Here is a 56,083-nt window from a genome sequence, read left to right as displayed (position 1 = left end):
GCCCGCTCGCGGGCGATGCTCCTGGCTTTCGATGTGGAGCAGGAGCCAGGGCATCGCCCGCGAGCGGGCTCCTACCGGTGAGGTCCAGGGAAAGGAGGAAGGGAATGTTCGGCTACTACACGGAACTCGCACTGCGCAGCCTGAGGCGCAGCCCGGTGCTCACCGCGCTGATGGTGCTGGCGATCGGGCTGGGTATCGGCGCCTCGATGACCATGCTCACGGTGCTGCATGTGATGACGGCCGATCCGGTGCCCGGCAAAAGCGCACGGTTGTTTTACCCACAGTTGGATCCGCGTGACAGCCAAGGCTACAAGCCGGGTCAAGAGCCGCTCGATCAGCTGACCTGGATCGATGCGCTGAATCTGCTCCACGCCCGGCGCGGCAGCGCGCAGGTAGCCATGACGGGCGGGCGGGTGACGGTGCGTCCGCCGCAGGGCGAAGGTCGGGCGTTCTTTGCCACGGCGCGCTATGCCAGTGCCGACTTCTTCACGATGTTCAACGTGCCGTTCGCCTATGGCCACGGCTGGTCATCCAGCGATGACGGCAAGCAGGCCCGCGTGGTAGTGCTGGAGAGAAAACTTGCCGACAAGCTGTTCGGTGCCGAGCGGGCAGTCGGGCAGACGCTGCATCTGGGCAAGGAGGCGTTCCGCGTGATCGGAGTGATCGATCGCTGGAATCCCGTGCCCCATTACTACGACCTGAGTCACGGTGCGTATGCGCATTCCGAAGAGGTCTTCCTGCCGCTGGAGACGGCGATGGGTCTGAAGTTCGGCACGCAGGGCAGCATGTACTGTTGGGGGAGTATGGGCTCGATGCCGAGCGACAAGCGTCTGGTCGATACCTGCGCCTGGCTGCAGTTCTGGGTGCAGCTTGATACGCCCCGGGCCGCCGCCGATTACCGCGACTTCCTTATCCATTACTCGCAGGAGCAGAAGAGCCTGGGCCGGTTCCAGCGTCCGCCAAACGCGGCCCTGCACGACGTGATGGGTTGGCTGGCCGCCAATCACGTCGTGCCCGGTGGCGTGCAGCTGCAGGCGCTGCTGGCTCTCGGCTTTCTCCTCGTGTGCCTGGTGAACACGGTGGCCCTGCTTCTGGTGAAGTTCCTGCGTCGTGGCGGCGAGCTGAGCGTACGACGGGCCATGGGTGCGTCGCGCCAATCGGTGTTCGCGCAGTTGCTGATCGAAGCGTCGATGATCGGTCTGGGTGGTGGCGTGCTCGGGCTGCTGCTTGCACTGGGTGGCTTGTGGATCGTCCGACAGCAGCCGGCGCAGTACGCATCGCTGGCGCAGCTCGATAGCCAGATGCTCGCCAATACGCTTGCACTCGCACTGGTTGCCACGTTGTTGGCGGCGGTATTTCCGGCCTGGCGCGCCTGCCGCCTGCCTCCCGCTCGCGCGCTCAAGATCCGGTGAGGACAGTCATGCATCCGATCATTTCGGCACTGAAACATCACCGCACCGCCGTCATTCTGATGGTGCTCGAAGTGGCGCTGGCCGGTGCCATCGTGACCAATGCGCTGTTCGTCATTGCGACCCACCTGCGGGCCATGCAGGTCACCACCGGCGTGGCCGACCGTGAGCTGGTATGGCTCCGCAGCAGCGGGCTGCGCGATGACCTCACGCCCGCCGGTCGCGCCAGCCTGGCTGCAGCGGACCTTGCGGCTCTGCGTGCGATGCCCGGAGTGAAGGATGTCTCAATGGCCAACAGCCTGCCGTTGAGCGGTTCGGTGTGGCGCTGGGCGGTTTATGGCAAGTCGGGCGATGAGCGATCAATCGTGGACAACGTATCCATCTACGTGGCGACGCCTGGCTTGGTGCGTACGCTGGGCCTGCAGCTCGTGGAGGGCCGGGATTTCCTGCCCCAGGAGTACAGCGGCGGCAGGATTTTCAGTGACGATCCGCCACCGCCGGCGGTGATCGTCACGCGCCAGTTCGCCGACAAGATGTGGCCAGGTGTCGATCCCATCGGCAAGCCGATCTATCTGGGCGAGAAGGGCAAGGACGTCACCCACGTGGTCGGTGTGCTGGCGCATTTGCTGAACGCCGGCCTCGACAAGTTCTCCGATGACGAGACGAACATCATGCTGCCTTACACCTCGGTGCAGGGAGGCCTCTACGTCATCCGTACTTCGCCCGCGATGCGTGACGTTACGCTGCGAGAGGTGCCCAAGGTACTCGACCGCGTCGACGACCAGCGCATCATCACTGAGGTGCACACGTTGAGCGAGACCATCGACGAGCACTTTCACGACGACCGCGCGTTGATCTGGCTGCTGCTGGCGGTGATCGGCTGCCTGCTCGCGCTCACCGCGCTGGGCGTGGTGGGGCTGTCCAGCTTCTGGGTGCAGCAGCGCACGCGGCAGATCGGCATCCGCCGTGCCATCGGCGCCACCCGGCGCGACATCCTCGTCTACTTCCAGACCGAAAATCTCCTGATCGTCACGGCGGGCATCGTGCTCGGTTCGTTCGGTGCGGTGGCCCTCAACCTGTGGCTGATGGCGCACTACGAGCTGCCGCGCATGTCGCTGGCGGTGCTGCCGATCGGTGCGCTGGTGCTGTGGCTGATCGGCCAGCTCGCTGCGCTGGGCCCGGCGCTGCGCGCCTCGCGCGTACCGCCGGTGGTGGCCACGCGGAGCGTGTGAGTTCCGGCCTATCCCGTGTCTCCGGCGTTCGGGCAGAATCGGGGTTCTTTCCAGGGAGAGTGAAGCGATGAAGATGCTGCCGTTGATGATTGCCCTTGGCCTCTCCGCCGCGGGTGCGATGGCGCCGCAGACGGCGTGGGCCGCTGCCGCGTCGACCGACGTGGCCAGCCGGGTGGCCGCGCAGAACGCGCTGCTGGACGAGCAGTGGCAGCACACGCTGAAGAATTCGCCGGAATTCGCCACCATCCTGGGCGACCTGCGCTACAACGATCGCTGGAGCGATCTTTCGCTGGCGCATGCCAAGGCCGAGTACGAGTGGGCGGGCAGCTTCCTGCGCCGCTTCCAGGCGATCGACACCGCCGGCTTTTCCGACAGCGACAAGCTTAACCACGAGCTGATGGTTCGCCAGCTGCAGGATGGCCGCAAGGCGCACGAGCTGAAGCTGGACGAGATGCCGATCGACCAGATGAGCGGCATCCACCTGCAGCTTGCCGGCTTCATCAGCTCGATCCCGTTCGACAACACCAGGCAGTACGAGGATTACCTGACGCGCCTGAAGGCGGTGCCGGCCGCCTTCGACCAGGTGATCGGCGTGGCGAAGCAGGGCCTGCGCGACGGCATGATGCCGCCGAAGTACCTGCTGGAAGCGGTGGTCAAGCAGATCGGCGCGATCGGCACGCCGGAGGCCATGGACAGCGTGTTCGCCGAACCGCTGAAGCATTTTCCGGCGTCGGTGTCGGCGGCCGATCAGGCGCGGCTGAAGACCGCGATCCTGGCCGCGATCGACCAAGACGTGCGCCCGGCCTACGGCAAGCTCAAGAACTTCGTCGCCACCGACTACGCACCGCACGGCCGTGCCCAGCCCGGCGTGTGGGATCTGCCCAACGGCGAGGCGATCTACCGCTTCGACGTCAAGCAGATGACCACCACCGACAAGACCCCGGCCGAGATCCACCAGCTCGGGCTGGACGAGGTGGCGCGTATCGAAGGCGAGATGACCAGGATCGCGAAGGCGCAGGGCTTCAAGGACCTGGCCAGCTTCCGCGCCTCGCTGAAGAGCAACCCCAAGACGCACGCCACCTCGCGCGAGGACATCCTCAACCGCTATCGCGGTTATCTGGCGCAGATGCAGCCGGAGCTGCCCAAGCTGTTCGGCCTGCTGCCCAAGACCGATGTGGTGGTGAAGCCGGTGGAGGCATTCCGCGAGAAGGAGGCGGCCGCCGCCGAGTACCACCAGGGCACCCCGGACGGCTCGCGGCCGGGGCAGATCTTCGTCAACACCGGCGACTTCGCCAACCGCAGCGTGCTGACCATCGAGTCGACCGCTTACCACGAGGGCATTCCCGGCCATCACATGCAGATCTCGATTGCGCAGACGCTGCCGAAGCTGCCGCCGTTCCGCCAGCAGGGCGGCTACACCGCCTACGTGGAAGGCTGGGCGCTGTACGCCGAGCAGCTGGGCAAGGACATCGGTTTCTACAAGGACCCGCTGTCGGACTACGGCCGCCTCAGCGACGAGCTGCTGCGCGCCGACCGCCTCGTGCTCGATACCGGTGTGCACTACAAGCACTGGACGCGCCAGCAGATGGTCGACTTCTTCCACGCCCACTCCAGCGAGGACGAGCCGGACGTGCAGGCCGAAACCGACCGCTACATCACCTGGCCGGGCCAGGCGCTGGCGTACAAGATGGGCGAGCTGAAGATCCTGGCGCTGCGCACCAAGGCGAAGCAGGAACTGGGCGACAAATTCGACATCCGCGCCTTCCACGACGCCGTGCTCGACGGCGGCGCGCTGCCGCTGGACGTGCTGGAAACGCGCATCGATGCGTGGATCGCGGCGCAGAAGGCCAAGGCTTGATGTTTGGCCGTAAGCCCTCTCCCCAACGTTGTCGGGGGAGGGGGAGCAAATGTGGTGAGCCCTCTCCCCTGGCTCTGCCGGGGGAGAGGGTTGGGTGAGGGGGAGGCTCTTGATCTTTTCGCGAAGGCACGCGCGAAACGGGAAACGAGAGCCACCCTCACCCCAGTCCTCTGCTTCAACGTTGTTGGGGAAGAGGCGGCAAGCGCAGTAGCCCTCTCCCCGGACGCCGTGGGGGGAGAGGGGGTCAAAGCGTGAGGCTTGGAGTGGATGCTCACTCTCCTGCATGGCCGATGCAGGCGCATGACGCAACCTTTTCGCGTGGAGCGGCATCCATGCCCGCATGTGTAGACGAAAGATGCGCACCGTACTGATCATCGACGACAACCCCTCCGTGGGCGAGGCGCTCTCGCTGGCGCTGTCGCTGCACGAGATCCGCCCGCTGGTGGCATTCACTCCCGACGAGGGGCTGGCGATGCTCGCGCGCGAGAGCGTGGACGTGGTGATCCAGGACATGAATTTCACCGCCGACACCACCTCGGGTGAGGAGGGCGTGGCGCTGTTCCGCGCGATCCGCGAGCAGCATCCGGATCTGCCGGTGATCCTGCTCACCGCGTGGACGCATCTGGAAACCGCGGTGGAGCTGGTGAAGGCGGGCGCCGCGGATTACCTGGCCAAGCCGTGGGACGACGCCAAGCTCCTCGCCACGGTGGAGAACCTGCTGGAGCTGTCCGAGTCCACCCGCGAGGTGGCGCGTTCGCGCAACGAGCGTCGGCGCCGCCGCGAGAGCTTGCGCAGTCGCTACGACCTGGACAACCTGGTGTTCGCCTCTGACGCCATGGCGCAGACGCTGGAGCTGGCCTGCCAGATCGCCCGCTCCGAGGTGCCGGTGCTGATCACCGGGCCGAACGGCGCGGGCAAGGAGCGCATCGCGGCGATCATCCACGCCAACTCGGCGGTGAAGCGCGGGCCGTTCGTGGCGGTGAACTGCGGCGCACTGCCGGGTGAGCTGATCGAAGCCGAGCTGTTCGGCGCCGAGGCCGGCGCCTACACCGGCGCCAACAAGGCGCGCGAGGGCCGCTTCGAGCTGGCCGACGGCGGCACGCTGTTCCTGGACGAGATCGGCAACCTGCCGCTGCCCGGCCAGATGAAGCTGCTGCGCGTGCTGGAAACCGGCCAGTTCGAGCGGCTCGGCTCCGGCCGCACGCGCCACGCCAAGGTGCGCGTGCTCAGCGCCACCAACGCCGACCTCAAGGCGATGATCAAGGCCGGCACCTTCCGTGAGGATCTCTATTACCGCCTCAACGTGATAGATGTGAACCTGCCGCCGCTGGCCGATCGCACCGACGACATCCTGCCGCTGGCCGAGCACTTCCTCGACGGTCGCGCCGAGCTGGGCGATGCAGCGCGCGAGGCGCTGCTGTCCTATCCGTGGCCGGGCAACGTGCGCGAGCTGAAGAACGCGATCGAGCGGGCCGCGCTGCTCTCCGGCGGCCGTCCGATCACGCCGGAGCTGCTCAACCTGCCGGCGGTGACGCCCAGCGCGGCACGCAACCTGGACGAGCCCAGCCGCGAGACGGTGGAGGCGGCGCTGGCGCGGGCCGATGGCGTGGTCAGCCGGGCCGCGCAGGCGTTGGGTCTGTCGCGCCAGGCGCTGTATCGACGGATCGAACGCTACGGGCTGGCGGTGAACGGCTGATCGCCATCATGCGGCCGCCTTCCGGCAGTGGTGGCCGTGCCACCCGATGGCGTAAAAGGAGCGTCGCCGATCGTGCGACGTCACACCCAAGGAGTTACGCCATGTCGATACGCCCGTTGTTCGCTTCCCTGTTGCTGCTGGTAGCCGCCTCGGCGGGCGAGCATGCCTTTGCCCAGAACGCGCCGGTGGCCAGCGACAGCTGGAGTCGCCCCGCATCGGCCAGCTCGGCCGCGGCCCAGTCGTCCTACGGCAACGGCTCGGGGTTGCGCGAGTCTTCCGGCAATGACGGCAGCCACTTCAAGTTCAAGGAAAGGCGCGATGCGCACCCGCAGCCCAACGCCGCGCTGGAAGCCTCCGGCAAGGCGCCGGTGATGGGTGGCAACGAGATGGGCCGCGACGGCCGCCCCACCGTGAGTTGCGCGCGGACGCCGATGGACCCCGCATGCCGCTAATCCTCGACGGCGTCGTTCGCGGATGAGTCGCCGCATGCATTCGCTGGAAGGCCGGCTGAGCCTGCTGCTGCTGCTCGCCGGCCTGGTCGGCGTGCTGATCTACGCCGGCGTCACCGAGTGGCCGCTGCCGCAGGCGCTGGCCTGGCTGCACAACGATCTGAAGGTGGGCGAGGCGCCGCCGCTGCAGATGGGTTTCGTGGTGGGGCTGGTGATCTCCATGGCGGTGCTGGTGCCGGTGGCGCTGTGGATGGCGGCGGTGGTGATGTCCCCGGTGAGCCGTCTGCTGCGTGCGCTGGAAGGCTCGGTGGCGAGCTACCGCGACGGTGATTTCAGCATCTCGCTGGTGGTGGATCGCCGCGACGAGCTCGGCGAGCTGATCACCATGCACAACGCGCTGGGGCAGACCCTGCGTGACCAGCGCCAGCACCTGGTGCAGCGCGAGCTGCTGCTGGACACGGTGGTGCAGAACACGCCGGTGGCGCTGGTGCTTACCGACGCCGGCGATCACGTGGCCTACGCCAACATCGCCGCGCGGCACCTGTTCAACGAGGGACGCAGCCTGCACGGCCTGGTGTTTGCCGACGTGCTGGCGAACGCGCCGAAGGTCATGCGCGAAGCGGTCGAGCATGGCGAGGACGCGCTGCTCACGGTAGAGATGGACAACAGCGAGGAAACTTTCCATATCTCCCAGCGCGCGTTCCGCCTGCAGGGGCGGCCGCACCAGCTGCGATTGTTCCGGCGCATGACGCGCGAGCTGTCGCGGCAGGAAGTAGCGAGCTGGAAGCGGGTGATCCGGGTGATCAGCCACGAGCTCAACAACTCGCTGGCGCCGATCTCTTCGCTGGCGCATTCGGGCGCCGAGCTGGCTCGTCGCGGCGAGACCGAGCGGCTGCCCGGCGTGTTCGCCACCATCGGCGAGCGGGCGCGCCACCTGCACGGATTCATCGCCGGCTACGCCAGCTTTGCCAAGCTGCCGGCGCCGCGCAAGGCGTCGATCGTCTGGGCGCCGTTCCTGGAAGGGCTGGCGTTGCACTGCCGCTTCCGCCTGGTCGGCGCGGCGCCGGAGCAGCCGGGCTGGTTCGACGCGGCCCAGGTGGAGCAGGTGCTGATCAACCTGATCAAGAACGCGCACGAGGCCGGCGGGCCGGAGGACGAAGTGACCCTGGCGCTGCAGGTGCTCGGCCGCGACCTGCGCATCGAGGTGGCCGACCGCGGCCCGGGCATGAGCGAAACCGTGCTGGCGCAGGCGCTGCTCCCGTTCTACTCCACCAAGCGCGCAGGCACCGGGCTGGGCCTGGCGCTGGCGCGCGAGATCGCCGAGGCGCATGGTGGGCGCATCGCACTGGCCAATCGCGAGGGCGGCGGCCTGCAGGTCAGCCTGCTGCTGCCGCTGGGGGCGCCGCGGGACGGTTGACCGCCATGGCGCTCGCCTATACTCCGGTCTTCTTGGGAAGAGGGGGTAGTCATGGGACAGATTCTTGCGCTGGTCATCGTCATCGTGGTGGTGATCGGCATCGCCAAGCTCGTTCGCATCGTGCCGCAGGGTTTCGAGTGGACGGTGGAAACCTTCGGCAAGTACACGCGCACGCTCTCGCCGGGGTTGCACTTCCTGATTCCGATCTACCAGGCCGTCGGCCGCAAGATCAACATGATGGAGCAGGTGCTGGACGTGCCCAGCCAGGACGTGATCACCAAGGACAACGCGGTGGTGCGCGTGGACGGGGTGGTGTTCTACCAGGTGCTGGACGCGTCCAAGGCCGCGTACGAGGTATCCAACCTCGAGCAGGCCTCGCTGGCGCTGGTGATGACCAACATCCGCACCGTGCTCGGCTCGCTCGACCTGGACGAGAGCCTGAGCCAGCGCGACGCGATCAACGCAAAGCTGCTGCGCGTGGTGGACGAGGCGACCCACCCGTGGGGCGTCAAGGTCAACCGCATCGAGATCAAGGACATCGCCCCGCCGCGCGACCTGATCGACGCGATGGCGCGGCAGATGAAGGCCGAGCGCGAGAAGCGCGCCAACATCCTCGACGCCGAAGGCTTCCGCCAGGCGGCGATCCTCAAGGCGGAGGGTGAGAAGCAGTCGGTGATCCTGGCCGCCGAGGGCGAGAAGGAGGCCGCGTTCCGCGCCGCCGAGGCGCGCGAGCGCTCGGCCGAGGCCGAGGCCAAGGCGACCCAGATGGTCTCCGACTCGATCGCCAACGGCAACGTCAACGCGCTGAACTATTTCGTTGCCAACAACTACGTCGAGGCGCTGAAGGAAATGGCCAAGTCGCCCAACCAGAAGATGCTGCTGCTGCCGATCGAGGCCACCGGCATCCTCGGCTCGCTGGCCGGCATCGCCGAGCTGGCGAAGGAGTCGCTGGGCCAGCAGGCCAAGCCCGCCGTCATCCAGCCGCCGTCGCGCTGAGCGCACCGGGAGACAGGCCATGTGGGATCTTTCGACGCACTACCTGTGGTGGATCCTCGCCCTGCTGCTGATCGCGGGCGAGGTGCTGCTGCCGGGCTACTTCATGCTGTGGATCGGCCTGGCCGCCGCGGCGATGGGCGTGCTGCTGTGGCTGGTGCCGGGCATGAGCCTGCTGCTGCAGGCGGTGCTGTTCGCCGCGCTGGCACTGGCCGCCTGCGTGATCTATGCGCGCACGCTGCGCCCGCGCATCGAGCGCAGCACGCCCGGCAGCGAGCGGCTGAACCGTCGCGCCGAGCAGATGATCGGCCAGCGCTACGTGCTCACCGAGTCCATCGTCAACGGTCGCGGCAAGGCGCGCGTGGGTGACGGCGAATGGCTGGTGGCCGGGCCGGAGCTGCCATTGGGCAGCACGGTGGAAGTGGTCGCGGTGGACGGCACCACGTTGCAGGTGCGCGCCGCCGCATGAGTGCTGCAGCGCCGGCGGTCGTGTCTGCGGATTTCTCCACCGCTGCGCTCAACACGCGCATCGGCTTCCTGGTGGAGCTGGCGCGCCGGCTCCACCAGTACGGCACTTCGGCGCCGCGGCTGGAAATTGCCGTGGCGCGGGCGGCCCAGCAGATGGGCCTGGCCGCCGACGTGTGGTCCAGTCCCACCGCGATCATCATTTCCTTCTCCGACCTGGCACAGGGCGACGAGGGCCTGGCCCAGGTCACCCAGGTGATGCGTCTGCCGCCGGGTGACGTCAACCTGGCGCGATTGTGCGAAGCCGATGCCATCGCCGACCGGGTGATCGCCGGCGAAATCGAGCTGCGCGAAGGGTTCCGCCTGCTGCGCCTGCTCGGCCTGCCGGACACGCGTCGCGCGCAGGCCAGCGTGATCGCCAGCTATGGTTTGTCGGCTGCCTGCGTCGTGGGCCTGCTGCTGCACAGCTCGTGGGCGGATCTGCTGGTGTCGGGCCTGATCGGGCTGGTCATCGGCGCCATCACGATTCGCGCCGCTGCCCGCCCGCGCCTGGCCGCAGCCAGCGACGCGATCTGTGCGCTGGTGGCGACCACGATCGCCATCGCGATCAGCGCGTTCGTTGTGCCGCTGGCGGTCAAGTCGGTGGTGCTGGCCGGGCTTATCGTGCTGATGCCCGGCATGTCGCTGACCACCGCCGTGCGGGAGATCTCCAGCCAGCATCTGGTGTCCGGCGTGGCGCGCGTGGGCGGTGCGGTCTCCACGTTGCTCAAGCTCACCTTCGGTACGGTGGCCGCAACCCAGTTGTGCGCGGCATTGGGCATCGATCCGGGCACCTATGCCTTGCCGCCCTTGCCGACCTGGGTGGATTACCCATCGCTGCTGCTGGGCGCATTCGGTTTCGCGATCCTGTTCCGCGCGGCGCGGCGCGACTGGCCGGTGGTGATGGGCGCGGTGATCGTGGGTTATCTGGCGACGCGCTGGGGCGGGCTGATTTCCGGCGCCATTCCGGGTGCGCCGTTCGGCGTGTTCCTGGGCGGATTCCTGCTCGGTGCGCTGGCCAATCTTTATGCGCGCTTCGTGCGTCGCCCGGGCGCGGTGATCCGCGAGCCGGGGATTATCCTGCTGGTGCCCGGCAGCGTGGGTTTCCGCAGTGTGTCGTATCTGTTCGAGCGCGACACCACGCTGGGCATGGACAGCGGCATCCTGCTCATTACCCTGCTTATCTCGCTGGTGGCCGGCCTGCTTTTCGGTGATTTGCTGGTGTCGCCGCGTCGATCGCTCTGAAAGCAAGACGCCGGCGCGAGGCCGGCGTTTGCATGGCGCGACTATCGGTACGCGATCATCCGGATGGAACGATCAGTACGCAATCACAAGAGCCGGCGATCAGATCGCCAGATCCTTTTCCTTCTTGCCGGCCTTCAGCGCATCGTTGAACCAGCGCGGGCGCTTGCCGCGGCCGGACCAGGTCTGCTCCGGGTTGGCCGGATTGCGGTACTTGGGCGCCACGGGAGTCTTGACGCGACGGGTCTTGGCGCCGCGGGCGCCGCCGAAGATGTCGTCGAACGAATAGCCTTCGGCCTTGATCAGGGCGTGGACTTTTTCGCGCAGCTTGGCGACCTTTTCCTTGCGCAGTTCATCCTGCCGGATCTGGGCCTTGGCGATCAGGTCATTGAGCTGGTTGTGATTGAGGTTCTTGATATCAACGGCCATGGTAACTCCGCGTTGGTTTTCTAATGACTGGGTGTTTAAGTCGCCATTGCGGCGAGTGCGCCATCCTGATGCGGGAGAGATTCTGGCGTAACCCCAGTGTTTTTGCAAAATAACCGTCGACATGTGATGAATGCGTCACATCTATTTACTCACCTGCCGTGTCCATTAAATGAGTCGGTCTGATTAGTGGCCATTGCGGATACCCGGCGCCATTCACTGCCGGATCAAGTCCGTGTAGCGCTCCGGGCGAGTACGCGTCGTCGAGAAATCGATGGTTATTGCCATCGAGGCACCTGCATCGCGACACCCTTCGACTTCGACCCTGTGCGTGCTTCCGTGATGGCGCTGGTCCGGAGCGTGCGCGATTAATGCGCCCGTTATGTGCGTCGACCGGCCGGGTGCGAAGCCGCTGGAAGGCGCCCATGAAAAAGCCGCCCGGAGGCGGCTCTTTCAAGACCCTGAAAAAAGCGATCAGGCGAGCAGGGCAAACAGCTCGTCGATGCCGAGCTGTCGGCTGTCGGCTTCGTCGCGGGCGCGATATTCCAGCGTGCCGGCGGCGACGCCGCGTTCGCTCACCACCACGCGGTGCGGAATGCCGATCAGCTCCATGTCGGCAAACATGGAGCCCGGGCGCAGGCCGCGATCGTCGAACACCACCTCGATGCCGCGTTCGGCCAGCTGTGCATACAGCGCTTCGGCCGCGGCGGTGACCTCGGGCAGGCCCTTGGGATTGATCATGCACACGGCGACGCGCCAGGGCGCCATCGCCTCGGGCCAGCGGATGCCGGCGTCATCGTGACGCTGCTCGATGGCCGCAGCGACGATGCGGCTGACGCCGATGCCGTAGCAGCCCATCAGCATCACCTGCGCCTTGCCCTGGTCGTCGAGCACGGTGGCATTGAGCGCCTCGGCGTACTTGGCGCCGAGCTGGAACACGTGGCCGACCTCGATGCCGCGGGCGAGCTGCAGGGTGCCGCGGCCGTCCGGCGAGGGATCACCGGCGACCACCTGGCGGATGTCCTCGATGCGGGTGACGCGCGCGTCGCGCTCCCAGTTGGCGCCGGTGTAGTGGGTGCCGTCGAGGTTGCCGCCGCAGACGAAATCCGCCAGCACGGCGGCGCTGCGGTCGACGATCACCGGGATGTGGTCCGGCAGGCCGACCGGGCCGAGCGAGCCGGGGCGGGCGCCGACGGCGGCGAGGATCTCCTCCTCGCTGGCCAGCACCGATTCGCCGGGCAGCTCGGCCAGCTTGCCGGCCTTAACCTCGTTGATCTCGTGGTCGCCGCGCAGGCACAGCGCGACCAGTCCCTCGCGACCCTTCAGCAGCAGGGTCTTCACGCACTGCTGCGGCGACACCTTGAGGAAGGCGGACACGTCGTCGATGGTCTTCTGCCTGGGCGTATCGACCCGGACCAGGGGAATGGACGGCGCCGGACGGGCGACGGTTGGGGCCAGCGCCTCGGCCTTTTCCACGTTGGCGGCGTAATCGGAGCCGTCGGAGAACGCGATTGCATCCTCGCCGGACTCGGCGATCACCTGGAACTCGTGGCTGGCGTTGCCGCCGATGGCGCCGGTGTCGGCCTGCACGGCGCGGAACTTCAGGCCCAGCCGGGTGAAGATGCGTCCGTAGGCGTCGTACATCGCCTGGTAGGTCTGCGCCAGCGACTCCTGGCCGAGGTGGAAGGAGTAGGCGTCCTTCATCAGGAACTCGCGTGCGCGCATCACGCCGAAGCGCGGGCGGATCTCGTCACGGAACTTGGTCTGGATCTGGTAGAAGTTGACCGGCAGCTGCTTGTAGCTCTTCAGCTCCTGCCGCGCGAAGTCGGTGATCACTTCCTCGGCGGTGGGCGCGTAGCAGAATTCCTGCGCCTTGCGGTCGGCGATCTTCAACAGCTGGCCGCCGAATTTCTCCCAGCGGCCGGTTTCCTCCCACAGCTCGCGCGGCTGGATGGTCGGCATCAGCATCTCGATGGCGCCGGCGCGGTCCATCTCCTCGCGCACGACCGTCTCCACCTTGCGCAGCACGCGCAGGCCCAGCGGGCTCCAGGTGTACAGGCCGGCGGCGAGCTTGCGGATCATGCCGGCGCGCAGCATGAGCTTGTGGCTGACCAGCTCGGCTTCGGCGGGGACTTCCTTGACGGTGGCCAGGTGGAATTGGCTGAGGCGCATGCGATGGGGATCCGACGGGCAGGGTAAAGGCGTCGATTATGCCAGCCGTTGCCGGATACCGGTGGGCGGGGTTTGCCCCGCCCGCGGCCTTACTGGTCCTGGCAATACTGGCTGTACTGGGCCTGCGCGGCGTCCAGCTGCTGCTTGCGCTCGGCGTCGCTGAGGGCCTTGGGCTGGCCGCCCTGTTCCATCACCACCGGGCCGCCGCCCCTGAGCGTGTCCAGGTTGCTCTTGAGCGAGGCGCAGAGCTTGCTGCGGTTCTCCGGCGTGTCTTCCATCGGCCTGGCTGGCTCGGTGGCTGCCTGGCTTTCCTCGGAGCCCGGCTCGGTGGCCGGTGCCGGGGCGGCGATCGGCTCCACGCTGCCGCTGAGCGTGACGCGGCTGTACTTGGTGCCGACCGGCGGCGCCGACTCGGAGTAGTGCACGGTGCCCTGCGCATCGGTCCACTTGTAGGCCTGGGCCTCGGCGGCGCCGGCGGCCAGCAGGAGAAGGGCGAACAGCGCGGGACGAAGCATGGGGTTCTCCAGAAGGGGCCGGGGCTCAGGCGCTCTTGGTAGCACCGGCGCGGGCCGGACTCAAGCGCCGGTGTTCTACAATGCGCGCCAGCCTTCACTGGATGGGTTCATGAGCGACGACACGCCAGTCCGACGACCGCGCCACCGCGGCATCTACCTGCTGCCGAACCTGTTCACGACCGCGGCGATGTTCTCGGGCTTCTACGCCATCGTGGCGAGCATCGGCGGGCGCTATGCCGAGGCCGCAATCGCCGTGTTCGTGGCGGCCCTGCTGGACGGTCTGGACGGCCGCGTGGCTCGCCTCACCGGCACCCAGACCGAGTTTGGCGTGCAGTATGACTCGCTGTCGGACCTGGTGAGCTTCGGGCTGGCGCCGGCGCTGGTGCTCTACACCTGGTCACTGTCCTCGCTGCGCGACTACGGAACGATGTGGGGCAAGGTAGGCTGGGCCGCGGCCTTCATCTACGCCGCCTGCGGCGCGCTGCGGCTGGCCCGCTTCAACACCCAGGTGGCGGTGATCGACAAGCGCTATTTCCAGGGCCTGGCCAGTCCGGCGGCGGCGGCGGTGTGCATGTCCTTCGTGTGGACCATGGAGAAGGTCGGCATCGCCGGCAGCACGCTGTGCTTCGTCACGCCGGTGCTGGCGGTGGTCGTGGGCCTGCTGATGGTGAGCAACTTCCGCTACTTCAGTTTCAAGTCGCTGCCGATGGGGCAGGGCGAGCGCGTTCCATTCGTGTGGATGGTGATGCTGGTGCTGATCCTGGTGCTGCTGGCGATCGATCCGCCGCGCCTGCTGCTGGCGGTGTTCTCGCTCTACCTGCTGTCCGGGCCGGCGCTCACCGTGTGGGGTCGCGCCACCCATCGGCGCGCCCGGCGGAACGCGGGGTGATGGCAGCCGTGCCGCTGGACAGCCGCCGCCGCGCCGCGCTGCAGGCCATGGGCATCACGCCGTGGGTGATGCGCGAGCGCGCGCAGGCGCAGACACAGCCGGTGGCGATCGAACAAGCCGCGACTCTCGTGCGCGGGGCACAGCCCAGCGGGCGCTGCGTGGTGCTGCTGCCGGCCGGCGCCGACGCCCGCGCGCTGGATCTGCTCGGCCGCGCGCTGACCGCCTGCGGCGCGGAGATCGCCCGCGCCGGCCGCATCCGCGTGGCCGACGGCCAGCTCTCCGACGCCGTGCCGCATGCGCCCGTCTATCTTGTGTTCGGCCAGGCCCAGGCGCATGCGCTGGGGCGCGAACTGCCGGCGGCGGTGATGAGCGATGCGCATATCGCACTGGTCGACGAGCCCGGTCCGCTGCTGTTCGGCGCGGAGGGCAAGCGGCGCCTGTGGGCGGCGTTGCGCCAGGCCCGCCGCGCTCTTGGCCGCGCCGGGGGCTAGCGCGATGGTCGCGGTGAGCCGGCCCGACAGCGAAATCCGCGCCCTGCGCACGCAGGACCTCGACGCGGTCGCCGCGATGGAGGCCGACTCGTACGAATTTCCCTGGAGTCGCGGCATCTTCGCCGACTGCCTGCGCGCCGGGCATCCGTGCTGGGTGCTGTGGGTACGCGGCGAGATCGCCGGCTACGGCATCCTGTCGATCGCCGCGGGCGAGGCGCATGTCCTCAACCTCTGCATCGGCCGGGACTGGCGCGGGCTGGGGCTGGGCCGCCGCCTGCTGCTGCGCCTGCTCGACGTGATCCGCTGGAGCGGCGCCGACCGCGTGTTCCTCGAAGTGCGCCCCTCCAACCCGGTGGCGCAGAAGCTGTACGCCTCGATCGGCTTCAACGAGATCGGGCGGCGCCCGCGGTACTACCCCGCGCGCGACGGGCGCGAGGACGCGATCGTGATGGAGCTCGTGCTGAAGGGCGAGGAGTGAGTGAAGAGGAGTGAGAAGTGAGAGAGAGAGCGACAAGCTGCGAGCCGTTGTCTTCTCTCACTTCTCACTTCTAGTTCCTCACTTCTCGAGCTTCCCCGCCTGCTCGCGCAGTGCCGTCAACGTGGTGTTCCAGTCGACGATGCGCTGGCGCTCCTGCGCCACCACTTCGGTCGGCGCGTTGGCGACGAAGTTGGCGTTGCCGAGCTTGCCTTCGCACTTCTTGATCTCGCCCTCGATGCGGGCGATTTCCTTGGCCAGGCGCGTTTTCTCGGCGCCGAGGTCGATCAGGCCTTCCAGCGGAATCAGCACGCGCAGCGAGCCGACTACGGCGGCCGCGGCGGCCGGTTCGTCGGCGCCCGCTTCGATCCACTGCGGGGTTTCCACGCGGGCGAGGAAGCTGATCTGGGCGGCGAACTTGGCGGCGCGGGCGTGATCGCTGGCGTCGCCGTCGGCGAGCAGCAGCGGGATGGTTTTGCCCGGGGCGATGTTCATCTCAGCGCGGATCTTGCGCACGCCGGAGAGCACTGCCTTGAACCATTCGATCTCGGCGGTGGCCGTCTCGTCGGCCGCGAAGTCGGCGGCCTGCGGGTAGGCGCGCAGAATCAGCTCGGCCTCGGTGAGGCCCAGCTTCGGCCCCACCGATTGCCAGATTTCCTCCGTGATGAACGGGATGATCGGATGCAGCGCGCGCAGCACCGTTTCCAGCACCACCAGCAGGGTGTGGCGAGTGGAGGCCGCGGCGTCCGCGGCGTCGCCGTTGAGTGCAGGCTTGGACAGCTCCAGGAACCAGTCGCAGTACTCGTTCCAGACGAATTCGTACAGCGCCTGGGCCAATTGGTCGAAGCGGTAAGTGGCGAAATGCTGCTCGACGTATTCAAGCGTGTACTTGAGCCGGGTCAGGATCCAGCGTTCGGCCTCAGTCGCCGGGCCGCCGGCCGGGGCCTCGATGCGGCCTTCGGGCAGATTCATCAACACGAAGCGCGCCGCGTTCCACAGCTTGTTGCAGAACGCCTTGTAGCCCTCGGCGCGCTTGATGTCGAAGTTGATCGTGCGGCTGTAGCTGGCCAGCGCGGCGAAGGTGAAGCGCAGCGCGTCGGTGCCGATCGCGGTGATGCCGGCGGGGTAGTCCTTGCGCACGCGCTTCTCGACCTTCTCGCGCTCCTGCGGCAGCAGCAGGCTCCTGGTCGACTTGGCCACCAGCGGTTCCAGCGCGATGCCGTCGATCAGGTCCAGCGGGTCCAGTGTGTTGCCCTTGGACTTGGACATCTTCTGCCCTTCGGCGTCGCGCACGATGGCGTTGATGTACACCTCGCGGAACGGCACCTGGCCGGTGAAGTACTTGGTCGCCATCACCATGCGGGCGACCCAGAAAAAGATGATGTCGAAGCCGGTGACCAGCACCGCGCTGGGCAGGAAGATCTTGTCGTTTTCCCAGTTCGCGACCACTTCGCCGCGCTCGTTCTTCACCGGGCCGTCCATCGGCCAGCCCAGCGTGGAAAACGGCCACAGCGCGGAGGAGAACCAGGTGTCGAGCACGTCCTCGTCCTGGCGAAGGGCGCCCACCGGCGGCTGCACGGCGTTGGCGCGCGCGTCGGCCTCGTCCTCGCCGACGAAGATGTTGCCCTGCTCGTCGTACCACGCCGGGATGCGGTGGCCCCACCAGAGCTGGCGGCTGATGCACCAGTCCTGGATGTTCTCCAGCCACTGCGTGTAGGTGGTGCTCCAGTTCTCCGGCACGAACTTGATCGCGCCGGAGGTCACCGCCTGCAGCGCCGGCTCGGTGATCGCCTTGCGCCCGCCGGGGCGGCCGTCGCGCAGCGTCTCGGAGGTGAGGTCGACAAACCACTGGTCGGTCAGCATCGGCTCGATCACCGCGCCCGAGCGCTGGCTCACCGGCACCTTGAGCTTGTGCGGCTTGGTTTCCACCAGCAGGCCGGCGGCTTCGAGGTCGGCGAGGACGGCCTTGCGGGCATCGAATCGATCCAGGCCTTGGTACTTCGCCGGAATTCCGATATCCGTAGCGGTATCGAAGTAGTTGCTCTTGACGCCCCGCGATGCGCCGACCTTGGAGCCCTTTTCGGGCCAATCGCGATCTCCGATTACTTTTCCGTCCAGCGTGAAGATGTTGAATTGTGGGAGTGCGTGTCGCTGCCCCATCGCATAGTCGTTGAAGTCATGCGCCGGTGTGATCTTCACGCAGCCGGTGCCGAACTCGCGGTCGACGTAGTCGTCGGCGATCACCGGAATGGTGCGCCCGGTCAGCGGCAGGTGCAGCCGTTGTCCGATGAGGTGGGCGTAGCGTTCATCCTTGGGATGAACCGCGACAGCTGCGTCGCCCAGCATGGTCTCTGGACGGGTGGTGGCCACCACCACGCTTTCCGCACCATCGGTGGTCATGTAGCGGATCGACCACATCGAGCCGTCGCGCTCGACGTTGTCCACTTCCAGGTCGGACACGGCCGTGCCCAGCGCCGGATCCCAGTTCACCAACCGGTTGCCGCGGTAGATCAGGCCGTCGCGGTACCACTGCACGAACACCTTGCGCACGGCGGCCGAGAGGCCCTCGTCCATGGTGAAGCGCTCGCGCGACCAGTCCGCCGCCACGCCGAGCCGGCGCATCTGGTTGGTGATGGTGGAGCCGGATTCCTCCTTCCACTGCCACACGCGCTCGACGAACGGCTCGCGGCCCAGGTCGTGGCGCGTCTTGCCCTCGGCGGCGAGCTGGTTCTCCACGATCTTCTGCGTGGCGATGCCGGCGTGGTCGGTGCCCACCTGCCACAGCGTGTTCATGCCGCGCATGCGCTGGTAGCGGATCAGCATGTCCATCACGGTCTGCTGGAACGCATGACCCATATGCAGCGTGCCGGTGACGTTGGGCGGCGGCAGCAGGATGCAGTACGGATCACCCTTGCCCTGGTCGCCGGCGCCGGACGGCTTGAACACGCCGCTGGCCTCCCAGCGGGCATACCAGGTGGATTCGATCTGGGCGGGTTCGAAGCTCTTTTCCATGGGGACTCGCTAGTAACGCGGCCCGTGCAGGCGCGTCGTGATCAGGCGTAAAGCGGCCATTGTACGGGCCGCGCCCGGGGCTGCCAAAAGCGGGATCGGCGAGCGCACCGGCGAGTGCGCGCTCGCATGACGCAGCGTGGGTTCCGCGCTTGGCCCGGAATGCGAGAATCGCCGGACGCGGGACAACCGCGGGCAGCAGGGCTTTCAGTACGTGCGAGCAATCAACGAGGGCGCGGTCGGGGTCGCGCAGCAGGTGTGGGGGCGCCGAGCCTGGTCATGGGGGCTCGGCCTGGCGCTGCTGGCAACGATGGCCACGGACGCCGTACATGCCGAAGTACCCCAGCCGGCAGGCTGGACGCTGCAGTTCAGCGACGACTTCGACGGCGCGGCGGGACAGCTGCCCTCGGCCGAACGCTGGCGCTTCGACATCGGCCACGGCTACCCCGGCGGTCCCGCGAACTGGGGCACGCACGAGGTGCAGCGCTACACCGCCGATCCGGCCAACGTGAGCCTGGACGGCCGCGGCCACCTGCGCATCACGCCCCGGCGCGACGCAGCGGGCGAGTGGTCCTCGGCGCGGATCGAGACGCAGCGCGACGATTTCCGCCCGCCCGAAGGCGGCGTGCTGCGGATGGAAGCGCGGCTGCGCATGCCCGATGTCAGCGGCGATGCCGCGCTCGGCTACTGGCCCGCGTTCTGGGCGCTGGGCGAGAGCTTCCGGCGGCTGGGCAACTGGCCGCAGGCGGGCGAGTTCGACATCATGGAAAACGTCAACGGGCTCAACCTGGTGTGGGGCACCCTGCATTGCGGCGTGCAGCCGGGCGGCCCCTGCGGCGAGCCCAACGGCATCGGCCAGCACAGCCCTTGCGCCCCCACGACCTGTCAGGGCGGCTTCCACACCTACACCTTCGAATGGGACCGCAGCGTGGCGCCCGAGGCGCTGCGCTGGTACCTCGACGGCCAGCTCTACGGCGTGATCACCCGCGACCGCCTGCCGCCGGTCACCTGGCAGGAGATCACCGGCCAGCGCGGCTACTTCCTGCTGCTGGACGTGGCGATGGGCGGCGACTTCGCCTATGCGATCTCCGGCGGTCGCGACACGCCGGTGCCGGCGACCGAGCCGGGCCACCCGATGGTGGTGGATTACGTGGCGGTGTGGACGCGCATCGGCCCACCGTGAATTTTCCGGCCGATACTGCCGGCCGTCATTGCGGCTTTACGCCGAGCGCAGCGCGCGGCCGTACGAGTGCACCTCGTCCACCAGCACCTTCACGTGTTCCGGGTCGACTTCCGGCGTGATGCCGTGGCCGAGGTTGAACACGTGGCCGGGGTGGTTGCCGTAGCTGTCCAGCACGGCGCGCGCCTCGCGGCGGATCACCTCGGGCGAGGCGCGCAGGATCGCCGGATCGAGATTGCCCTGCAGCGCGACCTTGCCGGCCACGGCGCGGCGCGCGTCGGCCAGGTCGATGGTCCAGTCCACGCCCAGCGCGGCGCAGCCGGTGTCGGCCATCTCCGCCAGATGGGCGCCGGCGCCCTTGGAGAACAGGATCACGGGCAGCGTGCTGGCCACCGCATCGGCCTTCAGCGCCTCCACCACGCGCTGCATGTAGCGCAGCGAGAACTCGCGGAACGGCGCCGGGCCGAGCAGGCCGCCCCAGGTGTCGAACACCATCAGCGCCTGCGCGCCGGCGTGGGCCTGGGCGATCAGGTAGGCGGCCACCGCACGCGCCAGCGTGTCGAGCAACTGGTGGGCGAGGGCGGGCTCGTTCCAGCACATCGCCTTGAGCGTGGCGAAATCCTTCGAGCCCTGGCCCTCGACCATGTAGCAGGCCAGCGTCCACGGGCTGCCGGAAAAGCCGATCAGCGGCACCCGCCCGTCCAGCTCGCGGCGGATCAGCCGCACCGCATCCATCACGTAGCGGAGCTCGCCGTCCATGTCCGGCACGGCCAGTTTGTTGATCGCCGCGGCATCGCGCACGGGATGGGCGAACTGCGGGCCCTCGCCGTGCGCAAAGGACAGGCCCAGGCCCATCGCGTCGGGGATGGTGAGGATGTCGGAGAACAGGATCGCCGCGTCCAGCTCGAAACGCGCCAGCGGCTGCAGCGTGACCTCGCAGGCGAACTCGGGGTTCTGCGCCAGCCCCATGAAGCTGCCGGCGCGGGCGCGGGTGGCGCGGTATTCGGGTAGGTAGCGACCGGCCTGGCGCATCACCCAGATCGGCGTGGTGTCGGTGGGCTCGCGGCGCAGGGCGCGCAGGAAGCGGTCGTTTTTGAGCGGAGCATTCATGGCGGTCACCGGCCGTGCGGGCCGTCGAGGCCCTGGCTGAACATCACGCGGTAGCCGCGCTTGAGCTGGGCGTCGCGCGCCTTCTCGAACGCGGCGATGGCCTCGTCGCGCTCCAGGTACTGCTCGCGCTTGAGCGTGGCCTTGCCGCCCTGCGTGCCGGTTTCGCGGTACAGCGTCCAGCCGCCGAGCAGGTCCTGCTCGAGCACGATCTGGACGTAGCGCGGCGCTTCGGTCGCGGCGGGCGGGGTTTGCAGGTAGAGGCGCATGGCGTCCGAGGATGGGGCTGACGGGCGCGGCCAGCGGGCCGCGAACCCAGCATTCTAGAAGGCCGGCGCCGATGGCGCGAGCGCTCACCCTTCGGGTGGCTGCGGGGGCGGCATGCGGCGGTGGCGGGTGAACCGCTCGGCCAGCAGCGGCAGCAGCGAGATCAGGGCGATGCCGCCCAGCGGCAGCAGCACGCTGCGATGAAACAGCAGGCCCAGTCCGATGTGGTCGCTCTGGCTGAGCGCATCGCCGAGTCCGGCGCCGACCAGGTTCTCGAACACCAGCGTCACCGTGCCGCCCAGCCAGGTGGCGCCGAGGAACAGCCACAGCCCGCAGCGCAGCCAGGCCAGGCACACGGTCACCGCACCGAACGGCAGCACCGGCACGAAGCGCAGGAACAGCGTGTAGCTCACCGGGTGATGGGCAAAGCCGTGGCGCAATCGCTCGACCAGCGCGGGCGGATGCTTGCGCCCGGCGCCGAACGCATAGCGGCTGGCCAGGAACAGGATCAGCGAACCCAGCGTGAGCGCGATCGAGGAATAGATCGTGCCCTCCACCACGCCGAAAGCGAAGCCGCCGGCGAGGATGATCAGGATGGTGCCGGGAATGCCGGTGGCCATGCCCAGCGTCAGCAGGCCGATGTAGGCCAGCCGCGACAGCCACGGCGCGGCGGCGATCTCCGCGCGCAGCCGCTCCTGGTGCGCCACCAGATACTCCGGGCTGAACTGCGCGAGCGTGCCGGACGCATACAGCGCGATGCCGGCGAGCACCAGCAGGATCAGCGGCAGCGCGGCGCGCAGCCGGCTCAATAGCCCGGCCCGGATGCGCCGTAGGCGGCCAGCACGGTGCGCGCCTGCTCGCGCAGGATGTCGCGACGCACGGCGATGCCGCGACGCTCCAGCTCGCCGGTCCAGTCGGCCGGCAGCGGGCCTTCGTCGAACTCGGTGAGGGCCTCGACGTCCTCGGCGCGTGCGCCGATCAGCAGTTCGTCGATGCCGGCCCACACGGTGGCGCCATAGCACTGGCAGCACGGCTGCGCGCTGGAGGCCAGCACGTAGCGGCCTCCATCTTCGTTGAGGCGGTAGCGCTGCAGTCGCTGCTGCGCGCCCATGTAGGCCATCATCTCGGCGTGCGCCACCGAGCAGTTCTGCGGGATCACCCGGTTCACGCCGGCGGCGATCAGGCGTCCCTCGCCGTCGAACACGGCCGCGCCGAACGGGCCGCCGCTGCCGTTGGCCACGTTGTGGCGCGACAGCTCGATCGCCAGCCCCACGCGCTCCTCGTCGGTGAGGTAACGGCGCGTGGTGTCGGCCACGTCGCCCAGCCACGGCGGCAGGGTGAGGTGGATCTGGATCGGAAGCATCGCCACCGGACTCAGGCCTTGCTCGCCCAGGTGTCGCGCAGGGTCACCACGCGATTGAACACTGGCGCGTGGCCGTGATGATCGAGGCGGTCGGCGACGAAGTAGCCCAGCCGCTCGAACTGGAATCGCTGCTCCGGCTCGGCAAGCGACGCGGCGCGTTCCACCCACGCGGTGACCACGCGTTTGGCCTCGGGGTTGATGTGTTCGATCCAGGGCTTGCCGTCGCTTTCGTCGTCCGGCGCGGCCACGCTGAACAGGCGGTCGTACAGGCGCACCTCGGCGGCCACGCCATGCACGGCGCTGACCCAGTGGATGGTGCCCTTCACCTTGCGATCGGCGCCGGGCAGGCCGTGGCGCGACTCCGGATCGAGCGTGCAGCGCACCTCGGTCACGTTGCCGTCGGCGTCCTTGACGATCTCCTCGCACTTAACGATGCCCACGCCGCGCAGGCGCACCTCGCCCTCGGGCTTGAGGCGATGGAAACCCTTCGGCGGCACTTCGGCGAAGTCCTCGCGCTCGATCCACACCTCGCGCGCGAACGGCACGGTGCGGCTGCCGAAGCTCTCGTCCTTGGGGTGGTTGGCGAAGGTGAGGATTTCCTCGTGGCCTTCCGGCAGGTTGGTGATCACCAGCTTCAGCGGATCGAGCACGGCCATGCGGCGCGGTGCGGTGGCGTCGAGATCCTCGCGCACGCAGCCTTCGAACACGGCGTAGTCGATCACGCTGTTCTGCTTGGACACGCCCAGGCGCTCGACCAGCAGGCGGATGCTCGCCGCGGTGAAGCCGCGCCGGCGCAGGCCGCGCAGGGTGTTCATGCGCGGGTCGTCCCAGCCGTCCACGTGACCCTCGTTCACCAGCTGGGCGAGCTTGCGCTTGGAGGTGATCGAGTAGCTGAGGTTGAGGCGCGAGAACTCGATCTGGCGCGGCTTGCTCGGCCTGGTCTCCAGCCCGGCATCGACCAGCGGCTGCCACAGCTCGGGATGGTTGGGCAGGTCGACGTGGTCGACGAACCAGTCGTACAGCGGACGGTGATCCTCGAACTCCAGCGTGCACAGCGAGTGGGTGATCGACTCCAGCGCGTCGGACAGGCAGTGCGCGTAGTCGTACATCGGATAGATCGGCCACGCGTCGCCGGTGTTCTGGTGGGTGACCTTGCGCACGCGGTAGATCGCCGGATCGCGCATGTTGATGTTGCCGGCGGCCATGTCGATCTTCGCGCGCAGCGTCTTGCTGCCGTCGGCGAACTCGCCCGCGCGCATACGCTTGAACAAGTCGAGGTTTTCTTCCACCGAGCGCTCGCGGAAAGGCGAGTTGCGGCCCGGCTCGGTCAGCGTGCCGCGGTAGGCGCGTACCTCGTCAGGCGAGAGGTCGTCCACGTAGGCCTTGCCGTCCTCGATCAGCTTGAGCGCCGAGCGGTAGAACACCTCGAAGTAGTCCGACGCATGGCGCAGCTCGTGCCAGTCGTAGCCGAGCCAGCGCACGTCGTCCTTGATGCCCTCGACGAACTCGGGGTCTTCCTTGCCCGGGTTGGTGTCGTCCAGACGCAGGTTGCACCAGCCGCCGGGGAACTCCTGGGCGATGCCGAAGTTCAGGCAGATCGCCTTGGCGTGGCCGATGTGCAGATAGCCGTTCGGCTCCGGCGGAAAGCGCGTGCGGGTACTGGCGTGCTTGCCGTTGGCCAGGTCGTCGCGAATGATCTGGCGGATGAAGTCGCGCGGCGCGTCGGACGCGGGGCTGGACGGGGCGCTGGGGATTTCGTTGGACATCGGGGACTTCAGCTCGCGACGCGTAGGCGGAAAGCTGCCGAGTTTACCCGGTCGCACGTTGCCGGCCACCCGCACGCCCGGCGCGGCGCGCTTGCCGGGGTGCCGCATCCGCACTAGCTTGCAGGGCATGCACATCGCCTACCGCGCCGAAACCCTGATCGATGCCCACCTGGTGAAGGACGCGCTGGAGCGCGCCGAGATCCCTGCCTTCGTCACCGGCGAATACCTCACCGGCGGCGTAGGCCAGCTGCCGGCGATGGATTACGTGGCGGTGATGGTGCCGGAGTCCGCGCGCGAGGCGGCTGCCCGCGTAGTGGCCGAGGTGGCGCAGGTGCTGGCCGAATCGCGCGCAGCATCGGCCGGCTGGGATGCCGATCCGGACCTGTCCGGCCCGCTCATCGCCTGAGTCCGCCGATGGCCGCTTCCTCGACCGATCCGGCGCTGCCGGGAGTGACTGCGCTGCCGCATCGCGCCGACGTGCTGGCGATGGTGGCCGGCGCGGCGCTGCTGTCGTGCACCAGCATCTTCGTGGTGCTGGCGCAGGTGGGGCCGGCGGTTTCGGCGTTCTACCGCATGCTGTTCGGTGGCGTGGCGCTGCTGGGTTGGGTGGTCGTCACCGGACGCTGGCGGCCGATCACCCGTCGCGACGCGCTGCTTGCCCTGCTGCCGGCGCTGGGGCTGGCCGGCGACCTGCTGCTGTGGCATCGCTCGATCCTGTGGGTGGGGCCGGGCGTGGCCACCCTGCTGACCAATTTCCAGGTGTTCCTGCTCGCGCTGGTGGGCGTGGCGGCCTATCGCGAACGGCTGGCGCCGGGCATCTGGCCGGGCATGGCGCTGGCGCTGGGCGGGCTGTGGCTGCTGGTCGGCGCGCACTGGTCGCTGTTCGACGCGGCGCATCGCCTCGGCGTGTGGTTTGGCCTGGCCAGCTGCCTGGCCTACACCGTGTACCTGCTGAGTTTTCGCCGTGCGCTGTCCGGGCGCGCCGCGCTGGCGCCGGCGCAGTTCCTCGGCCTGATGAGCCTGCTGTGCGCGGCGGCGCTGGGCGCGTGGTGCGTGGTGGAGCGCGAGTCGCTGGCGCTGACCACGCTGCGCGGCTGGACTTCGCTGCTGGCGCTGGGCCTGCTCGGCCAGGTGGTCGCCTGGTTGCTGATCGTGCGCTCGATGCCACGGCTGCCGGCCTCGCTGGTCGGCCTGCTGTTGCTGCTGCAGCCGGCGCTGGCCTTCGTGCTGGACGTGCTGCTGTTCGGCCGCCCGACGGTGCTGCTGGACTGGTGCGGCCTGGCGCTGGCGCTGGCCGGCATCCTGCTCGGCACGTGGCGACCGCGCCAGCGCGCCTGATCTCCCTTCCATCGACAGGATCGTCCATGTCCTCGTTCGCTTCGCTGGTTCGCGCCGTGCCCGATTTTCCGGGCCCGGGCATCGTGTTTCGCGACATCACCCCGCTGCTGGCCGACGCCGGCACTTTCGCCCGCTGCATCGACGCGCTGGCCGAGCCGTGGCTGGGGCAGGGCGTGCAGGCGGTGTGCGGGATCGAATCGCGCGGCTTCATCTTCGGTGCGGCGCTGGCGCAGAAGCTCAACGCCGGCTTCGTGCCGCTGCGCAAGCCGGGCAAGCTGCCGCCGCCGGTCACCGGCGTGGACTACCAGCTCGAATACGGCAGCGACCGGCTGGAAGCGCGCGTTGATGCGCTCAAGCCCGGCGAACGCGCGCTGATCGTCGACGACGTGCTGGCCACCGGTGGCACCTTGCTGGCCGCGCGGGCGCTGGTGGAGCAGCTCGGCGCACGGCTGGCCGGCGCGGTGGTGCTGATCGAGCTCGATGCGCTGGGCGGAAGGCTGCGCTGGACCGGTGATGCGCCGTTGCACAGCCTGCTGCATTACTGAGTCGAAGCGGGAGCGCCTTCGCAGCGTTCGGAGCGGAGACGCGGGGTCTGCATGGACCGCCTTCGCCATTCGTTGACGGCTCGGACACCGGACTAGGACGACTGTCACGGCATGCGCGGCGTGTTGCCGCGGCTACGTGCCGCTGCTGGTCGCGGCGCGTCCACCGCAACGGAGGAACCGTCCATGCTCGTCACCATTCTGATCGTGCTGCTCATCCTCGCCCTGATCGGCGGCCTGCCCACCTGGGGCTACTCGCGCAGCTGGGGCTACGGGCCGTCCGGCATCGTCGGCGTGATCCTGGTGATCCTCGTGGTGCTGTGGCTGCTCGGCCGCATCTGATCGAGCGCCCTGCCCAGGCGATGCGCATGGCTGGTCTCTGACGCCCTCGCGCTCCCGATCGGCGATCAAGCATCCCGCGATGCGCCTCGTGCGCTTCGCGGGATGCTTGTTTTGGCGCCTCCGCTACCGCTTAGCGCTCGATAGTGAGCGACTCCACGTACACCAGTTCGCAGGCGCCGTTGCCGGTGTCCTCGCGGGTCAGCGAGCTGTTCCAGTGCCAGCCGTCCGGGCGGCTGGCGTCGACCAGGAAACCCTCGATGCGCACCACCTCACCGGGGCGCACGCGATCGAGCATCGCGCGCACGCCGGCGTCGGCGGGAATCAGGTGCATGTTGGCGCTGGACTCTTCGATCTCGCGCCGGGGAATCGGGTAATCCTTCACGCGCCAGTAGTAGAAGCGGCCGGACTGGCTGATCTCGATGCGGTCCAGCACCTGGCTGTCGGACATGCGGCCCCAGCCGAGCGCCAGGTCGGTCGGCGCCAATGAGGCGCCGGCGTCGAAGCGGTAGTCCTCGCGGGAGAGCACGCGCGCGGTGGCGTCGAAGTGCGCCCGCGTGACGAGCGTGACGTCGTCGCGCTGCAGCTGCGCCGGGGTATCGAGGTCAACCTGCTCCGGCACGTCTGCGGCGAGCACGCCGGGCGCGGCGTGCAGCGGGCGACGGCTCCAGGAATGCACCGCGCCCCAAAGCACCAGCACGCCGACGGCGGCGAGGGCGAGTTGGCGGCCAGTCATGCGCGCCGCTCCCTCGCGTGAACGTTTCTGCACGATCCGCTCATGCGTGCGGGGCCTTGGCCTTCGCGCCGGCCGGCTTGCCGGGGCGCGTGGGCGTGGCGATGGAGCGGGGGTCGAGCAGCTCCGGCGGCAGGCGCTTGAACACCGCGGCCAGTTTCTGCAGGAAGCCATCCATCGCCGAGCTCTTGCGCCACACCATCGCCAGCCGGCGGCTGGGCGCCGGATGCTTGAACTCGATCAGGTGCAGGTTGCCCGACGCCGCCACCGGCGGCTTCACCGCCAGCGTGGGCAGCAGGGTGATGCCGACCTCGGCCGAGACCATCTGGCGTAGCGTCTCCAGGCTGGTGGCGCGAAAGCCGTTGCGTTCACCGGCGCCGGCCAGGTGGCACACCTCCAGCGCCTGATCGCGCAGGCAGTGGCCGTCTTCCAGCAGCAGCAGGCTCTCGTGCGAGAGGTCGGCCAGTTTCAGCTGCCCCTGCTTGTGCGCCAGGTGATGCGACAGCGGCACGGCCAGCACGAACGGTTCCTCGAACAGGTACTCCACGTGTAGGCTGTCCTCGTGCAGCGGCAGGGCGAGGATGCCGGCATCGAGCTTGCCCTCGCGCAGCAGGCGCACGATCACCTCGGTCTTCTCCTCCACCAGCAGCAGTTCCAGCCGGGGAAACGCCTCGCGCACCATCGGCACGGAATGCGGCAGCAGGTAGGGGCCCAGGGTGGGGAAGATGCCCAGCCGCACCGTGCCCGATTCCGGATCGCGCGTGCGCCGCGCCACCGCGCGGATCTGCTCGACTTCGTTGAGCACCTCGCGTGCGCGATCGGCGATCTCGCGACCCACCTCGGTGAGCAGCACCTTGCGCGGGGTGCGCTCCACCAGTGCCACGCCCAGTTCCTCTTCCAGCTTCTTGATCTGGGTAGACAGGGTGGGCTGGCTGACGAAACAGGCCTCGGCGGCGCGGCCGAAGTGGCGGTGCTCGGCGAGGGCGACGAGATAATGCAGGTCTCGCAGGTTCATGGCGCAGTTCGGTCCAGTACATAGCTCATGGCTATGGATTCGATGGTAACAATCAATTTGTGCGATGCAAGAGCAGCACGTATCGTTCCGCTCGTGACTGCTGCGGCGGGCCTCATCCCCTCCGACGCCCGGCCTCCCCGCCTCCGCGGCAGTCCGCCCGCCCGATCGACACCGGCCTTCCCCTCCCGCGCCGATGTCCGGGCCCGCCGGCGACGAAGCCCCCTTCGTCGCCGGTTTTTTTTGCGTGATCCCGCGCACGCGGGGGCACCCACCGGCCATGCCTTCTGGCACTGTGTCGGAAGTCATGCGCCGCCTAGCGTTCGGGGTTCCCTCGTTTCAGGAATCCCCGTCATGCGCCTCGTCCGCCCGCTCCTGCTCACTGCCTTGGCCGCCTGCTGCGCTACCGCGCTGGCGGCCGGAGCCGACCCGGTGCCCCACGGCCGCCTGCCCGGCTGGGCGGTGCCGCAGTCCTACCAGCTTGCCTTCAAGGTCGATCCGCGCCAGGCCGATTTCTCCGGCCGCACCGTGATCAGCGTGAAGCTGGCGCAGGCCTCCGACCATGTGTGGCTGCACGGCAGCGACCTGAAGGTGTCGAAGGTGGTCGTGACCGACGCCGCCGGCAAGCACGCGGCGGGCAAGTACGTCGCCGTGGCGCCGCAGGAAGGCGTGGCGCGCATCGACTTCGGTCGCACGCTCAAGCCGCAGACGATCACGCTGGCCATCGACTACAGCGCACCGCTCAACCAGCAGCTGCAGGGCCTGTACAAGGTCAGCCACGAAGGCCAGCCCTACGCGATGACGCAGATGGAGCCGATCAGCGCGCGCTACGCCTTCCCCGGCTTCGACGAGCCCGGCATCAAGACGCCGTTCGACCTCACGCTGACCGTGCCGAAGGACGAGAACGCGGTGGCCAACACCGCGCAGGTGAAGGAAGTGGACGACGGCAACGGCTGGAAGACGCTCACCTTCTCGCAGACCAAGCCGCTGCCGACCTACCTGGTGGCGTTCGGCGTGGGCCCGTGGGACATCGTCAACGGCCCGGACATCAAGCCGGACGACTACCGCACCACCGTGCTGCCGCTGCGCGGCGTGGCCGCCAAGGGCGAGGGCCACCGCATGCAGCATGTGCTCAGCGAGACGCCGAGCATCATCCACGCGCTGGAGGACTACTACGGCTTCGGCTATCCGTGGGACAAGCTCGACCTGCTCGCCGCGCCGGATTTCTCCGCCGGTGCGATGGAGAACCCGGGCCTGGTCACCTTCCGCGACTGGCTGCTGCTGCTCGACCCGGATTCGCCGGCGCAGTACGTGCGCGGCTCGTTCAACGTCACCGCGCATGAGCTGGCCCACCAGTGGACCGGCGACACGGTGACCACCGCGTGGTGGAACGACATCTGGCTCAACGAGGCCTTCGCCACCTGGATGCAGCAGAAGGTGACGATGAAGGTGCATCCGGAATACCGCGCCGACCTCGACCGCATCCGCGGCGCGCAGGGCGCGATGAACAACGACAGCCTGGTCAGCGCGCGCAAGATCCGCCAGGAGATCACCGGCAACGGCGACATCATGACCGCATTCGACGGCATCACCTACCAGAAGGGTGCGGCGGTGCTGGGCATGTTCGAGAACTACGTGACGCCGGCGGTGTTCCAGCAGGGCATGCGCGCGTACATCCAGGCGCACAAGTTCGGCAACGCCACCGCCGACGACCTAGTCGACTCGATCGCCCAGGCCGCCGACAAGGGCGCGGATTTCAAGAACGCGTTCAAGAGCTTCCTCAACCAGTCCGGCGTGCCGTACGTGCAGACGAAGCTGGAGCAGAAGGACGGCCAGACCATCCTGCACCTGAGCCAGAGCCGCTACCTGCCGGTCGGTTCCACCGGCGACAGTGCGCGCGTGTGGGGCGTGCCGGTGTGCGTGCGCTACGGCACCGCCGATGGCAGCAAGGTGAGCTGCGAAATGCTCGACAAGGCGCAGGGTTCGATGGTGCTGGCCGGTGCCAGCAACCCGACCTGGGTGATGCCCAACGCCGGTGCGCAGGGCTACTACCGCTTCGGCATGACCAAGGCCGACCTCGCCTCGCTGGGCAAGCAGATCGGCTCGCTGGCCGACACCGAGCAGCTGGCCTATGCCGATGCGGTGAGCGCCAGCTTCCGCCACGGCGACATCGATGCCGGCGACGCGCTCGCCGCGCTCAAGCCGCTGGCAGCGTCCAAGACCAACGAGGTCGCCACCGCCCCGCTGGGCACCTTCGGTTGGATCTGGAGCAACCTCGCCAGCACCGACGCACAGCGCGCCAAGCTCACCGCCTGGGCGAAGGACGCCTACCTGCCGCGGCTGGAGTCCCTCGGCTACCGCCGCAAGGCTGGTGAAGCCGACGGCGATTCTCTGATGCGCCGCACGCTGGCCGAATTCCTGGGCATGGACGTCAAGCTGCCGGCGGTGCGCGCCGAGCTGCTCAAGCAGGGTGATGCCGCGCTCAAGCCCAAGGCCGACGGCCGTCTCGACCTCGCCGCCGCCGATCCCGACCTGCTCGGCGTGGCGCTGGGCGTGGCCGCGCAGGAGCACGGCAAGCCGGTGGTCGATGCGCTGATCGCCGAACTGCCCAAGACCAGCGATCCCGCCCTGCGCAACGCGATCCTCGGCGGGCTGGGCAGCGTGGACGACGTCACCCAGGTCGAGCGCATCCGCAACTTCGCGCTCAGCAAGGACGTCAAGGTCGGCGAGATGGCCGCGCTGTTCCGCGGCGGTCGCGATACCCGGGCCGAGCGTGATGGCATGTGGAAGTGGGCCGTGGCGCACTACGACCAGATCCTGGCGCGCACCGGCAGCTTCGCTGGCGGCCGCCTGCCCGGCCTGATGGGCGGCGGCGGCTGCTCCAAGGCCGAAGCCGATCGCCTGCAGGCGTTCTTCAAGGATCGGGTGAACCAGGCACCGGGCGCCGCCCGCGGCCTGGCGCAGACCACCGAGTCCACCTTGCTGTGTTCGGCGCTGAAGCAGAAGCAGGACGCGGCGGCGATCCTGCGCTGAGGTGATGGTCACGCCCGCCCTGTCATCCAGGGCGGACGTGACGTCAGGTTCCAGCCATCGTCCGCGCTGAGCGCGCCCTGCGTCAGCACGCGACCTCGAAGTGCCTCGAAAGAGACGTCCCAGAAATCTCCAAAATCTCCCGACGTCATTCCCGCGAAAGCGGGAATCCATCGTGCTGTTGTGCAAGTTCCAAATGGATTCCCGCTTGACCAGCCTGCGGCTGTTGAAAAGCTCTTCGCGGGAATGACGAAAAGGGGAGGGGCTCCGCAGAAGCGAAACGCCGGACGGCTCGCCGCCCGGCGCTTTCATTGGTGCGACCTCAGGGCGCGCTCACCACCCGCTCCGCCGCCAGCGCCGCGGCGGCCTGCACCCCTGCGTGCTCGCGGATGAAGTCCAGCGTGTCCTTCAGCACCGGCGCCTTGCCGCGCAGCGGGCGAGACATCGCGAGCAGGATCGCGAAATGGCCGATGTCCGGATACAGCGTCACCTGCGCCGACTCGCCGGCTTTCTCCAGGGTGGCGCCCAGCGAACGCGCGTTGCGCGGCCACACGATCCTGTCGGTGGTGCCCTGCATCAGCAGCATCGGCGGCTCGTCGCCGTTGACGAAATGCACCGGCTGCGAATTCAGCTGCGCCGCGTGGGTGGGGCCGAACATGTCGACGAAGTCGGGATCGGTCAGCGGCAGGAAGTCGTACGGACCTGCCAGCCCGATGAAGCCGCGCAGCTGGCTCGGCTTCATGCCCACGCCCTGCAGCCATCGATCGTCGGTGGCCAGCAGCGCGCCGATGTGCGCGCCGGCCGAGTGGCCCATCACGAACAGCGCATCCGCATCGCCGCCGTATTCGCCGGCATGCTCGCGCGACCACTCCACGGCGCGCGCGGCGTCCTGCATGAAGCCGCCCATGCGCACCTGCGGCCACTTGCGGTAGTCGGGAATCACCACCACCAGCCCGCGCCGCGCCAGCGCCTCGCCGGCCCAGCGATACCACTGCCGCTTGCCGGATTTCCAGCTACCGCCGTAGAAGAACACCACCACCGGCGCGCCGTGCGCATCGGCCGGGCGGTAGACGTCCAGCGCCAGCTGATGGCGTGCGTCGAACACGACGTCGCGCGTGGCAGTAATCCCCTGATCGCGCGCGGTGGCGTTGAGGCCGGCGAACAGCGTGGCCTGGCAGCCGGTGAGCAGGCCGGCAGCGACGGTCATCAGCAGTGCGGCAAAGCCGCGTCGGCGGCGCGGGCGCAGCGGGATCACGCGCGCGGCATCGGAACGGTCGCGGGTGGCGCGGGCATGGTCGGAGCGGGTGCGGTTGGGCTGGGGCATCGTTGATCTCTGGCGCTGGGGGCGGCGCGCGGCGTCTGCGGGGGAAGGCGCGGCGAGGGCGTAACCCCGGATCACGCCGGGCGGCGTTTCATCCTTGGGTGCCCCCTTCCATACGACCGGACGGCGGCCCGGGATGCAGCGTGGCCGTCGCGGGCGTCACGGCATCGCCTACACTGCCTGCGCTCACGAAGGGGAAGACCATGGAACGTCGTTCGCGCAACGCGTGGCTGGGCCTCGCGCTGTTGGCATCGCTGATCGCCGCGCCGCTGCGCGCGCAGGACATTCCGCCCGCGCTGCGCGACTGGCAGGGCTGGGTGCTGCACGACGTGCCCGAGCAGGTCTGTCCCCTGCTGAACAGTCCCGACGCCGACCGCAGCCGTCGTCAGTGCGTCTGGCCCGGACACCTCGCGCTGCAGGCTGACGCCGCCGGTGCGCGGTTCACCCTGCAGGTGCGGCTGGATGCTCCCGGCTGGGTGGCGCTGCCCGGCGACACGCACGACTGGCCGCAGCAGGTGCGCGTGGACGGCCAGCCGCAGCCGGTGCTCAACCACGGCGACGAGCCGTCGCTGTGGCTGGGCGCCGGCAGTCATCGGCTGGACGGCGTCATCGCGTGGACGGCGCGGCCGTCGACGCTGGCGCTGCCGCCGTCGATCGCGCTGGTCGATCTGTCGATCGATGGCGTGCCGGTGGAGCGCATCGAGCGCAACGACGATCGACTCACCCTGGGCGAGGCCGCCGCCGCGGCGCGCGCCGCCGATGCGCTGTCGCTGCGCGTCTATCGCCAGCTCGCCGACGGCCTGCCGCCCACGCTGGAAACGCGGCTGCAGATCAACGTCGCCGGCACCGCGCGCGAACAACTGCTGGGCCCGGCGCTGCCGGCCGGCTTCGTCGCCACGGCCCTCTCGGGCGATCTGCCGGCGCGGCTGGAGAGCGACGGCCGGCTGCGCGTGCAGCTGCGTCCCGGCCAGTGGACGATCACGCTGGATGCGCGGGCTACCGCGCCGCTGGCCGGCGTGACGTGGAAGCCGCCGGGTGCGCCGTGGCCGGCGCAGGAAATCTGGAGCTACGCCGACAACACCGACCTGCGCGGCACGCGCGTCGAGGGGCAGGGCGTGGATGCCACTCGCGCCGGCGTGCCCGCCGACTGGCTCAGCTTCCCCGCCTTCGCGGTGGACGCCAGCCACGGGCTCGCCGTTGCAGAAGGCAACCGCGGCGACCAAGGCGGGCAGGGCGACCAGCTGCAGCTGCAGCGCGAGCTGTGGCTGGACTTCGACGGCCGCGGCCTCAGCGCGGTCGATCACCTCACTGGCACGCTGCGTCATCACCAGCGGCTCGACGTCGGCGCGCCGTGGCAACTGCAGCGGGCTGAGCAGGCCGGGCAGCCGCTGCTGATCAGCCAGGGCAAGGGCGGACGCAGCGGCGTCGAGCTGCGCCAGCAGGCGTTGGACCTGCGCGCCGGCCTGCGCGTGCCGCAGCACGGCGGGAGCCTGCCCAGCGGCGGCTGGCAGATCCCGCTGGAAGGCATTGACGCCACGCTGCATCTGCCGCCGGGCTATCGCCTCATCGGCGCGGGTGGTGCGGACCGTTCGCCGGATTCGTGGATCGCGCAGTGGACCCTGCTGGACCTGTTCGTCGTGGCGCTGATCGCCCTGCTCGCCGGCCGCGCGCTCGGCTGGCCGTGGGCCGCGCTGGCCGCCGTATTCCTCGCGCTGGCCCAGCACGAGAGCGGCGCCCCGCGCTGGACGCTGGCGGTGGCGCTGGCGCTCGTGCTGCTGCTGCGCGCGCTGCCGGACGGTCGCCTGCGTGCTGCGGCGCGTTTCGTGGCGCTGGCCGCGTTCGCGCTGGCGGCGCTGTGGACGCTGCCGTTTGCCGCCACGCAATTGCAGTACGCGTTGCATCCGCAGTTGGAGGGGGGCATCGCGCAGCGCACATCGTCGCGGGTGGTGCAGACGCAGATGATGGAGCCGGCTCGGGTAGCGGAGCAGCAGCGCCGCGTGCAGATGGACAAGTCGGCTCTGCCGCCGCCTCCCGCACCGCCCGCGCCTCCGTCAGCGATGGCCGCGCCGCTGCCGCCACCGCCGGCGCTGGACGAAGCCACCACCAACGCGCCGTCGGATCGCGAGGGCGTCCGTCAGTTGGCCATTGCCGCCGCCAGCGCGCCGCTGGACAGTCGCAGCGTGGTGCAGGCCGGTGCCGGCGAGCCCGAATGGAACACCGGCAACAACTATCGGCTCAGCTGGTCCGGCCCCGTCACGGCGGAGCAGACCACGCGTCTGGTGATCGCACCGGCGTGGCTGGTGCGTCTGCTGCGCGTGCTGATGGTGGCCCTGCTCGGCGTGCTGCTCGGACGCATGGTGCCTCCGCTGGTCACGCCGCTGCGCGGGCACTGGAACGACTGGCGACGCGGTGCGGCGAGTGCCGCCGTGCTGATGCTGGCGCTGCTCGGCCCGCATGCGGTTCACGCGCAGCAGACGCCCGCGTCGCCGATCCCGGACCAGGCGCTGCTCGACCAGCTGCGCGCACGTCTTACCGAGGCGCCCAAGTGCGCGCCCGACTGCGCCGCGATCGCTGACGCCCAGCTGCAGGCCGCTGGCGACACGCTCGACATCGCGCTTGAAGCGCATGCCGGCGCGGACGTCGGGCTGCCGCTGCCGCAGGGCGACGACGCGCTCGCCCTGCTCGATGCGCGGCTGGACGGCCAGCCGGCTGCGTTGGCGAGCCGCGATGGCGCGCTGATGCTGCGGCTGGATCGCGGCGTGCATCGCGTGACGCTGCACTACCGCCTCGCCGCCGGTGCCGACAGCGCCAACCTGCGCTTTCCTCTTCAGCCCGGGCACGTGGGCTTCATCGGCAACGGCTGGAGCGCCAGTGGTCTGGACAACGACCGCCTGCTTGGCGACAGCGTGGCGCTGAGCCGCGTGCGCGCGGCCGCCGACGGCAGCGCCCTGGCGATCACGCAGAGCCTGCCCGCGTACGTGCGGGTCACCCGCCAGCTGAGCTTCGGCGTGGACTGGACGGTGCAGACCACGGTGGAACGCCTGGCGCCACAGGACGGTGGCTTCAGCGTCAGCCTGCCGCTGCTGCCCGGCGAGCATCCGCAGGGCGACGGCGCGCTGGTGCGCGATGGCGCCATCCAGGTGAGCTTCAGCGCCAACGATCCGGTGATGATGTGGACCAGCCGCCTCGATCACGCGCCCACGCTCACGCTGAAGGCCCCACCGCTGGGCGAGCGCGCCGAGGTCTGGCAGATCGATGCTGCGCCGATGTGGCACGTGGACGCCGCCGGCGTGCCCACCAGCGCGACCTCGCACGGCCTGCGCTTCCAGCCGCTGCCCGGCGAGACGCTCACGCTGGCGTTGAGCGAGCCGAAGGCGGTGGCCGGCAGCAGCATCGCGTTCGATCGCGTGCAGGTGTCGACCGCCGCGGGCGAGCGTGCCAGCGAGACCACGCTTGTGGTCACCGCGCGCAGCACCCGCGGCGGCGAGCACGCGATCACGCTGCCGAGCGGCGCCGAGCTGCTGCAGGCCCGTCGCGACGGCGAGCCGCTCAACCTCGCCGTGCGCAACGGCCAGCTCGGCCTGCCGCTGCTGCCCGGCGCGCACCGCTACGAGGTGCTGCTGCGCGAACCCCGCGGCGTGACGATGCGCACCGTCACCTCGACCTTGGACCTGCGCGCGCCGGTCGCCAACATCGCGCTCGACCTGCACTTGCCGCAGGATCGCTGGGTGCTGTGGACCTGGGGCCCGTCGATGGGCCCGGCGGTGCTGTACTGGTCCCAGCTGGTGGTGCTGCTGCTGGCCGCGTGGCTGCTGGCGCGCTACGCGCCCACGCCGCTGCGCTTCCATCACTGGCTGCTGCTGGGGCTGGGATTCTCCGCGTTCGCGTGGAGTGCCTATGCGCTGGTGGTGGCGTGGCTGATCGCGCTGGGGTGGCGCGCGCGCGGCGTGCGGCTGGGCGATGTCGCGTTCAATCTCGTGCAGGTCGCGCTGGCGGTGCTGACCGCGCTGGCCCTGCTGGCGTTGATCGGCGCCGTGCCGCGCGGCCTGCTTGGCCTGCCGGACATGCACGTGGCCGGCAACGGCTCCACCGCCTGGCAGCTGCGCTGGTTCGCCGACCAGAGCAGCGGCGTGCTGCCACACGCCGGCGTGTTCAGCGTGTCGCTGTGGGTCTACAAGCTCGCCATGCTCGCGTGGGCGCTGTGGCTGGCCAATGCACTGATCGGTTGGCTACGCTGGGCCTTCGGTGCGTGGAGCGAAGGCGGCTACTGGCGCAAGCACGCCGCCCCGGCGACACCGCCGGAACTGCCACCGACCTCATCCAAGGATTCCGCTCCGCATGACTGAAGTACGCCACGCCCTCGGTGACGCCACGCGTCGCCTCGGCGACCGCGTCGATGCCGAGGTGCTGCTGCAGCACGTGCTGCGTCGGCCGGCCAGCTGGCTGATGGCGCACGCCGACGACGTGCTCTCACTGGCCGACGAGCGCGCCTTCGCCGAACTGGTGCGACGACGCCAGCTCGGCGAGCCGGTGGCCTACATCACCGGCCGACGCGGCTTCTGGTCGCTGGAGCTGGAGGTGACCCCGGCCACGCTGATCCCGCGGCCGGAGACCGAGCGGCTGGTGGAACTGGCGATCGATCGCCTCGCCGAGGACGCGCCTGCCCGCGTGGTCGATCTGGGCACCGGCAGCGGCGCCATCGCGCTGTCGATCGGTACCGAACGGCCGCGCGCGAAGATCCTTGCCACCGACGCCAGCGCCGAGGCGCTGGAGGTCGCCCGACGGAACGCGCGACGGCTGTGCATTCCCAACGTGCAGTTCGTGCAAGGCGACTGGCTGGCGCCGCTGGGCGAGGCGCGCGTCGACCTGATCGTGTCCAACCCGCCCTACATCGAAGCAGACGATCCGCACCTGGCGCGGGGTGACCTGCGCTTCGAGCCGGCCAGCGCGCTGGCGTCCGGTCGCGACGGGCTGAACGACATCCGCCGCATTGTCGTCGACGCCCGCCATCATCTGCTGCCCGGCGGCTGGCTGCTGTTCGAGCACGGCTGGAACCAGGGCGAGGCGTGCCGCGCGCTGCTGCAGGCGGCCGGCTACGGCGAGGTGTTCAGCGCGCAGGATCTGGAGAAGCGCGACCGGGTCAGCGGCGGGCGGCAGCCACACTGAACATTCCGGGCCGCTATTCCAGCGGCCCGGACGGCCGACGTTTCGCGAGCGCGAAACCGACGACCCAGCGTCTTTAGGCCAAGCTCAACCCGCGCTGGCGCTCGCCGCCACCAGCTGCGGAAACCGCGCGCGGATCGCATGGCGGATCGAGGGCAGGTCCAGGCCGGCCATGCTGAGCACTTCCTCGCGGCTGCCGTGTTCCAGATAGACGTCCGGAAGGCCCAGATGCAGGATCGGCAGGGTGATGCCGTGCGTCGCCAGGCACTCGGCCACGGCCGAGCCGGCGCCGCCGGCGATGGCGTTGTCTTCCAGCGTGACGAAGGCGTCGTGGCTCTTCGCAAGTTCCACCAGCAGCGCTTCGTCGAGCGGCTTGACGAAGCGCATGTTGACCAGCGTGGCGCCGAGCTCGGCGGCCATTACCGCAGCGGGGGCCAGCATGGCGCCAAAGCTCAGCAGGGCGAGCCCGCGACCGCGCCGGCGCAACTCGGCCTTGCCGATCGGCAGCGTGTCCAGCTCCTTGCGCAGCGGCGTGCCGGGGCCGGTGCCGCGCGGATAGCGCACCGCGGCCGGGCCGGCGTAGGCAAAGCCAGTGCTGAGCATCATGCGGCACTCGTTTTCGTCGGCCGGCGCCATGATCACCATGTTCGGCAGGCAGCGCATGAAGCTCAGGTCGAAGCTGCCCGAGTGGGTGGCGCCATCCGGGCCGACCACGCCGGCGCGGTCGATGGCGAAGGTGACGTCGAGGTTCTGCAGCGCCACGTCGTGGATCGCCTGGTCGTACGCGCGCTGCAGGAAGGTGGAATAGATCGCCACCACCGGCTTGGCACCCTCGCAGGCCATGCCCGCCGCCAGCGTCACCGCGTGCTGCTCGGCGATCGCCACGTCGAAATAGCGCTGCGGATATTCCTTGGAGAAGCGCACCAGCCCCGAGCCTTCGCGCATGGCGGGGGTGATCGCCAGCAGGCGTTCATCGGCAGCCGCCTGGTCGCACAGCCAGTCGCTGAACACGTCGGTGTAGGTCGGCTTGGCCGGGGCGCTCTTTTTCACCAGGCCGGCCTGCGGGTCGAACGGGCCGACCGCGTGGTAGTCGATCTGCGCTTCCTCGGCCGGCGCGTAGCCCTTGCCCTTGGTGGTAATCACGTGCAGCAGCTGCGGGCCGGGCAGCTCCTTCACCGTGCGCAGCGCATGCAGCAGCTGCGGCAGGTTGTGGCCGTCGATCGGGCCGGTGTAGTGGAAGCCCAACTCCTCGAACAGCGTGGAGGGCACGAACATGCCCTTGGCGTGCTCTTCCCAGCGTTTGAAGAAGCGGCCGAACAGCGACTGCTTGGGAATCGCCTTCTTGGCGCGCTCGCGCCACACGTTGAGCGTGCGGCTGGCCATGGCGCGGGCCATCATCTTGGTCAGCGCGCCCACGTTCTCGCTGATCGACATGCCGTTGTCGTTGAACACCACCAGCATGTTCGGTTCCACGTCACCGCCGTGGTTGAGCGCCTCGAATGCCATGCCGGCGGTCATCGCGCCGTCGCCGATCACCGCCACCACCTTGCGCATGTCGCCTCGGCGCTGGTTGGCGATGGCCATGCCCAGCGCGGCCGAGATCGAGGTGGACGAGTGACCGACGCCGAACGTGTCGTACTCGCTCTCCTCGCGGCGCGGGAACGGCGCCAGGCCGTCCTTCTTCTTGATCGTGGTGATGCGCTCGCGGCGGCCGGTGAGGATCTTGTGCGGATAGCACTGGTGGCCCACGTCCCACACCAGCCGGTCGTGCGGCGTGTCGAACACATGGTGCAGCGCCACGGTGAGCTCGACCACGCCCAGCCCCGCGCCGAAGTGGCCGCCGGAGCTGGCCACCGCCTCGATCAGGTACTGGCGCAGCTCGTCTGCCACGGCAGGCAACTGCTCGTCGGGCACGCGGCGCAGGTCGGCCGGCGTCTCGATCGGCGCCAGGTGGGGATAGCGGGAGAGGTCGATCATCCGCGTATTGTTGGCCCAGCGGCAGGGCGGGGCAAGGGCGGTGCGGCGTCCTGAACGGGGCAGCGTTCGTTCAGCCAGCCTGCACGCGCGCCACACGGTACGGCCCGCAGGATCGCTGCCGGGATTCCGCACAGGGTATGCCGATGAGCGCTTCCAACCTGTTCCGCCAGTTTGCGGCCAAGGCCTCCAGCGCGGCCGGACGCCCCTTGGCCTTCATCATCGCCGCGCTCGGCATCGTGGTCTGGGCTGCCACCGGGCCGCTGTTCGGCTTCGGGGACACCTGGCAACTGGTGATCAACACCAGCACGACCATCATCACGTTTCTCATGGTGTTCCTGATCCAGAACACGCAGAACCGCGATTCGGCCGCCGTGCAGATCAAGCTGGACGAGCTGATCCGCATCAGCGAGGCGCGTAACGCCCTGTTGAGCATCGAGGATCTGGATGCCGATGCGCTGGAGGCCATCCGTCGCCAGTATCGCGAGCTGGCCGAACGCGGCCGTAGCGAGCTGAAGGACGTGGAGCGCGATGTGTCGGAGGACCCGGGCGACTGACCGCCCGTGGGCCTCAGGCGTGCGCGGCGCGGCGGTCGCGCGGCAGGTGGTTGACCAGGAACTCCATCTGGTCGGCCAGGATGTTGCGGTTGGACAGGATCAGGTGCTCCACCCAGCTCGGCCGGTACGGCACCGCCAGCAGCGGCATGTGCGCCTGCTGCGGGGTGCGGTTGGCCTTGCGCAGGTTGCAGGCCAGACAGGCGCTGACCACGTTCTCCCACTCGTCGCGACCGCCCTTGGACACTGGCTGCACGTGATCGCGGGTCAGCTCGCCGCGGTTGTAGTGGTTGCCGCAGTAGAGGCACAGGTGGCGGTCGCGCGCGAACAGGGCGGTGTTGGTGAGCGCGGGGGCCGGATCCAGCGCATGGTCGCGGCAGTGGCCGGTGCTGGCGATGATCGGGTGCAGCTCCAGCATGCTCTGCTCGCCGCGCTCGCGGTTCATGCCGCCGTGCACGGTGAGGCAGGGTTCGCCCAGGGTCCAGGCGACCGCGTCGCGCACGTACAGGCAAGCAGCATCCTGCCAGCTGATCCAGTCGAGGATCCGGCCGCTGGCATCCAGCGAGAGCACCCGGGTCGAACGCAGATCCGCCCGGAGCGGCACTTCCATCAGCATGCAGTCCATCCTTCGGTCAGGGCCTGGGGAAACGCATCGCGATGCAACAGTTGTGACTGCGTCCGAGCATAGCCCAACTGTGTTGCGATTCGCATGCAAAACCCTGACGCGGCAAACACATAGGCGGCGCCGGTGGCGGTTCGCGGCGGGCCGGGGCCGCTGCTATAGTGGGCGTTCGTCTTGAGACCCGGGCCGGGTTTGGGAGGGGGAGCCAACGGTGGCAACCCCGGCGCGGCTGGGCAGAGGTAAGTAACGTGGCTGAAGTCTTTTTCTACGAGCGTCCCGTGCCGCTCAACCGTACCGCCCACAAGGATCTGCGCCTGAAGGCCGTGCCGAGCCTGAAGTTTGCGGCAAACGTGCATTCCGTGCCGCTGACCGGCGTGGAGTTCCCCGCCGCGGCGCGCGACGTGCCGATCCTGTTCGCCGGTGCCGACATGAAGGACGCCGGTCCGATGGCCCTGCTCGGCCTGCGCCAGAACGAGAACCTGTTCGTCGACGCCGACGGCCAGTGGGCGCCGAACACCTACGTGCCGGCCTTCATCCGCCGCTATCCGTTCATCCTCGCCGAGAAGCCGGAAGGCCAGCCCGGCGACGATTTCACCGTGTTCCTCGATGAGGCCTACACCGGCTTCAACACCGAGGAAGGCGAGCGTCTGTTCAAGGACGACGGTACCGACACCGAGATGCTGACCAACGCGGTCAACTTCCTCGGCGAGTTCCAGCAGCACGTGGCGCGCACCCACTGGTTCATGGACCAGCTGCGCAAGCACGACCTGCTGGAACCGCGGAACATCCGTCTGGAAAAGGACGGCAAGTCGATCAACCTCAACGGCCTGTTCGTGGTCAGCGAGGAAAAGCTTCGCCAGCTCGACGAGAAGGTCGCCCACGAGTTCCTCAAGGAAGGCGTGCTCGGCTGGATCTACGCCCACCTGCTGTCGCTGGCCAACATCGACCGCGTGTCGCTGCGCCTGAACGAGCGCGAGCAGGCCGAGGTCGGCACCACCGGCAGCACCACGGTCAACTGATCGCGCTGCTGTAGTCGAAAAAACCCGCGGCCGCCCCCGGCAGCCGCGGGTTTTTTGTGTCCGTGCTCAGCGCAGCGGCTTGGCCAGGCGCAGCAGGTCGGCGTCGTAGCCGTTCGATTCGTACAGCGTGCGTGCGCGCTCGTTGCCGGGAAACACCGCCAGCGTCATCAGCGCGCAGCGATGCTCGCGCGCCCATTGCTCCGCATGCGCCAGCAGCGCGCGGCCCACGCCCTGGCCTTCGTGCCCCGGCGCCACCGCCAGGTCCGAGATGTGGCAGTTGGTACGGCCGTTGAAGAAATCCTGCGTCTTCTGCAGATGCATGAAGCCCACCGGCTGGCCGTCCTCGTCCTCGGCGACGAACAGGAAACTGTTGGGCGGCTGGTCGTCCAGGTGATGGACGAGGTCGGCGCGGATCCCCTCGATGCACTCGTGCCGCTTGCGCCAGGCCGGCAGGGTGAAATCCACGAAGCGGGGCACCAGGCCGAGGATGAAGTCGTCGTCGTCCTCGGCCAGGCGGATTAGGAAATGGCGGTCGCTCATGAGCCTGCAGTCATTGCGGAACCAGGCTGTGGTTCTACACCCGCGCGGCCGCCGTGGGGAACCCCCGGCGACCCGGCCCGATTTCGGGCGCGGGTCGCGTGGCGGGGCGAAAAGGGTGCTGGCGCGGCACTCAGCAGACACGGAAGCCTCCGGCGGTCGACGGCGGCACGTAGCTGCTCTCGCCGACCCGCCGGCAGTGTTCGATCAGCGCGGCTTCCGCCCGACGCGCTTCCTGCCAGTCCTGCCGGCTGAAATGGAACTCGAACGCCCGGCAATGGCGCAGATCGGCCTCGATCGCGCGCAGTCGGCAGTAGTCGAGGTAGCTGTCCACCTCGCCCGCCAGCTGCGGCCACGCGGCGTCGACCACCACCGCATCGTCCAGTCCGCCAATCACCGGCAAGTTGTCGGGGATCAAACGATGGTCGCCATGCGTGTAGTTGACTACCAGCTGCGCCGGCTCCACCGATTCCCCGGCGGGCTGCCATTCGGGGTCCGCCAGCATCTGGCTCACCGTGTGTGCCAGACGCATGCGGTGGGCGATGGCGGCGGCGTGATTGTCCGTGACGGGCTGCCGGACCAGCTCGCGCGCGGCCGTGGCGAGCTGGTCGCCGAGCAGCGGCACATGATGGAGGCGCATCAGCAGATCGTTGAAGTGGTCCAGCGCGGCGGCGTCCAGCGGGAAATTGCCCACCCGACGGCGGCGTGCGGGATGGTCGGCGGCACCGGACGGCGGATTGAGCAGGGCCGGCGACAGCGGGGGCAGGGAAGCGATCTGGGCATACATGGCGAAATCTCCGATGGCACACCGCGGGATGCGGCGTGGATACAGGCTCCACCGATGTGACGCTCGGGTCATGACGGAAAGACGAGGTTTCCGGGAGCGAACGCCGAGGTTTGTGTGATCGCACGAGGACTTGCCGATGAATCCGCTCGAATCGGGCGCTGGCGGTCAGGGGACGCAGCCGTATCTGTTCGACGACATCGTGGTGGACCCGGCTGCTCATACGCTCGTGCGGGGCGGCATCGAGCAGCCGATCGAGCCCAAGACATTTGCCGTGCTCATCCTGCTGTTACAGCGTCGCGGCGAGCTGGTGGGGCGCGACGAGCTGCTCGACCTCGTGTGGGGCCATCGCCACGTCACCCCGGGCGTGCTCACCCGGGCCATCGCCCAGCTCCGCCATGCGCTCGAGGACGATTCCCACCACCCCCGCTACATCCAGACCCGCCACGCGCTGGGCTATTCCTTCATCGGGGAGCTGCGCGCCTCCGACCCGCTCCCGCTCGCTGATGAGCCTGCGGCTGGATCTGCCGCTGGGCCGGCCAGCCCGGCGGCGCCCCTTGCCGACGTCGCGCCCGACGCCCGGCATGACATCGTGGGGTCCACCGAAGCCGCCGTCATCGAGCCGCCCGCCTCCGGATCCACCCGGCTGGACGCATCCGCGCTTGTCGATCCGCCTCAGGCCGTCCGCCCTGCCGGCGCTGCGCCGACCCATCGACGGCATCCGGGCAAGCTGCGCTGGTGGGCCGGCGTCGCCGCCGTCGCGCTGGGGCTGGCCGCGGCGGGATGGTGGATGAGTGATCGGGCGCCGCCAGCGACCAGGCCTGCGGCGGCGTCGATCGCCGTCATGCCTTTCACCAACCTGAGTCCGGATCACCGCGACGACTATTTCGTGGACGGGCTGACCGAGGAGATGCGCGACGCGCTCGCCGGCGTGAAAGGGCTGAAGGTGGCCGCCCCGATGTCGCCCGGGGCGCGAGACCAGGTGCTCGACGCCAAGGCATGGGGCCAGCGGCTGGGCGTGGCCGCGATCCTGGAGGCCAGCGTGCGTCGCGACGGGCAGCAGCTGCGCATCACCGCACACCTGTCGGACACCGCCACCGGCTTCACCCTCTGGAGCCACACCTACGACCAGGAGCTGGCCGGCATCTTCGACACGCAGACCGAGATTGCCCGTGAGGTGGTGCAGGCGCTGCTCGGCGCCATGCCGGCCGAGGATGCCCGCCTGAAGAAGCGGCTGGAGCCCACCAGCAACGAGGCCGCCTTCGACGCCTACCTGCAGGGCCTGCATCTGCTGCACCAGGCGGCCAAGCCCGAGGATGCCGACCGCGCGGTCGAGCGCTTCAGCCAGGCGCTGGCCAGCGACCACGACTTTGCCAAGGCGCAGGCGAAGATCTGCCGCAGCGAGATCTGGCAGTTCGAAAACGCGCGCAACGCCGCGGCATTCGAGCGCGCCATGGAGGCCTGCCGGCGCGCGGCGCAGATGGACCCGACGCTGGCCGATGTAAACCTGGCCGTGGGCGACCTGTATCGCGCGCACGGCGACCTGGATCGCGCCCTGCAGTACTACCGCGACAGCATGAGCTCCCCCTCCACGCGGGCCCTCGCCCACATCGGCATGGCCAAGGTCTACGTGGCCCAGGGCAAGTCGGCCCAGGCGATCAGGGAGTTCGGCACGGCGCTGGAACTCAGTCCCGGCGACGCCAGCGTCTACGCGCAGATCGGCTATCAGCAATACGCCAGCGGCGACATCGCGCATGCGCTGGAGTCTTATCGCAAGGTGGTGGCCCTGCGCCCGGGTAATGCGGAAGGCTGGAGCATCCTCGGCGCGCTCTATCTCGAAGCGGGCGACAGCGCCGCGAGCGAGCAGGCGCTGCAACGGGCCATCGGCATTGCGCCGGACGCCGCCACGCTGAGCAACTTGGGCTTGATCAAGTACCAAGCGGGCGACTATGCCGCCGCCATCGACCTGCGCCGCCGCGCCACCGAACTGGCGCCACAGGATTATCTGGTGTGGGGCAACTTGGGCGAAGCGTTGCAGGCGGATCCGCGCAGCGCCGCCGCGGCGCGCGCCGCCTACCGCAAGGCCGCCGACTACGCCGCGCAATACCTGGCGCTGAAGCCGAACGACGCGGCCGGCTGGGCCTCGCTCGGCCTGTACCAGGCGATCCTCGGCGAGGCGTCCGGCGCGCGCTCGATGGTGCGGCGGTCCGAAGCGCTGGCCAGCGATCCCGGCCAAGTGGCGCTGCTCAATGCCCAGACGCTGGCCGTGCTGGGCGATCTGCCGCAAGCGCGCCAGCGCCTGAGCCGCGCACGCGCCGCCGGCATCCCGGACATACAAATCACCAGCAACCTCACGTTCCGCCGCCTGGGCCTGCTGTCGTCCTCGCCGGCCAAGGCGCTGCCGAAGCCCGCTTCAACCGCCCCGAGCGCTCGCGACGGGCCCCCACCAGGAGAGTGACATGGCGACCAAACCCACCCGGCCCGAACCCCCGGCGCCGCTGCGCGCCGATCCGCGGCATCCGCCCAAGGGTCCGCACGACGACGATGATCGGCCCGACGGCGAGCCCACCGAGCCGGTCATCATCGAACTGCGCGTCATCGTGCCGGTGCCCAAGACCGGCTAGCCCGATGCGGCGCGACCGCCGGCACGCAAACGGTCGTCTCGATTGACGGCGCCTTGGGGCGGCGAGGGATTCCGGCATCCGCGCCGGCGGTCCCCCTGCGCGCGGGCTACAGCCGGTATTGCAGGCCGGCCGACCACAGCCGGCCCGGTTCGATCTGCACGCCATTCACGTGCTCGTGGATCGGCAACTGCAGGAACACGAACGCCTCCAGCCGGCGCCCGAGCTTCAACCCCAGCCCCGGGCTGAGGTAGGCCAGCGTCGCGCCGCTGTTGGCGCGGTCGGCGAGCGCGCCGCTCTCGCGCTGCTCGCCGTGCAGGTTGAGCTGCAGCTGCGGGGTGACGATGCCGGCGTCGAGGTAGCGCAGGCCGAGGTTCACGTTGAGCGAGTTGCCGGGGCGGAAGCCGCCGCGCGCGTTCAGCGCCACCTGCGCCATCGCCTGGGCGAAGTAGCCCACCGACTCGCCGAGGTAGCCGAACTTGTACACGCCGAGCAGCGCATCGGTGGTTCCGGTGCCGCGCTGCAGGCCGCGGTCGAGCAGCTCGCCCGCGGCGGTGCCGGCATTGAACGGCTGCTTGAACGTGCCGGTGGGCAGCTTCACGCCGAACTGCAGGCCCACGCCCGCATCCGGGCTGAAGCCCTGGTAGCGGGCCAGCACGCGCACGTCGCCGATGCCCCGCCCGTCCGACGACGACAGTGTGGTTTCGCCTTCCGGCCACGTCTCGTGGTAACGGCTGAACCACGGCAGCTGCACCGACAACCCCCAGGCGCGATTGAAGCTGTAGTCGATGCCCAGCAGGGTGTTGCGGTTGATCGTCTTGCGCTGCAGTTCTTCATCGCTGGGCAGGGCGATGCTGCCCACGGCGATGCGGTGTGATCCTTCGATCAGCCGCGACTGGTTGAAGTAGTCCTCGCGCAGGCTCAGGTGAAAGCCGCTGGACGTGGCGTAGCCCTGGCTCGCCCAGTCGGAATTGAGCGAGCAGCCGCAGGTGGAGCAGGCGCCGGCAAGGCCCGGCAGGATGGCCAGCGTCACGATGGCCGTGGAAACAAGGGTGCGGGACGGGCGAAGCATGGCGATTCCTCGATGGATGCGGGCACGCTACGCCGCGCGGCGTGCCCGGTTTCTGATGTCGATCAGACGGATGTCGATCAGACCGATCTCGATCAGGCCGATCTCGATCAGAGATGGATGGCGAGCTTGAGCCAGCCGGTGCGGCCGGGTTCGTTCACGCGCACCGTGTTGACGTAGCCGACCAGGCCCTGCGGCGCCGCGTTGAGGTGCTCGGCGTACGCCTTGTCCAGCAGGTTGTCGATGCCGGCGCTCAGCGTGAGGTGCTGGCCGAGCCGGTAGCTGCCGTTGAGCGAAAGCACGCCGAAGCCGGCGCTGGGGCCGAGATCCTGGCCGACGATGTTGCCTTCGCCCACCGCCACGCGATGCTGCGCGGTGGCCAGTCGCCACAGGCCACCGATCGACCACGCGTCGCGCGCGTAGGTGAGGCCCAAGCGCGCTTCCAGCGGTGGCATCTGCGGCAGCGGCCGGTGCTCGCTGCGGTTCTCGCCCCAGGCGGTGCTGAGCGTGGCGTCGCCGCTCCAGTGCGCGTCGAAGGCGTAGTTCACGCCCGCTTCGCCGCCGGCGATGCGCGCACGCACGTTGCTGGCGGTGCCGCTGCCCATCGCGCTCATCGGGTAGTGCATCAGGATGAAGTCCTGCACCACGCCGGCGTAGCCGGAGACCCAGGCTTTCAGCCGCGCATCGCGATACTGCACGCCGATGTCGAACTGGGTGGTCTTTTCCGGAGCGAGCCGGCGAAAGCCCGGCAGCGACACGTCCACATGCCGGCCGAACAGTTCCCAGTAGTCGGGGAAGCGCTCGACGTGGCCGATGCCGGCGTACAACGTGGTCGGCGACGAGGCGAGGTCGCGCTCGTAGCGCACGAAACCGGCGGGCAGGGTGGAGGAGCGGTCGGCATCCACGGTGGCTGCGGCCATGCCGCCCATGCCCCCGCTGCGGGCCGCCGTCGACAGGTCGTAGCCGCGCGCCTGGGCTCGGTCCAGCCGCGCGCCGGTGATCAGGCGCTGGCGCGGTGCGACGGCCCAACGCAGTTCGCCGAATGCGCCCAGATCCGCCATGCGTGCATCGCGATGGCGCGGCAGCTCGCGGTAGTCGTGCATGCTTCCCGGTTTGCCACCGAGGCGCGCGGTGTGCACGTTGGCCGAGCCGTCCAGCCCCGCCACCAGGGCCACATCGTCCCAACGCCAGGTGCCGGCTATGCGTCCGCCGTTGGCACGGCGGGCCACGTTGGAGGCCATCGCCATCGGCATCATGCTGGCCGGGTCGGGCTGGCGCAGCGTGTAGTTGTCCATCACGTGGTCGGCGTAATTGGTGTACGCCTGCACTTCGAGCTCGTCCCAGTGCGTGGTGAGGTGCTGCTGGGTCCACGTCAGCGCCGCGCTCTCGCGCAGGAACTGCGAGCCGTCCATGGCGCTGAAGGCGTAGGCGGCCTGGCCGTCGCCCTTGCCCACTGCCAGCTCCAGCCGGCTGTCGTCGGTCGGCGTCCAGCCCAGCGTGGTATCGACGTTCCAGCGGTCGTAGCGCGAGTGCACGCGCTGGCCGTCGCCGTCCTCGTAGTCCTGCGAGTGAGTGTGGTTGGCGCTCACGCCGAGGTAGCCTGACGGCGCGCCGGCGCGAAGGTCCAGGTTCTGGTCGTTGCGGCCCCACGAGCCGCCGAGCACGCTGGCGTCCACGCTGTAGCGGGGCTCGGCGTAGCGGCTGAAGTTGCGGTCGAAACGCACCACGCCGGCGGAGTTGCCGGGGCCGTAGAGCACCGTCTCCGGCCCCTTGATCACGGTGACGCGGTCGTAGAGTTCCGGCGCGATGTAGGCGGTCGGCGGGTCCATGCGCGAGGGGCAGCCGCCGCCGATCAGGCCGCCGTCGATCTGGATACCGAGCCGCGAGCCGCTCATGCCGCGCAGCACCGGATCGCCGTTGCTGCCGCCTTTGCGGATGGTGGAGAAGCCGGGAATGCTCTTGAGCAGGTCGGCGCCGTCGCTGGCCGGTACCGGCTGGCGCGGCGCCTTCGGGTCGGTGACGACGGTGAGTGGGCTGTCCTGCATTGGCGCGGTGACCACCACCGGGGCCATCTGTTGAGCGGGCACGGCATCGGCGGCAAGTGCCGGGCCGACGAGCGCGGTGGCGATCAGCGCGCCCAGCGGGCGCAGGCGACGAAGAGAGTGCAGGCGCGCGGACGCGCGCCCGGCTAGCGGTGCATGAGTCATGGAAATCCTGGAGTCGGCAGCGTGCGGATGCCGGGCACAGGCCCGGTCCGCCGAACGGTCACGAGAGGGCTGGCGTGCTGCGCCCGCTGGCCCGCGCAGGCTGGCAGCGGCGATCAGTCGCCGGCGGTGCGTGGCTCAGACGTGCGCGACTGCCAGTGGTGGCCCGCGCGGCTCGGCGGCCAGCAGAACGATGCTGCTTCGCGCAGGCGGCTCGGGCATCGCCAGCCACAGGCCGGACAGCGACGGCCCGGCCGACAGGAGCGGCGGTGAATCGGGCAGGATCGAGTGGCCGGACAACAGCCCGCAGTAGCCGCACTTCTCCAGCAGGTGGCCGGCCGGCGGCGACTGCGTGCCGTCATCGTGATGCGGGCCGCACCAGCCGATGCTCACCAGCGCATCCAGCGGACTGGCCAGCGTCTGCGACACCACGGGTGCCACGATCGTCAGCCACAGGGCGACGATGGCAAGCCAGGCGATCGGGCGACGTGGGCGACGCAGGATGGACAAGGATCAGCGCTTCAGTGATTCGACGGCGCGGGATGATCGCACGGCGCGGCAACCCGCCGGCCTGTGACAAGAAGCCGCTGCCGACCTATCGCTGGCTTCAGGGCGAGGCGGGAGCCTGCGTCGCGCCGGGTGCCGCCGGCTGCTGCGCGACGAGCGCGTTGATCTCCGCCAGGATCCCGTCCAGATCGCTCTCGTCGTACCCCACGTGCAGGTGCACGAGGGTGCCGTCACGCTGGAACATCGCCATCACCGGGATGCCGTCGTCGCTGCCGTAAGGCCTGCCGACGGAGCCGTCGCCGTCCCGGCTCATCAGCAGGTCGGGCAGGATGCGGTGCATGTTGCGCGCGACGGTGGCGAAGGTGCGCACGCTTTCCATGTGGTTCACCGCCACGATCTGCAGTGGCAGGTGCCGTTGGGTCGCCACCTGCTGGATGTTGGCGAGGGTCGGCAGCTCCTTCATGCAGTAGCCGCACCAGGTGGCCCAGAAACTCACCACCACCACCTTGCCGCGCATCGAGGACAGCGTCAGGTGCGTGCCGTCGCGCGTGACGCCCAGCGCGTCGGGCGGCGTGTCGCCCGGTTGCAGCGTCGACGTCGCCAGGGCGCCGGTGCAGGTGAGCAGGCAGGCGAACAGCACGGCCATCCGACGCATGGGCATTTCCCCTTTGATTTGCGGCAGCCTAGCAATCGCTTCGGCTGCGCAACAAGGGGCGAAGTGCTCGTTCATGGCGCAAGAAAAAACGCCCGGCGATGCCGGGCGTTTCAGGTGCGTGCGGCGGCTGCTTACGCAATCTCGGGCAGCGTCGCCACGCCCGCTTCGATGCCGGCCTGGTGCACCAGGCAGCGCGGCAGGATGCGGCTGAAGTAGAAGCTGGCGGTGTCGCGCTTGGCCTGCTTGAACGCGGCCGGCTGGCTGCTCTTGTCGGCCGCGGCCACGCTCCTGGCCCACAGGTAGGCGAGGGTGATGTAGCCGGAGTAGTACAGGTAGTCGGTGGCGGCGGCGCCGAGTTCTTCCGGGTTGGTCTGCGCGCGCTGGGCCAGCTTCATGGTCATGTCGCCCCACTGCTTGGCGTAGACGGCGAGCGGGCCGATCAGCGCGCGCAGCGACTCGTCGGCGCTGTGCTGCTGGCAGAAGCCGCTGATCTCCTCCAGGAAGTGCCTGAAGCCCACGCCCTGCAGCTGGAGGATCTTGCGCCCCAGCAGGTCGGCGGCCTGGATGCCGGTGGTGCCTTCGTACAGCGTGGTGATGCGCGCATCGCGGGCGAACTGCTCCATGCCGTTCTCGCCGATGTAGCCGTGGCCACCGTAGATCTGCAGCGCCTCCTTGGTACACTCGATCGACAGCTCGGTGACCAGGCCCTTGGAGATCGGGATCAGGAACGCCACCAGCTCGCTGGCCTTCTGGCGGGTGGCCTCGTCCTTGGCACGCGCCTCGATGTCCACCTGCAGCGCGTTGTACAGCACCAGCAAGCGCGAGCCTTCGACGAAGGCTCGCTGGGTCAGCAGCATGCGGCGCACGTCCGGCTGCACCAGCAGGTTGTCGGCCGGCTTGTCGGGGAATTTGGCACCCGACAGCGCGCGCGACTGCAGGCGCTCGCGCGCGTAGTTGAGGCTGTTCTGCAGCGCGCGTTCGGCCAGCGCCAGGCCCTGCACGCCCACCGCGAGGCGCGCGGCATTCATCATGGTGAACATGGCCATCAGGCCCTTGTGCGGCTTGCCGATCAGGTAGCCCTCGGCGCCGTCGAAGTTCATCACGCAGGTGGCCGAACCCTTGATGCCCATCTTGTGCTCGATGGCGCCGGCGAACGCGTTGTTGCGCTCGCCCAGCGAGCCGTCGGCATTCACCTTGAACTTCGGCACGATGAACATCGAGATGCCGCGGCTGCCGGCCGGGGCGTCGGGCAGGCGCGCCAGCACCAGGTGCACGATGTTCTCGGTGAGGTCGTGTTCGCCCGCGCTGATGAAGATCTTGGTACCGGTGATCTTGTACAGGTCGGCATCGTTGAGGCCCTTGCCGGCGGGCTCGGCGCGGGTCTTCAAGAGGCCGAGGTCGGAACCGGCCTGCGGCTCGGTGAGGCACATGGTGCCGGTCCAGCGGCCTTCCACGATCGGCTGCATGTAGAGCTGGCGATGCCACTCCTCGCCGTGCAGCTCCATGGCGTGGCAGGAACCTTCCGACAGCAGCGGGTACAGGCTCCACGACAGGTTGCCCGACTGGAACAGCTCGGTGGTGGCGGTGCCCATCACTACCGGCAGTGCCTGGCCGCCGTAGGCCTCGGGCATGGTGAGGCCGGCCCAGCCGCCCTCGGCGAAGGCCTTGAACGCCTCCTTGAAACCCTTCGGCGTGGTGACCGTGCGGGTGGCCTTGTCGTAGTGGCAGCCTTCGACGTCGCCTGGCCAGTTGGTCGGTGCCAGCACCTGTTCGGAGAGCTTGCCGGCTTCTTCGAGTACGGCATCGAGCAGGTCGCGGGTATGGCCTTCGCCGCCTTCCAGGCCGGTCAGCACGGCTTCGGCGCCGAGTACGTCGAAAAGGGCGAAGCGCTGGTCGTCGAGCGGGGCCTTGTAAAGCGTCATGGCGATGTCCTTCGGTGGAATGCGTGGAAGCGGAGGGGGATCAGCGGAATGTGCCGGGGATGCCGGGGACCGGCGAGAGCCAGTCGTTGCCGCTGAAGTCGAAGTTGCGCGGCTGCTTTTCCTGTTCGGGTTTGGCGGTGGCGCTGCCGCTGACGCGGTAGGCGAGCGAACCGCCGCTGCCCTTGGCCGCGGTGGCGGCGAGCGCCTTGCTCATGTCCGGCGTGGGCAGCACGTCGAGTTCGACGATGTCGCCGGACAGGGCAGGAATGTCGCGCTTGAACGTGCCGTGCAGGCGCACCGGCACCAGCTCGGCCACCTGCAGCGTGCCTTCGATCGCGGTGAAGTCCATCTCGCCGTAGCTGTTGTTCTGGATGCGCACGGTGAGGTGCCAGGTGCCGCTGGGCTGCACCTGCAGTTGCTGGATGCTCAGCGCTGGCGGAAACACGCTCTTGCGCGGCGGCCCGCAGGCGATCAGGCCCAGGGCAAGCACGGCGGGGACGATCCAGCGCAGCAGACGCATCACGGCTTCTCCAAACGATCGTTTGAATGCTAGATTCTAACCATCTTTGCGTGGCGGCCGAAACCGCCGCGGGCGTGCGCGGGATGTCGCAGCCGCGATCGAGGCGCCGGCGCGCGTCGCGCCGCGGTTTCAACGATCACGTCGAACGGGCATCATCGGCGTTTACCCATCACTGGATCGTCCGCATGCCCGCACGTTTCATCGCCCGTCGCTCGCCCATCCACGGCAACGGCGTGTTCGCCACCGAGGTCATCCGCAAGGGCGAGGAAGTCGTCCAGTACAAGGGCACGTTGATGACCCACGCCGAGGCGGACGAGATGTACGGCGACGGCGGCGAGACCGGGCACACGTTCCTGTTCACGCTCAACGACGACTACATCATCGACGCCAACCGCAAGGGCAACACGGCGCGCTGGATCAACCACAGCTGCAACCCGAACTGCCGCGCGGTGATCGAAGAGAGCGCCAGCGGCGATCCGCGCAAGGACAAGGTGCTGATCGAGGCGATCCGCACGATCAAGCCGGGCGAGGAGCTCACCTACAACTACGGCATCGTGCTCGACGTGCCGTACACCGCGCGGCTGAAGAAGCTGTGGCAGTGCCTGTGCGGCGCGCCCAATTGCACGGGCACGTTGCTGCAGCCCAAGCGCTGACGGTCCGTTCGACGTTCAGGGGGCTCGCGCAGGAGCGCATCGGCGGCGTTCCCCTGGGGCGGTCCTGATCGAAGCCGGTTGTCCTTCGCGGACCCTCATTCCACCTCGGCGTCATTCCCGCGGAAGCGGGAATCCATTTTTGACTTCCTGCATCAGAGCTCAGTGGATGACCGGCATTCGCCGTTGAAAAGCGCCTCCCGCTTGACCAGCCTGCGGCTGTTGAAAAGCTCTTCGCGGGAATGACGGCTTCGGAGGTTCCTGCGTATCGGGAACATCGCGCCGAGACGGCGCAAGGCGGCCAAAGCAGTTGCCCACCGCAGAACCGGCGCGCGGGCGTCTTTTCAGGCTAGACCCGGAACCCCAGCGTCGCCTGCACCGCCATGCTCCATCCCGCATAGAGCGCCTCGCGTCGCTCTTTCGGCATCGACGGCGAGAAGCGGCGGTTGAGCGCCCACTGCTGCGCGATTTCCTCGCGACTGCTCCAGAAGCCCGTGGCCAGCCCGGCGAGATACGCCGCGCCCAGCGCGGTGGTCTCGGCCACGTCCGGCCGCAGCACCGGCACGCCGAGGATGTCGCTCTGGAACTGGGCGAGGAAGTCGTTGGCGATGGCGCCGCCGTCGGCGCGCAGTTCCTTCAGCTCGATGCCGGCATCGGCCTGCATCGCGGCGAGCACGTCGCGGGTCTGGTAGGCCATCGATTCCAGCGCGGCGCGCACGAAATGCTCCTTGCGCGTGCCGCGCGACAGGCCAAACACCGCGCCGCGCACGTCGCTGCGCCAGTAAGGCGCGCCCAGCCCGACGAACGCCGGCACGATATACACGCCATCGTTGTCGCCGACGCGTTCGGCATAGGCCTGCGAGTCGCTGGACTTGCCCAGCATGCGCAACCCGTCGCGCAGCCATTGCACCACCGAACCGGCGACGAAGATCGCCCCCTCGAGCGCATATTCCACCTTGCCGTCGATGCCCCAGGCGATGGTGGTCAGCAACCCGTTGGCGGAAGCCACCGCCTTGTCGCCGGTATTCATCAGCATGAAGCAGCCGGTGCCGTAGGTGTTCTTTGCCATGCCCGGCTCGAAACAGGCCTGGCCGAACAGCGCCGCCTGCTGGTCGCCCGCCACGCCGGCGATCGGCACCGCGTGTCCGAAAAAGGTCTCCGGCGTGGTGTGGCCGTAGACCTCGCTGGAGGACCGCACCGCGGGCAGCATTGCCCGCGGCACGTCGAGCATCGCCAGCAGCTCGTCATCCCAGTCCTGCGTGTGGATATTGAACATCAACGTGCGCGAGGCGTTGCTCACGTCGGTGACGTGCACCTTGCCACCGGTGAGGTTCCAGATCAGCCAGCTGTCGACCGTGCCGAACGCCAGCTCGCTGCGGCGGGCGCGCTCGCGTGCCCCGTCGACGTGGTCGAGGATCCATTTCACCTTGGTGCCGGAGAAATACGCGTCGATCAGCAGGCCGGTCTTCGCGCGCACCATCGGCTCGTGGCCCGCGGCCTTCAGCGCGTCGCAGATGTCGCGGGTCTGCCGCGATTGCCACACGATGGCGTGGTGGATCGGCTGGCCGGTGGCCCGGTCCCAAACCACGGTGGTCTCGCGCTGGTTGGTGATGCCGATGCCGGCAATCGCCGAGGCGGGCACCTGCGTGTTGTTCATCACCTCGGTGACGGTGGTGAGCACGCTGGTCATGATCTCGCGCGGGTTGTGCTCCACCCAGCCCGGCTGTGGGAACAGCTGGGCGAACTCGCGTTGTGCCATCCCCACGATGCGGCCGGCGCGGTCGAACAGGATCGCTCGCGAGCTGGTGGTGCCCTGGTCGATGGCGAGGATGTACTGCGCGTCCATCACGGCGTTTTCCCGACTGCGTTGGCGTGCAGTGTGGAGCACGTGCATGGCAACAGCACGGCGCGCCGCGGCAAGCGTGGCGCTCACGGCAGGGTCACGCCCCGGCGACACGAGCGCCATGCCGGGCCCGCCATGCTGTCGCTTCTTTCCCACCCCGAGGAACGCCATCCATGAGCAAGTCGAACCTGAAAGGCCGCCGCGTCGCCGTTCTAGCCACCGACGGCTTCGAGCATTCCGAGCTGACTGAGCCCAAGCGCCTGCTGGAAAAAGCCGGCGCCGAGGTCACCGTGATCGCCCCGGGCGACAGCGCACAGATCAAGGGCTGGACCGGCGGCGACTGGGCCGGCTCGGTGAAGGTGGACCTGGCGCTGGGCAAGGCGACGGCCGGCGATTTCGACGCGCTGCTGCTGCCCGGCGGCGTGATCAATCCGGACAAGCTGCGGCTGAAGCCGGAGGCGATCGATTTCATCCGCGCGTTCGGCGACGCGGGCAAGCCGGTGGCGGCGATCTGCCACGGCCCGTGGACCTTGATTGACGCCGGCCTGGTGATGGGCCGCAAGGTCACCTCGTGGCCGTCGCTGCGCCAGGACCTGGAGAACGCCGGCGCGCAGTGGCACGACCGCGAAGTGGTGGCCGACGGCCAGCTGATCACCAGCCGCAA

General features: G+C 69.0%; 49 protein-coding genes (1 of these 49 only partly in view). 26 read left to right on the top strand and 23 right to left on the bottom strand.

Annotated elements, in window-relative coordinates:
- Positions 1–104: 104 nt before the first annotated feature.
- The 9 genes from ISP17_RS08705 to ISP17_RS08665 all read left to right on the top strand — a co-directional run bounded on the left by ISP17_RS08705 (position 105) and on the right by ISP17_RS08665 (position 10,803).
- Positions 105–1,412 (top strand): ABC transporter permease, encoded by a 1,308-nt coding sequence (locus ISP17_RS08705; protein WP_404632137.1) that lies wholly within the window; start codon positions 105–107, stop codon positions 1,410–1,412.
- 8 nt (positions 1,413–1,420) lie between these two features.
- Positions 1,421–2,641, top strand: a complete 1,221-nt coding sequence (locus ISP17_RS08700) for an ABC transporter permease (protein ID WP_404632135.1) — start codon at positions 1,421–1,423, stop codon at positions 2,639–2,641.
- Positions 2,642–2,708: 67 nt separating this feature from the next.
- Positions 2,709–4,499, top strand: a complete 1,791-nt coding sequence (locus ISP17_RS08695) for a DUF885 domain-containing protein (protein WP_404632133.1) — start codon at positions 2,709–2,711, stop codon at positions 4,497–4,499.
- Positions 4,500–4,854: 355 nt separating this feature from the next.
- Entirely contained in the window at positions 4,855–6,195 is a 1,341-nt protein-coding gene (locus tag ISP17_RS08690; RefSeq protein ID WP_404632131.1) for a sigma-54-dependent transcriptional regulator, read from the top strand.
- 101 nt (positions 6,196–6,296) lie between these two features.
- Positions 6,297–6,647, top strand: a complete 351-nt coding sequence (locus tag ISP17_RS08685; RefSeq protein ID WP_404632129.1) for a hypothetical protein — start codon at positions 6,297–6,299, stop codon at positions 6,645–6,647.
- Between the two features lie 22 nt (positions 6,648–6,669).
- Positions 6,670–8,061 (top strand): sensor histidine kinase, encoded by a 1,392-nt coding sequence (locus ISP17_RS08680; RefSeq protein WP_404632127.1) that lies wholly within the window; start codon positions 6,670–6,672, stop codon positions 8,059–8,061.
- 51 nt (positions 8,062–8,112) lie between these two features.
- Positions 8,113–9,057 (top strand): SPFH domain-containing protein, encoded by a 945-nt coding sequence (locus ISP17_RS08675; RefSeq protein WP_404632125.1) that lies wholly within the window; start codon positions 8,113–8,115, stop codon positions 9,055–9,057.
- Positions 9,058–9,076: 19 nt separating this feature from the next.
- Entirely contained in the window at positions 9,077–9,523 is a 447-nt protein-coding gene (locus ISP17_RS08670) for an NfeD family protein (RefSeq protein WP_404632123.1), read from the top strand.
- A complete protein-coding gene (locus ISP17_RS08665) occupies positions 9,520–10,803 on the top strand; it encodes a threonine/serine exporter family protein (protein ID WP_404632121.1) in 1,284 nt (427 codons plus the stop codon). The genes ISP17_RS08670 and ISP17_RS08665 overlap by 4 nt, the downstream gene beginning before the upstream one ends.
- 99 nt (positions 10,804–10,902) lie before the next feature.
- Here ISP17_RS08665 and ISP17_RS08660 read toward each other — a convergent pair whose 3' ends face one another.
- From ISP17_RS08660 to ISP17_RS08650, 3 genes are all read right to left on the bottom strand, one after another.
- A complete protein-coding gene (locus ISP17_RS08660; protein WP_404632119.1) occupies positions 10,903–11,229 on the bottom strand; it encodes an H-NS histone family protein in 327 nt (108 codons plus the stop codon).
- 471 nt (positions 11,230–11,700) lie between these two features.
- Positions 11,701–13,398 (bottom strand): proline--tRNA ligase, encoded by a 1,698-nt coding sequence (locus ISP17_RS08655; protein ID WP_404632117.1) that lies wholly within the window; start codon positions 13,396–13,398, stop codon positions 11,701–11,703.
- An 89-nt stretch (positions 13,399–13,487) separates the two neighbouring features.
- Positions 13,488–13,913 carry a DUF4124 domain-containing protein gene (locus ISP17_RS08650; protein WP_404632115.1) on the bottom strand — a complete coding sequence of 142 codons (426 nt, stop codon included), beginning with the start codon at positions 13,911–13,913 and terminating at the stop codon, positions 13,488–13,490.
- A 109-nt stretch (positions 13,914–14,022) separates the two neighbouring features.
- On the opposite strand from ISP17_RS08650, the gene pssA reads away from it, so the two are divergent.
- Genes pssA through rimI form a run of 3 tightly spaced genes read left to right on the top strand, consistent with a single transcriptional unit; the run spans position 14,023 to position 15,771 of the window.
- Positions 14,023–14,802, top strand: a complete 780-nt coding sequence (pssA, locus tag ISP17_RS08645; protein ID WP_404632113.1) for a CDP-diacylglycerol--serine O-phosphatidyltransferase — start codon at positions 14,023–14,025, stop codon at positions 14,800–14,802.
- Positions 14,802–15,293 carry a hypothetical protein gene (locus tag ISP17_RS08640; protein WP_404632111.1) on the top strand — a complete coding sequence of 164 codons (492 nt, stop codon included), beginning with the start codon at positions 14,802–14,804 and terminating at the stop codon, positions 15,291–15,293. The genes pssA and ISP17_RS08640 overlap by 1 nt, the downstream gene beginning before the upstream one ends.
- 4 nt (positions 15,294–15,297) lie before the next feature.
- Positions 15,298–15,771 (top strand): ribosomal protein S18-alanine N-acetyltransferase, encoded by a 474-nt coding sequence (rimI, locus tag ISP17_RS08635; RefSeq protein ID WP_404632109.1) that lies wholly within the window; start codon positions 15,298–15,300, stop codon positions 15,769–15,771.
- Positions 15,772–15,849: 78 nt separating this feature from the next.
- Here rimI and ISP17_RS08630 read toward each other — a convergent pair whose 3' ends face one another.
- Positions 15,850–18,780, bottom strand: coding sequence for a valine--tRNA ligase (locus ISP17_RS08630; protein ID WP_404632107.1), 2,931 nt, complete (start codon positions 18,778–18,780; stop codon positions 15,850–15,852).
- A gap of 211 nt (positions 18,781–18,991) precedes the next feature.
- Between ISP17_RS08630 and ISP17_RS08625 the strand changes: the two genes are divergently transcribed.
- Positions 18,992–19,960, top strand: a complete 969-nt coding sequence (locus ISP17_RS08625) for a glycoside hydrolase family 16 protein (protein ID WP_404632105.1) — start codon at positions 18,992–18,994, stop codon at positions 19,958–19,960.
- Between the two features lie 36 nt (positions 19,961–19,996).
- Here the strand turns inward: ISP17_RS08625 and hemE are convergent, their stop codons facing one another.
- The 5 genes from hemE to ISP17_RS08600 form a co-directional block, all read right to left on the bottom strand.
- Entirely contained in the window at positions 19,997–21,067 is a 1,071-nt protein-coding gene (hemE, locus tag ISP17_RS08620) for a uroporphyrinogen decarboxylase (RefSeq protein ID WP_404632103.1), read from the bottom strand.
- Between the two features lie 5 nt (positions 21,068–21,072).
- Positions 21,073–21,333 carry a hypothetical protein gene (locus ISP17_RS08615; RefSeq protein ID WP_404632101.1) on the bottom strand — a complete coding sequence of 87 codons (261 nt, stop codon included), beginning with the start codon at positions 21,331–21,333 and terminating at the stop codon, positions 21,073–21,075.
- Positions 21,334–21,417: 84 nt separating this feature from the next.
- Positions 21,418–22,140 carry a TVP38/TMEM64 family protein gene (locus ISP17_RS08610; protein WP_404632099.1) on the bottom strand — a complete coding sequence of 241 codons (723 nt, stop codon included), beginning with the start codon at positions 22,138–22,140 and terminating at the stop codon, positions 21,418–21,420.
- Positions 22,137–22,694 (bottom strand): nucleoside deaminase, encoded by a 558-nt coding sequence (locus ISP17_RS08605; protein ID WP_404632097.1) that lies wholly within the window; start codon positions 22,692–22,694, stop codon positions 22,137–22,139. The genes ISP17_RS08610 and ISP17_RS08605 overlap by 4 nt, the downstream gene beginning before the upstream one ends.
- A gap of 11 nt (positions 22,695–22,705) precedes the next feature.
- Positions 22,706–24,460 (bottom strand): glutamine--tRNA ligase/YqeY domain fusion protein, encoded by a 1,755-nt coding sequence (locus ISP17_RS08600; protein WP_404632681.1) that lies wholly within the window; start codon positions 24,458–24,460, stop codon positions 22,706–22,708.
- 127 nt (positions 24,461–24,587) lie between these two features.
- Here ISP17_RS08600 and ISP17_RS08595 point away from each other — a divergent pair, with 127 nt between their 5' ends.
- The 4 genes from ISP17_RS08595 (at position 24,588) to ISP17_RS08580 (ending at position 26,682) form a co-directional block, all read left to right on the top strand.
- Complete coding sequence (locus tag ISP17_RS08595) at positions 24,588–24,866, top strand: putative signal transducing protein (protein WP_404632095.1); 279 nt, start codon at positions 24,588–24,590, stop codon at positions 24,864–24,866.
- A gap of 8 nt (positions 24,867–24,874) precedes the next feature.
- The gene (locus ISP17_RS08590; RefSeq protein WP_404632093.1) at positions 24,875–25,798 is read left to right on the top strand and encodes a DMT family transporter; all 924 of its coding nucleotides are present in this window, start codon (positions 24,875–24,877) and stop codon (positions 25,796–25,798) included.
- 26 nt (positions 25,799–25,824) lie between these two features.
- Positions 25,825–26,343 (top strand): adenine phosphoribosyltransferase, encoded by a 519-nt coding sequence (locus ISP17_RS08585; protein WP_404632091.1) that lies wholly within the window; start codon positions 25,825–25,827, stop codon positions 26,341–26,343.
- A 183-nt stretch (positions 26,344–26,526) separates the two neighbouring features.
- Positions 26,527–26,682 carry a DUF3309 family protein gene (locus tag ISP17_RS08580; protein ID WP_404632089.1) on the top strand — a complete coding sequence of 52 codons (156 nt, stop codon included), beginning with the start codon at positions 26,527–26,529 and terminating at the stop codon, positions 26,680–26,682.
- 130 nt (positions 26,683–26,812) lie between these two features.
- Here ISP17_RS08580 and ISP17_RS08575 read toward each other — a convergent pair whose 3' ends face one another.
- A complete protein-coding gene (locus tag ISP17_RS08575; RefSeq protein WP_404632087.1) occupies positions 26,813–27,415 on the bottom strand; it encodes a hypothetical protein in 603 nt (200 codons plus the stop codon).
- 40 nt (positions 27,416–27,455) lie between these two features.
- Positions 27,456–28,427, bottom strand: a complete 972-nt coding sequence (gene oxyR, locus ISP17_RS08570; protein WP_404632085.1) for a DNA-binding transcriptional regulator OxyR — start codon at positions 28,425–28,427, stop codon at positions 27,456–27,458.
- A 351-nt stretch (positions 28,428–28,778) separates the two neighbouring features.
- Between oxyR and ISP17_RS08565 the strand changes: the two genes are divergently transcribed.
- Positions 28,779–31,457 (top strand): M1 family metallopeptidase, encoded by a 2,679-nt coding sequence (locus ISP17_RS08565; protein ID WP_404632083.1) that lies wholly within the window; start codon positions 28,779–28,781, stop codon positions 31,455–31,457.
- 319 nt (positions 31,458–31,776) lie between these two features.
- On the opposite strand, the gene ISP17_RS08560 is transcribed toward ISP17_RS08565, so the two are convergent.
- Positions 31,777–32,661, bottom strand: a complete 885-nt coding sequence (locus ISP17_RS08560; protein WP_404632679.1) for an alpha/beta hydrolase — start codon at positions 32,659–32,661, stop codon at positions 31,777–31,779.
- Between the two features lie 317 nt (positions 32,662–32,978).
- On the opposite strand from ISP17_RS08560, the gene ISP17_RS08555 reads away from it, so the two are divergent.
- Positions 32,979–37,121: a hypothetical protein gene (locus ISP17_RS08555; protein WP_404632081.1), complete on the top strand. Its 4,143-nt coding sequence runs from the start codon at positions 32,979–32,981 to the stop codon at positions 37,119–37,121.
- Positions 37,114–37,941 (top strand): peptide chain release factor N(5)-glutamine methyltransferase, encoded by an 828-nt coding sequence (prmC, locus tag ISP17_RS08550; RefSeq protein ID WP_404632079.1) that lies wholly within the window; start codon positions 37,114–37,116, stop codon positions 37,939–37,941. Before ISP17_RS08555 ends, prmC begins: the two co-directional genes overlap by 8 nt.
- Positions 37,942–38,025: 84 nt before the next feature.
- Here prmC and dxs read toward each other — a convergent pair whose 3' ends face one another.
- Positions 38,026–39,915 (bottom strand): 1-deoxy-D-xylulose-5-phosphate synthase, encoded by a 1,890-nt coding sequence (gene dxs / locus ISP17_RS08545; RefSeq protein WP_404632077.1) that lies wholly within the window; start codon positions 39,913–39,915, stop codon positions 38,026–38,028.
- A 143-nt stretch (positions 39,916–40,058) separates the two neighbouring features.
- On the opposite strand from dxs, the gene ISP17_RS08540 reads away from it, so the two are divergent.
- Entirely contained in the window at positions 40,059–40,469 is a 411-nt protein-coding gene (locus ISP17_RS08540) for a low affinity iron permease family protein (RefSeq protein WP_404632075.1), read from the top strand.
- 13 nt (positions 40,470–40,482) lie between these two features.
- On the opposite strand, the gene ISP17_RS08535 is transcribed toward ISP17_RS08540, so the two are convergent.
- On the bottom strand, positions 40,483–41,082 hold the full coding sequence (locus ISP17_RS08535; protein ID WP_404632073.1) for an HNH endonuclease: 600 nt from the start codon (positions 41,080–41,082) through the stop codon (positions 40,483–40,485).
- A gap of 254 nt (positions 41,083–41,336) precedes the next feature.
- On the opposite strand from ISP17_RS08535, the gene ISP17_RS08530 reads away from it, so the two are divergent.
- On the top strand, positions 41,337–42,107 hold the full coding sequence (locus tag ISP17_RS08530; RefSeq protein WP_404632071.1) for a SapC family protein: 771 nt from the start codon (positions 41,337–41,339) through the stop codon (positions 42,105–42,107).
- Between the two features lie 66 nt (positions 42,108–42,173).
- Here ISP17_RS08530 and ISP17_RS08525 read toward each other — a convergent pair whose 3' ends face one another.
- Positions 42,174–42,647 carry a GNAT family N-acetyltransferase gene (locus tag ISP17_RS08525; RefSeq protein ID WP_404632069.1) on the bottom strand — a complete coding sequence of 158 codons (474 nt, stop codon included), beginning with the start codon at positions 42,645–42,647 and terminating at the stop codon, positions 42,174–42,176.
- A gap of 130 nt (positions 42,648–42,777) precedes the next feature.
- Entirely contained in the window at positions 42,778–43,431 is a 654-nt protein-coding gene (locus ISP17_RS08520; protein ID WP_404632067.1) for a YkvA family protein, read from the bottom strand.
- A gap of 136 nt (positions 43,432–43,567) precedes the next feature.
- Here ISP17_RS08520 and ISP17_RS08515 point away from each other — a divergent pair, with 136 nt between their 5' ends.
- Positions 43,568–45,886 (top strand): tetratricopeptide repeat protein, encoded by a 2,319-nt coding sequence (locus tag ISP17_RS08515; RefSeq protein WP_404632065.1) that lies wholly within the window; start codon positions 43,568–43,570, stop codon positions 45,884–45,886.
- A gap of 1 nt (position 45,887) precedes the next feature.
- Positions 45,888–46,052 carry a hypothetical protein gene (locus ISP17_RS08510; RefSeq protein WP_404632063.1) on the top strand — a complete coding sequence of 55 codons (165 nt, stop codon included), beginning with the start codon at positions 45,888–45,890 and terminating at the stop codon, positions 46,050–46,052.
- A gap of 106 nt (positions 46,053–46,158) precedes the next feature.
- Here the strand turns inward: ISP17_RS08510 and ISP17_RS08505 are convergent, their stop codons facing one another.
- The 6 genes from ISP17_RS08505 to ISP17_RS08480 all read right to left on the bottom strand — a co-directional run bounded on the left by ISP17_RS08505 (position 46,159) and on the right by ISP17_RS08480 (position 52,926).
- A complete protein-coding gene (locus ISP17_RS08505; protein ID WP_404632061.1) occupies positions 46,159–47,121 on the bottom strand; it encodes a hypothetical protein in 963 nt (320 codons plus the stop codon).
- A gap of 107 nt (positions 47,122–47,228) precedes the next feature.
- Positions 47,229–49,325: a TonB-dependent copper receptor gene (locus ISP17_RS08500; RefSeq protein ID WP_404632059.1), complete on the bottom strand. Its 2,097-nt coding sequence runs from the start codon at positions 49,323–49,325 to the stop codon at positions 47,229–47,231.
- A gap of 135 nt (positions 49,326–49,460) precedes the next feature.
- Positions 49,461–49,832, bottom strand: coding sequence for a DUF2946 domain-containing protein (locus ISP17_RS08495; RefSeq protein WP_404632057.1), 372 nt, complete (start codon positions 49,830–49,832; stop codon positions 49,461–49,463).
- 97 nt (positions 49,833–49,929) lie between these two features.
- On the bottom strand, positions 49,930–50,484 hold the full coding sequence (locus ISP17_RS08490; RefSeq protein WP_404632055.1) for a TlpA family protein disulfide reductase: 555 nt from the start codon (positions 50,482–50,484) through the stop codon (positions 49,930–49,932).
- 131 nt (positions 50,485–50,615) lie between these two features.
- Positions 50,616–52,406, bottom strand: coding sequence for an acyl-CoA dehydrogenase C-terminal domain-containing protein (locus tag ISP17_RS08485; protein ID WP_404632053.1), 1,791 nt, complete (start codon positions 52,404–52,406; stop codon positions 50,616–50,618).
- Positions 52,407–52,446: 40 nt separating this feature from the next.
- The gene (locus tag ISP17_RS08480) at positions 52,447–52,926 is read right to left on the bottom strand and encodes a hypothetical protein (protein ID WP_404632677.1); all 480 of its coding nucleotides are present in this window, start codon (positions 52,924–52,926) and stop codon (positions 52,447–52,449) included.
- Positions 52,927–53,111: 185 nt separating this feature from the next.
- Here ISP17_RS08480 and ISP17_RS08475 point away from each other — a divergent pair, with 185 nt between their 5' ends.
- A complete protein-coding gene (locus ISP17_RS08475) occupies positions 53,112–53,579 on the top strand; it encodes an SET domain-containing protein (RefSeq protein WP_404632051.1) in 468 nt (155 codons plus the stop codon).
- A gap of 346 nt (positions 53,580–53,925) precedes the next feature.
- On the opposite strand, the gene glpK is transcribed toward ISP17_RS08475, so the two are convergent.
- On the bottom strand, positions 53,926–55,422 hold the full coding sequence (glpK, locus tag ISP17_RS08470) for a glycerol kinase GlpK (RefSeq protein ID WP_404632049.1): 1,497 nt from the start codon (positions 55,420–55,422) through the stop codon (positions 53,926–53,928).
- 170 nt (positions 55,423–55,592) lie between these two features.
- Here glpK and ISP17_RS08465 point away from each other — a divergent pair, with 170 nt between their 5' ends.
- A protein-coding gene (locus tag ISP17_RS08465) for a type 1 glutamine amidotransferase domain-containing protein (protein WP_404632047.1) crosses the window boundary here: on the top strand, positions 55,593–56,083 show its 5' portion. It continues 55 nt past the right edge of the window; 491 of the gene's 546 nt are visible here — the first part of the coding sequence; the start codon lies at positions 55,593–55,595; its stop codon lies off the right edge, out of view.

It is taken from the genome of Dyella ginsengisoli (genome assembly GCF_044904665.1).
GTDB lineage: Bacteria > Pseudomonadota > Gammaproteobacteria > Xanthomonadales > Rhodanobacteraceae > Dyella_A > Dyella_A ginsengisoli.
Note: the sequence above shows the minus strand (reverse complement) of the source record. Positions and strands in the feature narration are given on the sequence as shown.

What these genes read in the sequence shown, in the direction of transcription:
- hemE (WP_404632103.1), bottom strand. Translation starts at nt 21,067, where the DNA reads ATGAATGCTCCGCTCAAAAACGACCGCTTCCTGCGCGCCCTGCGCCGC.
- ISP17_RS08515 (WP_404632065.1), top strand. Translation starts at nt 43,568, where the DNA reads ATGAATCCGCTCGAATCGGGCGCTGGCGGTCAGGGGACGCAGCCGTAT.
- ISP17_RS08475 (WP_404632051.1), top strand. Translation starts at nt 53,112, where the DNA reads ATGCCCGCACGTTTCATCGCCCGTCGCTCGCCCATCCACGGCAACGGC.
- rimI (WP_404632109.1), top strand. Translation starts at nt 15,298, where the DNA reads ATGGTCGCGGTGAGCCGGCCCGACAGCGAAATCCGCGCCCTGCGCACG.
- ISP17_RS08565 (WP_404632083.1), top strand. Translation starts at nt 28,779, where the DNA reads ATGCGCCTCGTCCGCCCGCTCCTGCTCACTGCCTTGGCCGCCTGCTGC.
- prmC (WP_404632079.1), top strand. Translation starts at nt 37,114, where the DNA reads ATGACTGAAGTACGCCACGCCCTCGGTGACGCCACGCGTCGCCTCGGC.
- glpK (WP_404632049.1), bottom strand. Translation starts at nt 55,422, where the DNA reads ATGGACGCGCAGTACATCCTCGCCATCGACCAGGGCACCACCAGCTCG.
- ISP17_RS08485 (WP_404632053.1), bottom strand. Translation starts at nt 52,406, where the DNA reads ATGACGCTTTACAAGGCCCCGCTCGACGACCAGCGCTTCGCCCTTTTC.
- ISP17_RS08705 (WP_404632137.1), top strand. Translation starts at nt 105, where the DNA reads ATGTTCGGCTACTACACGGAACTCGCACTGCGCAGCCTGAGGCGCAGC.
- ISP17_RS08670 (WP_404632123.1), top strand. Translation starts at nt 9,077, where the DNA reads ATGTGGGATCTTTCGACGCACTACCTGTGGTGGATCCTCGCCCTGCTG.
- ISP17_RS08605 (WP_404632097.1), bottom strand. Translation starts at nt 22,694, where the DNA reads ATGCTTCCGATCCAGATCCACCTCACCCTGCCGCCGTGGCTGGGCGAC.
- ISP17_RS08700 (WP_404632135.1), top strand. Translation starts at nt 1,421, where the DNA reads ATGCATCCGATCATTTCGGCACTGAAACATCACCGCACCGCCGTCATT.
- ISP17_RS08580 (WP_404632089.1), top strand. Translation starts at nt 26,527, where the DNA reads ATGCTCGTCACCATTCTGATCGTGCTGCTCATCCTCGCCCTGATCGGC.
- ISP17_RS08490 (WP_404632055.1), bottom strand. Translation starts at nt 50,484, where the DNA reads ATGCGTCGGATGGCCGTGCTGTTCGCCTGCCTGCTCACCTGCACCGGC.
- ISP17_RS08525 (WP_404632069.1), bottom strand. Translation starts at nt 42,647, where the DNA reads ATGAGCGACCGCCATTTCCTAATCCGCCTGGCCGAGGACGACGACGAC.
- ISP17_RS08510 (WP_404632063.1), top strand. Translation starts at nt 45,888, where the DNA reads ATGGCGACCAAACCCACCCGGCCCGAACCCCCGGCGCCGCTGCGCGCC.
- ISP17_RS08575 (WP_404632087.1), bottom strand. Translation starts at nt 27,415, where the DNA reads ATGACTGGCCGCCAACTCGCCCTCGCCGCCGTCGGCGTGCTGGTGCTT.
- ISP17_RS08535 (WP_404632073.1), bottom strand. Translation starts at nt 41,082, where the DNA reads ATGCTGATGGAAGTGCCGCTCCGGGCGGATCTGCGTTCGACCCGGGTG.
- ISP17_RS08555 (WP_404632081.1), top strand. Translation starts at nt 32,979, where the DNA reads ATGGAACGTCGTTCGCGCAACGCGTGGCTGGGCCTCGCGCTGTTGGCA.
- ISP17_RS08615 (WP_404632101.1), bottom strand. Translation starts at nt 21,333, where the DNA reads ATGCGCCTCTACCTGCAAACCCCGCCCGCCGCGACCGAAGCGCCGCGC.
- ISP17_RS08500 (WP_404632059.1), bottom strand. Translation starts at nt 49,325, where the DNA reads ATGACTCATGCACCGCTAGCCGGGCGCGCGTCCGCGCGCCTGCACTCT.
- ISP17_RS08595 (WP_404632095.1), top strand. Translation starts at nt 24,588, where the DNA reads ATGCACATCGCCTACCGCGCCGAAACCCTGATCGATGCCCACCTGGTG.
- ISP17_RS08695 (WP_404632133.1), top strand. Translation starts at nt 2,709, where the DNA reads ATGAAGATGCTGCCGTTGATGATTGCCCTTGGCCTCTCCGCCGCGGGT.
- ISP17_RS08675 (WP_404632125.1), top strand. Translation starts at nt 8,113, where the DNA reads ATGGGACAGATTCTTGCGCTGGTCATCGTCATCGTGGTGGTGATCGGC.
- ISP17_RS08600 (WP_404632681.1), bottom strand. Translation starts at nt 24,460, where the DNA reads ATGTCCAACGAAATCCCCAGCGCCCCGTCCAGCCCCGCGTCCGACGCG.
- ISP17_RS08480 (WP_404632677.1), bottom strand. Translation starts at nt 52,926, where the DNA reads ATGCGTCTGCTGCGCTGGATCGTCCCCGCCGTGCTTGCCCTGGGCCTG.
- ISP17_RS08650 (WP_404632115.1), bottom strand. Translation starts at nt 13,913, where the DNA reads ATGCTTCGTCCCGCGCTGTTCGCCCTTCTCCTGCTGGCCGCCGGCGCC.
- ISP17_RS08630 (WP_404632107.1), bottom strand. Translation starts at nt 18,780, where the DNA reads ATGGAAAAGAGCTTCGAACCCGCCCAGATCGAATCCACCTGGTATGCC.
- ISP17_RS08665 (WP_404632121.1), top strand. Translation starts at nt 9,520, where the DNA reads ATGAGTGCTGCAGCGCCGGCGGTCGTGTCTGCGGATTTCTCCACCGCT.
- ISP17_RS08680 (WP_404632127.1), top strand. Translation starts at nt 6,670, where the DNA reads ATGAGTCGCCGCATGCATTCGCTGGAAGGCCGGCTGAGCCTGCTGCTG.
- ISP17_RS08690 (WP_404632131.1), top strand. Translation starts at nt 4,855, where the DNA reads ATGCGCACCGTACTGATCATCGACGACAACCCCTCCGTGGGCGAGGCG.
- pssA (WP_404632113.1), top strand. Translation starts at nt 14,023, where the DNA reads ATGAGCGACGACACGCCAGTCCGACGACCGCGCCACCGCGGCATCTAC.
- ISP17_RS08585 (WP_404632091.1), top strand. Translation starts at nt 25,825, where the DNA reads ATGTCCTCGTTCGCTTCGCTGGTTCGCGCCGTGCCCGATTTTCCGGGC.
- ISP17_RS08540 (WP_404632075.1), top strand. Translation starts at nt 40,059, where the DNA reads ATGAGCGCTTCCAACCTGTTCCGCCAGTTTGCGGCCAAGGCCTCCAGC.
- ISP17_RS08660 (WP_404632119.1), bottom strand. Translation starts at nt 11,229, where the DNA reads ATGGCCGTTGATATCAAGAACCTCAATCACAACCAGCTCAATGACCTG.
- ISP17_RS08590 (WP_404632093.1), top strand. Translation starts at nt 24,875, where the DNA reads ATGGCCGCTTCCTCGACCGATCCGGCGCTGCCGGGAGTGACTGCGCTG.
- ISP17_RS08505 (WP_404632061.1), bottom strand. Translation starts at nt 47,121, where the DNA reads ATGCTTCGCCCGTCCCGCACCCTTGTTTCCACGGCCATCGTGACGCTG.
- oxyR (WP_404632085.1), bottom strand. Translation starts at nt 28,427, where the DNA reads ATGAACCTGCGAGACCTGCATTATCTCGTCGCCCTCGCCGAGCACCGC.
- dxs (WP_404632077.1), bottom strand. Translation starts at nt 39,915, where the DNA reads ATGATCGACCTCTCCCGCTATCCCCACCTGGCGCCGATCGAGACGCCG.
- ISP17_RS08685 (WP_404632129.1), top strand. Translation starts at nt 6,297, where the DNA reads ATGTCGATACGCCCGTTGTTCGCTTCCCTGTTGCTGCTGGTAGCCGCC.
- ISP17_RS08520 (WP_404632067.1), bottom strand. Translation starts at nt 43,431, where the DNA reads ATGTATGCCCAGATCGCTTCCCTGCCCCCGCTGTCGCCGGCCCTGCTC.
- ISP17_RS08560 (WP_404632679.1), bottom strand. Translation starts at nt 32,661, where the DNA reads ATGACCGTCGCTGCCGGCCTGCTCACCGGCTGCCAGGCCACGCTGTTC.
- ISP17_RS08640 (WP_404632111.1), top strand. Translation starts at nt 14,802, where the DNA reads ATGGCAGCCGTGCCGCTGGACAGCCGCCGCCGCGCCGCGCTGCAGGCC.
- ISP17_RS08655 (WP_404632117.1), bottom strand. Translation starts at nt 13,398, where the DNA reads ATGCGCCTCAGCCAATTCCACCTGGCCACCGTCAAGGAAGTCCCCGCC.